We start from the raw sequence: 57671 nt of genomic DNA, 5'->3' as shown, positions 1-57671 counted from the left end.
TCGACCAGACTGCCGAACGACAACATGTCGCCCATCATGATGCCGGCGGCGACCTGGCTGTTCTGTAGTTGCTCAGTGTCGCCATGTACCGCGTGTTGCGGCTCGACGTTCTGGTGGCCGACCACCGGCTGCACCAGATGTTCGGCGGGCGGCTGGCTGGCGCCGGTCGACTTCACTTCCACCTGACGCAAGCCAAGCCCTGCGGCGAATACCGACAGGAACCCGTAGCCACCGATGGATTCAGCTACCACATAGGCCAGAGCGATCAGCGCCAAGGCCAGATAATCATTGGGGCTCAGGGTGCTGTCGTCGTTGTGCAAGCGCATGGACAGCGTCAGGCGTCCGATGCCGCGACCCATCCAGTACCCGGTCAGCAGCCCGGCCGGCACCGCCCACAAGAGGCTGTGCAAAATCCAGTTCGGCCACTCGTCGGGATGCCCGGAGCCGTCCAGCAGCAACATGCCAAGCAATACAAAGGGGAAGGCAATGCCGTCATTGAGTCCTGCCTCGCCGGACAGGCCGAAGCGCACACTGTCGACATCCCGCGCATCGTTGACCTGCACCAGAGCCGCGAGTACCGGATCGGTCGGCGCCAGAATTGCGCCAATCAACAACGACGGCCCCCACGGCAATTGCAACCCCCAGTGCAACAACGCGCATACGCCGGCGATGGTCAGCACCATCACCGGCCCGGCCAGGCCGAATGCGATTCGCCAGCGCTTGTCGCGCAGGGGCAAACGTAGTTTCAGCCCGCAGACAAACAGCGAAAAGAGCACCGCGACTTCTGTCAGGTGCTCCATCCACTGCGAGGCGTTATCGACCGACAGTTTCAGCAGATCAAGGCCACTGGGGCCAATGCCGATCCCCAGCAGAAGGCACACGGCCGAGGTAGTGACCGGCATCCAGCGCAGGTACGACGAGGTGAGGGCCAGAGTCAGCAGCACTGCGCCGAGCACGGCGACCCATACAATGAATGTCACGATGCGTTGTCGCGACGGATACCTGTCCAAGCGAGGGCGAGGAGGTTGAGACGTTTGGTGATAGGCGCGGACATGACAGCCTCCTGATCGTTACTCTTAAAGTATTGAGAGGCGTCATGCCGGCGGGTTCAGTTTTTCTCGCGTGCTGTCACAGCATCGGCTTACCGCCGGTCACGCCATAGCGCTGGCCGGTGATGTAACTGGCTTCGTCCGAGGCCAGCAGCACATAGATCGGTGCCACCTCCACCGGTTGGCCGGGCCGACCGAGCGGGGTGTTGCCGCCGAAGTTCTGTACCTCTTCATCGGGCATGGTCGAGACGATCAGCGGCGTCCAGATTGGCCCTGGCGCGACACAGTTCACGCGGATCGCTTTCGGCCCGAGCATTTGCGCCAGGCCGCCGGTGAAGTTGGCAATCGCGCCCTTGGTGGTCGCGTAGGCGAGCAGGCTCGGTTTGGGCATGTCCGAGTTGACCGAACTGGTGTTGATGATCGACGCGCCGGGGCGCATGTGTTTGATCGCTGCCTGACACAGCCGGAAAATGGCGGTGATGTTGACATCGAAGGTCATCACCCATTCGTCATCGGGGATGTCTTCTAAGTTTTCGTGGGTCATCTGGAACGCGGCGTTGTTGACCAGCACATCGATGCGACCAAAGCGCTCAACGGTTTGATCGACCAGCGCCTGGCACTGGGCCTTCTGCGCGATATCGCCTGGCAGCAACAGGCATTGGCGCCCGGCCTGTTCGACCCAGCGTGCGGTTTCTTTGGCGTCTTCGTGTTCGTTGAGATAAGCGACCGCAACGTCAGCGCCTTCACGGGCAAAAGCGATCGCCACGGCACGGCCGATGCCGCTGTCACCGCCGGTGATCAGGGCGATCTTGCCGGCCAGCCGCCCGGAACCGACGTAGCTCTGCTCGCCACAGTCTGGATAGGGCTCCATCTTGCGTTGCGAACCGGGAACGGTTTGCGCCTGCGCGGGGAAGGGTGGTTTTGGGTAATCGGTCATCGTCAGTCTCCGAGTCACATGGCAGGTATGGGCGGTTGACCCGGGGTGTTTGCCGTGAGTTCGATCGGATTTGCGATGGATTTTTGTGAACGCTGACTCAACGTAGGAGCTGCCGAAGGCTGCGATCTTTTGATTTTGTTTTTAACAGACAAGATCAAAAGATCGCAGCCTTCGGAAGCTCCTCATGGGGGGGCGGGTTAGCGGTTGGCCAGAGCCCGCTCCATCCGCGCAATGCCTTCTTCGAGCAGCGCACGCGGGCAGCCGAAATTCAGGCGCACGAACTGCTGGTTTTGATCGCCAAAATCCAGACCGGCACTGAGGCCTACCTTGCCCTGTTCAAGGAAAAACTGCTGCGGGTTGGGCAGATCCAGGGCCGAGCAATCGAGCCAGGCCAGATAGGTGCCCTGCGGTACATTGATGGTCACGCCCGGCAAACGGCTGCGCACCGCGTCAACCAGATAATCGCGGTTGGCCTGCAGATAGGTTTTCAGCTCGGCCAGCCAAGGCCCGGCTTCGCTGTAAGCGACGCGGGTGGCTTCCATGCCCAGCGGGTTGACGCTGTCGACCATGCCGCAACGGGCGTGATTGACGCGTTCGCGCAGGGCGGCGTCCTGGATGATCATGAACGAGGTTTTCAGACCGGCGATGTTGTACGCCTTACTCGCCGACATCAGGGTGATGGTGCGCTGGGCGATTTCCGGGCTCAGGGACGCGGTCGGAATATGTACGCGACCGTCGAAGCACAGTTCGGCGTGGATTTCGTCGGAGATGATCCAGGCGTCCTGCGCCACACAGATGTCGGCCACGGCTTGCAGCTCTTCGCGGCCGAACACTTTGCCGATCGGGTTGTGCGGGTTGCTCAGCAGCAACGCGCCGCCGCCGGTCAGCGATTCACGCAGCACGTCCAGCGGCGTGGCGTAAGTGCCGTCGGCCTGGGCGACGAATTCCAGTTCAACCTTGTTCATGCCCCAATGGCCCGGCGCGTGGCGCAGCGGCGGGTAATTCGGTACCTGCACCACGACGTTCTGCTGTGGCTGCACCAGTGCTTTCAAAGCCATGTTGAAGCCCGACTCGACGCCCGGCAGGAAGATCAGCTCTTGCGGTTTGACCTTCCAGGCGAATTTGTTCCAAAGGTCGGCGACGATGGCCTCGCGCAGGTTGTCCTGGGCGACGCTGTAACCCACCAGTGGATGCAGCAAACGTTGTTGCAAAGCTTCGATCACCACCGGTGGCGCGGCGAAATCCATGTCAGCGACCCACATGGGCAGCACGTCGGCCGGATAGCGGCTCCACTTGGTGCTGCCGGTGTCGTGGCGGTCGAATACCTGATCAAAATCGAAAGTCATGCGCGGTCTCGTGAAGGCGGGATTGGTCCTGCCGGCCATTCTAAGCCCATGGCCAGGTGGGAGCACACAAAACCTGTGGGAGCGCTTGACCGATTGTCGCCGACGGTCGGTTTTCACACAGATCGTATGGTCTTTGTCTACAGTGAAAAAGTCGGCAGGCTTTCTGCCGCAACCGTGATTGTCCAGAAAAAGCCCGGCTCAAGTACCGGGTTCCACCTGATCAGGAGTGCACGATGGATCTCAGCCGTCGTCAATTCTTCAAGGTCGCCGGTATCGGCCTTGCAGGCTCTAGCCTGGGCGCGTTGGGCATGGCCCCGACGCAGGCCTTCGCCGAGCAGGTGCGTCACTTCAAGCTTGCCCACACCCATGAAACCCGCAACACCTGCCCGTATTGCTCGGTCGGTTGCGGCTTGATCATGTACAGCCAGGGCGATACCTCGAAGAACGTCGCGCAAAATATCATCCACATCGAGGGCGACGCCGACCATCCGGTCAATCGCGGCACCCTGTGTCCAAAAGGCGCGGGCCTGCTGGACTTCATTCACAGCCCGGGCCGCTTGCTGTATCCGCAAACGCGCAAACCCGGCAGCAGCGAATGGACGCGGATCAGTTGGGATGAAGCGCTGGATCGCGTCGCCGACCTGATGAAGGCTGACCGCGACGCCAACTTCATCGAGAAAAATGCCAACGGGCAAACGGTGAATCGCTGGGTTTCCAGCGGATTCCTCGCGGCCTCGGCGGCGTCCAACGAAGCGGGCTACATCACTCAGAAGGTGATTCGCAGTCTCGGCATGCTGGGGTTCGATAACCAGGCGCGTGTCTGACACGGCCCGACGGTGGCAAGTCTTGCCCCGACGTACGGCCGTGGTGCCATGACCAACACCTGGACCGATATCGCCAACGCGAATCTGATCCTGGTAATGGGTGGCAACGCAGCAGAAGCGCATCCGTGCGGCTTCAAATGGGTGACCGAGGCCAAAGCGCACAACGCCGCGCGGCTGATTGTGGTCGATCCGCGTTTTACCCGGACTGCTTCGGTGGCCGACTATTACGCGCCGATCCGTACCGGCACCGACATCGCCTTCATGGGCGGCTTGATCAATTACCTGCTGACCGAGGACAAGATCCAGCACGAATACGTGCGCAACTACACCGATGTCTCGTTCATCGTCAAAGCCGGCTACGGCTTCGAAGACGGGATTTTCAGTGGCTACGACGCAGCCAAACGCAGCTACACCGACAAGTCCGGCTGGGGCTACGAGTTGGGCGAGGACGGCTTTGTCAGAGTCGATCCGACTTTGCAGGACCCGCGCTGCGTCTATCAATTGATGAAGCAGCATTACAGCCGCTACAACATCGAACTGGCGAGCCAGATCTGCGGCATGCCGGTCGACGCCATGCAGAAAATCTGGGACGAAATCGCCACCTGCTCGACACCGGGCAAGACCATGACGATTCTCTACGCCCTCGGTTGGACGCAGCATTCCATCGGCGCGCAGATCATCCGCAGTGCGGCGATGGTGCAACTGCTGTTGGGCAACGTCGGCATGCCGGGCGGGGGCGTCAATGCCTTGCGCGGTCACTCCAATATCCAGGGGCTGACCGACCTTGGCCTGCTGTCCAATGCGCTGCCGGGTTATCTGACGTTGGGCACCGACACCGAGCAGGACTACAACGCCTTCATCAATAAACGCACGCAAGTACCGCTGCGTCCGGGGCAATTGTCTTACTGGCAGAACTACAGCAAGTTCCACGTCAGCCTGATGAAATCCTGGTACGGCGCCAACGCCACCGTCGAGAACAACTGGAATTACGACTACCTGCCGAAACTGGACATCCCCAACTACGACATCCTGAAAATGTTCGACCTGATGAGCCAGGGCAAGGTCAACGGTTACGTGTGTCAGGGGTTTAACCCGATTGCCGCGTTGCCGGACAAGAACCGGGTGATGGGCGCGCTGGCCAAACTCAAGTGGCTGGTGGTGATGGACCCGCTGGCCACCGAAACTTCGGAGTTCTGGCAAAACGTCGGGCCTTACAACGACGTTAAAAGCGAGGAGATCCAGACCGAAGTCATTCGCCTGCCGACCACCTGTTTTGCCGAGGAGGACGGCTCGCTGGTCAACAGCAGTCGCTGGTTGCAATGGCACTGGAAAGGCGCCGATGGCCCGGGCGAAGCGCAGACTGACATTCGCATCATGAGTGAACTGTTTCTGCGTCTGCGCAAGCGTTATCAGGCCGAGGGCGGCAAGTTCCCCGATCCGCTGTTGAAACTGTCGTGGCCGTACAAGATCCCCGACGAACCTTCGCCGGAAGAACTGGCCAAGGAACTCAACGGCAGCGCCACCACTGACATCACCGATGCCACCGGCGCGACAATCAAGGGCGGCACGCAACTGGCCGGGTTTGGTCAGCTCAAGGATGACGGCAGCACCGCGTCCGGTTGCTGGATCTTCGCCGGTAGCTGGACCGAGGCCGGCAACCAGATGGCGCGGCGGGACAACTCCGATCCGTATGGCATGCACCAGCATCTTGGCTGGGCGTGGGCGTGGCCGGCCAACCGGCGGATTCTCTACAACCGCGCTTCGGCGGACGTCGCGGGCAAACCGTGGGATCCGAAAAAGCGTCTCGTGTGGTGGAACGGCAAGGCCTGGGGCGGCACGGACGTGCCGGACTACAAGGCCGACGTGCCGCCTGAAGCCGGGATGAACCCGTTCATCATGAACCCCGAAGGCGTGGCGCGGTTCTTCGCCGTCGACAAGATGAACGAGGGGCCATTCCCAGAGCACTACGAGCCGTTCGAAACGCCGATCGGCATCAACCCGCTGCACCCGCAGAACAAGAAAGCCACCAGCAACCCGGCGGCGCGGATCTTCGATTCGGTCTGGGAAAGCCTCGGCGAAGCCAAGGACTTCCCGTACGCCGGTACCAGTTACCGGCTGACCGAGCATTTCCACTTCTGGAGCAAGCACTGCAAGTTGAACGCGATTGCTCAGCCTGAGCAGTTTGTCGAGATCGGCGAAGTGCTGGCGAAAGAGAAGGGCATTGCCGCCGGCGACAAGGTGCGGGTCAGCTGCAAACGCGGGTTCATTGAGGCGGTGGCGGTGGTGACGAAAAGGATCCGGCCGTTGCAGGTCAACGGCCAGGTCGTGCATCAGATCGGCATCCCGCTGCACTGGGGGTTCACCGGCCTGACGCGCCACGGTTACCTGACCAACACCCTGGTGCCGTTCCTCGGCGATGGCAATACACAGACCCCGGAATCCAAGTCATTCCTGGTCAACGTGGAGAAGCTCTGATGGAGAATCTTTAAATGGCCAGCCAAGACATTATTGCCCGCTCGGCCACCACCACAGTGCCGCCGTCGGTGAGGAATCAGGAGGCGGTGGCCAAGCTGATAGACACCACCAAATGCATCGGCTGCAAGGCCTGCCAGGTCGCGTGCTCGGAATGGAACGAGCTGCGCGACGAGGTTGGCCACAACCACGGCACCTACGACAATCCGCAGGATTTGAGCGCAGAAACCTGGACGCTGATGCGCTTCACCGAGCACGAAACCGACGCCGGCAACCTTGAGTGGCTGATCCGCAAGGACGGCTGCATGCACTGCGCCGAGCCCGGTTGTCTGGCGGCATGCCCGAGCCCAGGCGCGATTATCAAGCACGCCAACGGCATCGTCGATTTCGATCAGGATCACTGCATCGGCTGCGGTTATTGCATCACCGGTTGCCCGTTCAACATTCCGCGTATTTCGCAGAAGGATCACAAGGCCTACAAATGCACCTTGTGTTCGGATCGGGTCGCGGTCGGGCTGGAGCCGGCCTGCGTGAAAACCTGTCCGACCGGCGCCATCGTTTTCGGCACCAAGGAAGACATGAAGGAACACGCTGCCGAACGCATTGTCGATCTGAAAAGCCGTGGCTTTGAAAACGCCGGTTTGTACGACCCCGCAGGTGTCGGCGGCACTCACGTGATGTATGTGTTGCACCACGCCGACACACCGAAAATCTACGCCAATCTGCCGCAGGATCCGGCGATCAGTCCATTGGTGGGCCTGTGGAAAGGCATCAGTAAACCGCTGGGTCTGCTGGCCATGGGCGCCGCGGTGTTGGCCGGATTCTTCCACTACGTGCGTATCGGGCCGAACCGGGTCGAAGAGGATGACCTGCCGACGCCCCCCGACACCTCGGTGCATGTCGTCGATCCAGCGGTGCACACCTTCGATCCACGCGGGGAGGACCGGCCATGAGCAACAAGACGATCCTGCGATATACCGCCAACCAGCGCACCAATCACTGGCTGGTGGCGATTCTGTTCTTCATGGCCGGGCTATCGGGGCTGGCGTTGTTTCATCCGTCGATGTTCTGGCTGACTCACCTGTTTGGCGGCGGGCCGTGGACGCGGATTCTGCACCCGTTCATGGGTGTGGCGATGTTCGTGTTGTTTCTTGGTCTGGTGTTCAATTTCTGGCGTGCCAACTTCTTCATCGCCAACGACCGGCAGTGGCTGCGGCGCATCGACCGGGTGCTGGTCAACGACGAAGAAAGCGTGCCGGCGGTGGGCAAGTACAACGCCGGGCAAAAGCTGCTGTTCTGGACTTTACTGCTGTGCATGCTCGCTTTGTTGTTCACCGGGCTGGTGATCTGGCGCGCGTATTTCAGTGCGTTTTTCGGCATCACCGCGATCCGCTGGGCCATGCTCCTGCATGCGCTGGCCGGGTTTGTGCTGATTCTGAGCATCATCGTTCACATCTACGCCGGGCTGTGGATCAAGGGTTCGGTCGACGCGATGATGCACGGTTGGGTCAGCCGCGCCTGGGCGAAAAAACACCACGCACTCTGGTATCGCGACATCACCCGCGATGAACGCGATCCGGACGTGCCGGAGCGACCGATCACCAAAAAGGGCTGACCTTTGCCAACCATTCTCGAACCCGGACAAATCGAAGCAGCGGCCAGTTCGCCGCCGTTTCTGTATCTGCCACCGCACAACCTGTTTACCTTGCGCGCAGAGCGTCTGGAGCAATTGGCCGAAGGGCATCCGCTGGCCGAGTACCTGCGGCTGATCGCCGGTTTGTGCCGGGCGCAGCAGCAAGTGCTGGATGATCCACCTGCGACAGAACCGGTCGATCAGCAACGGCTTGAGCTGTGCCAGCAGCACGGCTTGCCGCCGTTCGCGGCTGATACCTTGATCCGCGAAGATGACTGGCAAGTCTGGCTTGACGCTTTGCTGCAACGCTATACGCCGCCCGAGCAACCCGCCGTGATCGATGCGCTCACCACGTTGCGCAGCGCCAGTCCCGGGCAACTGCGCGCCTGGGCCGTGGCGCTGGTCAGCGGCCAGTATTCGTTGGTGCCGGCGGCGCTGGTGCCGTTTCTCGGTGCGGCGTTACAAGCGGCATGGAGCCATTGGCTGCTCAGCGTCCCCAACCTGCAACTGACGCCAGGCAACAGCCTCAGCCAATGCCCGGCCTGTGGATCGCCCGCCATGGCCGGGGTTATCCGTCATCGCGGCAAACACAACGGTTTGCGCTATCTGGTGTGTTCGTTGTGCGCCTGTGAATGGCATGTGGTGCGGGTCAAATGCGTGTATTGCGAATCGAGCAAAGGCCTCGACTACCTGAGCCTTGAGGACGATCGCCACGCCGCCAATCAGGCGCCGCTGCGCGCCGAAGTCTGCCCGAGCTGCAACACGTATCTGAAATTGCTTTATCTGGAGAACGATGCCGACGGCGAAGCGCTGTCGGCGGATCTCACCAGCCTGTTGCTCGACATGCGTCTGGCCCAGGACGGCTATCAACGTCTGGCCCCGAATCTGTTGCTGGCCCCGGGAGACGAATGACCACAGCGTCTACACTCTGGCGCAGTGATCTGTTTCCAGGAGTGGCTGATGTCTTCGAGTGTTGCCCTGCGGTTGCCTTCCATTGATGGTTTGTTGCGTCACCCGGCGTGTCTGCCGCTGGCCGAGCGTCATGGGCGTGAGGCGCTGCTGGCGTGTTTGCGGCAGTTGCTGGATGAACTGCGTTCAGACGTGTTGAACGGGCAATTGTCGGCCGTTGAAATCAGTCCTGAAGTACTTGCGGGCCGCGTCGGCGAGCGCTTGGCCCAGCAGCAATGCAGCAACGTGCGCCGAGTGTTCAACCTGACCGGCACGGTGCTGCACACCAATCTCGGTCGCGCCTTGTTGCCGGACGAAGCCATCGAAGCCGTGCAGATGGCTGCGCGTTATCCGCTCAATCTGGAATTCGATCTGGCCAGCGGCAAGCGCGGCGATCGTGACGATTTGATCGAAGGCTTGATCCGCGAATTGACCGGCGCCGAAGCCGTCACCGTGGTCAACAACAATGCCGCCGCCGTCCTGCTGACACTTAACAGCCTTGGGGCGCGCAAGGAAGGCATCATCTCCCGTGGCGAGCTGATCGAGATCGGCGGCGCCTTCCGCATCCCCGACATCATGGCCCGCGCCAGCGTGCGCCTGCACGAAGTCGGCACCACCAATCGCACCCATGCCCGCGACTACGAAGCGGCGATCAGTCCGCGTAGCGGTTTGATCATGCGTGTGCATGCGAGCAACTACAGCATCGAAGGGTTTACCGCCAGCGTGCCGACAGCAGAACTGGCTGAGTTGGCCCATCGGCATGGCTTGCCGTTGCTGGAGGATCTGGGCAGCGGCAGTTTGCTGGATCTGACGAGGTGGGGTTTGCCAGCGGAGCCGACGGTGCGGCAGGCGTTGCTGGATGGCGCGGATATCGTCACCTTCAGCGGCGACAAATTGCTCGGCGGGCCGCAGGCTGGATTGATCGTTGGGCGTAAAGAGCTGATTGCGAAGATCAAGAAAAACCCGCTGAAGCGCGCGTTAAGGGTCGACAAACTGACCTTGGCGGCGCTGGAAGCGGTGCTCGGTTTGTATCGCGACCCGGATCGTCTCGCCGAGCGCTTACCGAGTTTGCGCCTGCTGACTCGCCCGCAAGCAGACATCTTCGCCCAGGCCTCTCGTTTGCAACCGGTGATGGCTGAAGTCTTGGGTGAACCGTGGCAAGTCAGCGCCGTTCAGGCCTTGGGCATGATCGGCAGTGGCAGCCAACCGGTGGCGCGGTTGCCGAGTGCGGCGCTCTGTTTGCGCCCGCACGTCTCCAAGCGTTTGCGCGGGCGCTTCCTGCTCAATCTGGAAGCCGCGTTGCGTGCGTTGCCAATCCCGGTGCTCGGGCGCATCGACGACGATGCGCTGTGGCTGGATCTGCGCCAACTCGACGATGAGCCAGCGTGGTTGGCGCAATTGCCGCACTTGCAGGTCGACCAGTGATCGTCGGCACAGCCGGGCACATCGACCATGGCAAGACGTCGCTGCTGCAAGCGCTGACCGGGCAGACCGGCGACCGCCGCCCGCAGGAACGCGAACGCGGCATGACCATCGACCTCGGTTATCTCTACGCCGAACTGCAACCCGGCGCCGGGCTGACTGGTTTTATCGATGTGCCGGGCCATGAAAAATTCACCCACAACATGCTTGCGGGGGCGCAGGGCATTGATCTGGTGTTGCTGGTGGTGGCAGCGGATGACGGTGTGATGCCGCAAACCCGCGAGCATCTGGCGATCGTCGAATTGCTCGGTATTCCCCAAGCGTTGGTGGCAATCACCAAGTGCGACCGGGTCGAGGCGGGCAGGGTGGAAGAGGTGCAGCGGCAGGTTCTGGATCTGCTGGAGGCCGGGCGGTTTGCCGAGGCGCCGATAGTACCCGTGTCAAGCGTGAGCGGGCAGGGTGTCGATGAGTTGCGTCAGGTTTTATTGGAATCACAAAGCGCAGTGCAGGCGCGCAGTCGTGAAGGCGGATTTCGGCTGGCCATCGACCGCGCCTTCAGCGTGGCCGGGGCCGGCATCGTGGTCACTGGCACGGCGCTGTCGGGGGTTGTTTCGGTAGAGGACAGGCTGGTTTTGGGGCCTCTGGGTAAAACCGTTCGGGTTCGCGGCCTGCACGCGCAGAATCAGCCGGCCGAGCAGGCGTTCGCCGGGCAACGGGTAGCCTTGAACATCAGTGGCGAGCGTTTGGCGCTGGAACAGATCCATCGCGGCCAATGGCTGCTGAGCGAGTGGCTGCACGCGCCGACGCAACGGATCGACATCGAATTTCACCTGTTGCCAGGCGAGCGCGCCTTTGAACACTTCCACCCGGTGCATCTGCATCTCGGTACGCAAGACGTGATCGCCCGCGTCGCCTTGCTTGAAGGTTCGCGCCTGAACCCCGGCGAGCGCATGTTCGCGCAACTCCTGATCAATGCGCCGGTGCAGGCGGTGAAGGGCGATCGGTTGATTCTGCGGGACTCCAGCGCCCAGCGTACCCTTGGCGGCGGTCAGGTGCTTGATCCGTTCGCGCCCGCCCGCCAGCGACGCAGCCCCGAACGACTGGCGCAACTTGAGGCGTTGGCGCGCAGCGAAAGTCTGGAACAGGCACTGCCGGTGTTGCTTGATCACAGCGCTGGCGGCCTCGATCCACAGCGACTCGAGCGCCAGTTCAATAGACTCTGCGCGGATTGGACGTTGCCGGAAAACGTCCGTCTGATCGACACCCGCCAAGGCCCGGTGCTGTTCAATCTCCAGCGCTGGGGGCAGTTGAAGTTCACGCTGCTTGAGCAACTGGCGAGGTTTCATGAACTGGAACCCGACCAGATGGGGCCGGATCGCGATCGTTTACGGCGCTTCAGTGGATTGGCGCTGGAGCGTTCGACGTTCGCCAGCCTGCTGGATGAACTGCGCGAAGCCGGCTCGATCAATGCCAGCGGGCCGTGGCTGCATCTGCCGGAGCATCAGGTGCGCTTGAATGCCGAAGACGAAACCCTGTGGCAGCAACTGCAACCGCTGTTCGAACAGGCCGGATTCGATCCGCCGTGGGTGCGCGACCTAGCCAAAGGTGTTGGCGAGGACGACGCCGTCGTACGTCTGCTGCTGCGCAAACTGGCGCGGCTGGGTTTGATGCATCAGGTGGTGCGTGATCTGTTTATAACTGACGGAGAGTTGCAACGGATGGCCACCATCCTGCTGCAACTGGCCAACGAAAATCCCCAGATCCAGGTGACAACCTTCCGCGATGCGCTAGGCTTGGGACGCAAGCGATCTATCCAGTACCTCGAATACTTCGACCGCCTCGGCCTGACCCGGCGCATCGGCGAAGCCAGACAGATCCGCTCCGACAACGCGCTGGCCAACCCCGGCGCAACTTGAGTTCAAAGGAAGGCAATCGCGCCCGGTGGCGCGGCCGGGCTTCAAACCCGGTTGGGGACGGCATCCGTTCCCGGGCAGGTTCGACTCCGGCTGCCTTCCGCCAATTTAAAGTCAAAACCCCAACGGGTACTGAACCAACACATATACCCGGTCAATGTCATCCCCCGCCTGCGCTTCATTGGCCCGGTGCGAAACATGTGAAACCTGCACCGACAAGTCCTTCGCGGCACCCGACTGGACGATGTACTTCAAATCAATGTCGCGCTCCCAATGCTTGCCACCATCACCTTGCTGCGGCTGATATTCATCGCTTTCAGCATCGAACGGGTTGTACGCGCCGCCTCTGGGGGCGTGGGTGCCGTCGATGTGGTTGCCAGAAACGTAGCGGGTCATGAAGTTGAGGCCGGGGATGCCGAACGCGCCCAGGTCAAGGTCGTAGCGTGCTTGCCAGGAGCGCTCACCGGCGCCGTTGAAGTCGGCGTATTTGATCGAGTTGGCCAGATAGATGGAGTCGCCACCGACGAAATCGAACGGTGTGTCGCCATTGATCCGCTGCCAGCCGAGCATCACAGCGTGTGGGCCGAAGGTGTATTTGCCGGACAGGCTGAATGCCGTGTTGTCGATTTCACCGGCCAGCGCCTTGCCTGTGTCGCGGGTGTGATAGAGGTTGGCGTCGAGGAACACGCCCGACTGCTTGAAATGCAGATTGCCGTAGTACTGATGCCAGGTGTCCTTCAATTCAGACGCGTACAGCGCACCGCCCAACGGGTTGTCGCCGAACAGGTCGGCGCCGAGAAAGCTGATGGAGCCGTGTTCGGTGTTGGCACCGTAGCCGTAAAAGTCGCCTTTGCCGGAAGAACTGTCCTGATTCTTGAACGCGGTGAAATGCCCGGCCTGCAGATTGACGTTGTCGATTTCCCGGCTGTTGAGCAGAAAACCCGTGGCGTACTCCGGTTGCAGACGTTTGTCGGAGGTGTCGAAGACCGGCGTTTCCACGGTCATTTCGCCGAACGCCAGGGTGGTGCGTGATGCCTTCAATTTGAGGGCGCCACCGGCGCTGGAATAGTTGTTTTCGCTGCGACCATCACTGTCGACCGGCAGTAATCCAGTACCGGAGTGGCCTCTGCCGCCGTCCAGTTTCAGGCCGGTAAAAGCATGTGCGTCGATGCCAAACCCGACCGTCCCGGGTGTGAATCCAGATGAGAAAGTACCGATAAACCCTTGTGCCCATTCCTGTTTGTAGTTCTTGCCGGCGGGTGAGGGTGAGCGGTAGTCGTTGCTCAGATAGAAGTTGCGAAGGAGCACTTCAGACTTGGCATCGTCGAAAAAACCGCTCGCGGTAGCCGATTCGGTCAGCCCGCACAGCAGCAATAAGACGGTGATTTGCGATGGCGAGAAATCGATCATGGTCTGTGGCCAGCAATAAAGAATGTGGCACTGATGATCAAGGGATTGTGGGGGTGGAGATTGAGCGAGTGTGCTCAGTTGTTATGAGAACAAGCACGCAGGCATCCAGGGCGTGCTCACAATGATGACAGCACACAAAAACCTGTAGGAGCTGCGGCACGCTGCGATCTTTTGATCCTGATCTCTAAAATCAAAATCAAAAGATCGCAGCGTGCCGCAGCTCCTACAGAGATATCGGCGTTATGACAACGGTGGCGTGCGTGGCGGGATCATTCGCTTGCTGCCCGTCGATTCAAATGCCGCTGCCAGGCGCAACAGGCTCGAATCGTCGTAGGCACGACCGGCGAAGGTCAGACCGACCGGCATGCCGATGTCGGCCATCACGCCCAACGGCACGGTGACGGTCGGTACGCCGAGGTGGCGAATGGCGAGGTTGCCGTTGGCGACCCAGATGCCGTTGCTCCAGGCGATGTCGGCTGATGCCGGGTTGACGTCCGCATCTGCCGGGCCGACGTCGGCGACGGTCGGGAACAGCACGGCGTCGAGGCCGAGTTTGTCCATCCAGTCTTCGAGGTCGATGCGACGGGTTTGCTCCAGACCGCGCAGGCCATCGGGCACGGTGGAGATTTCATTCCAAGGCGTGATGCCGCGCTCGGCCATGCGCACGTATTCGTCCATGCCGGCAACGAGATCGCCCTCACGGTTGGGCAGGGTGCCCGGCTCGTGCGGGAAGATTTTCGGCCCGTCGACGTCCACCAGACGATTGAGTTTCGGATCACCGTTGGCTTGCAGGAAGTCATCGAACGCCCACGCGGTCAGATCCCACAGTTCATGATGGAGAAACTCTTTCGAGACCAGACCACGGGTGAACACGGTCGGCGCACCGGGACGGTCGCCTTCACAGTTGGAGACCAGCGGGAAGTCGGTTTCGATGACTTCGGCGCCGGCGGCTTCGAGGGCCTGACGCGCCTGTTTCCAAAGGTCGATCACCGATTCGCGGGTGTTGATGCGCTGGCCGGTCGGGCCGCCGATACCCGGTGCTTCGCTGGTGCCAGCCTCAGGGTCGGCATTGATGAACATGCGCGGCACGGCGAAACGTTTGCCGGCGAGCGCATTAGCGTCGGCAGCCAGTTCAGCGTAAGCGGCGGGGCGCACGGAATTGACGCTGGGGATCGGCACCCAGGGTTGCAGACGCCACAGATCACCACGGGTGTCCGGGTCTTCGGCGACAACGATGTCGAGCACTTCCAGCAGGTCGGCCATGGTGCGGGCGTAGGGCACCACGACGTCCATGGTCGGGGTCAACGGCCAGTTACCGCGCACCGAGATCACCCCGCGCGAAGGCGTGTAGGCGCACAAACCGTTGTTCGACGCAGGGCCGCGCCCGCTGGACCAGGTTTCTTCGGCCAGACCAAACGCAGCAAAACTGGCGGCTGTAGCAGTGCCGGCGCCATTGGACGAACCGGAAGCGAATGGAGCCGTGAGGTAATCGGCGTTGTACGGGCTCTCGGCGCGGCCATAAACCCCGCGCTGCATCCCGCCATTGGCCATCGGCGGCATGTTGGTCTTGCCCAGGCAAATCGCCCCGGCACCACGCAGGCGCTCGATGGTGAAGGCGTCGCGATAGGCGACCAGATCGACGAAGGCCGGGCTGCCAGACGCCGCCGTCAGGCCTTTGACCAGATAACTGTCTTTTGCGGTGTAAGGAATGCCATCGAGAGGGCTGAGCGTTTCGCCTTTGGCGCGGCGGGCGTCGGAGGCCTGCGCTTCGTTCAGCGCTTCGGGATTGCGCACCACAACAGCGTTTAGCGCAGTCGGGGTGTCGGCGCCATCGTAGGCATCAATGCGGGCCAGGTAGGCCTGCACCAATTCAATCGAGGTGGTCTGGCCGGATTCAAGCGCAGCGCGCAGGTCGGCGATGGAAACTTCGGTGACTTCGATCATGCGGTCACCGCCGTTTGCAGTTGAGCGTTGGAAAAGATGGTCATAGCGGTTCTCGTGGCACGGCTTTAAGCGACAAGGTTAAGACTGGCGCCTATTTAACACCATGCTGCGCGCGGAGTAATCGGTGGGATTGATCGGCCACCGATTTTCTCGTGGGTCGGCCCCTTCGCGAGCACCACATCATTCAAGCTACAAAACACCATACCAGTCGATATTGACGTGGCGGCGACGTTGTTCAATCAATATGCGTTTATTCGCTTGGCGCCTGAGGCGACGTGGGACAGAGAGGCGCATGCCCGGCACATGCGCAGTGTTTTGGCCTTAATCTGCCACGGCATTTTGAGTAGCGCCGAGTAATCGAACGTTGAGATTTGAAACCATCCAAGGAGCAGGTCACATGACCATACCGGATCAGGAAGCATGGAATGCGTGGACACCCGATGAGTTATCGCAGCGACTGAAACAGGTCTCACGTCCTTGGTCGGTGGTGGGTGGCTGGGCGATTGACTTGTGGTTGGGGCGCCAGACCCGGGCTCACGGTGATCTGGAATTCACCGTCCTGCGTGATGATTTTTCCCGCTTCAGGCAAGCGTTGGAGGCTCTTCAGTTCTACACCGTCAGGGACGGAACTCTGGAATTTCTGCCGGCAGATCGTATGCCCGGCGAGGAGGTTTTTCAGGTTTGGGGATTTGATACCGTGGCCAATGCCTGGCGAGTGGACGTGATGCTTGAATCCGGTACTTCGGACACTTGGGTCTATAAAAGAGATGCCTCGATTGTCTACCCACGTACCGAAATGGTTGGCCTGAGTGCCGCAGGGATTCCTTATTTAAAACCTGCGGCAATCTTGCTGTTCAAGGCCAAATACACCCGACCCAAAGATCAGATCGACTTCAGCCAGGCATTGCCGAACTTGTCCTTCGAAGACCGGCAATGGCTGTCTCGACACCTGGCGCTACTGCACCCGGATCACCCGTGGATTAACGATTGTCTTACTCGTTAATCCGCGGATGCTGCTGCACCAGATTCTTGCGCTTGGCCTCCAACTCGGCGATCTCGGCGTCGATGTCTTCGATCTTCTGCTCGATGTTGTCGTGATGTTCCTGCAGCAGCTCCTTCGCTTCCTCAAGATCGGAAGCCGCGGGAGCCGCGCCGCGCAGTGGTTTGTTCGCGGTTTCTTTCATGGTCACGCCAGTGACCAGGCCGACCACGGCAATCACCATCAGGTAATACGCCGGCATGTACAGGTCGTTGGTGCTTTCCACCAGCCAGGCCACGACGGTCGGGGTCAGACCCGCGATCAGTACCGAAACGTTGAAAGCTGCCGCCAGCGCGCTGTAGCGAATGTGGGTGGGGAACATCGCCGGCAGGGTCGAGGCCATCACGCCGATGAAGAAGTTCAGCAGCACCGCCAGCATCAGCAGGCCGGCGAAAATCAGGCCGATCTTGCCGCTGTTGATCAGCATGAACGCCGGAATGGCGAGGATAAACAGGCCGATACTGCCGACAACAATGAAAGGCTTGCGGCCGATTTTGTCGCTGACAAAGCCAATCAGCGGCTGCACAAACAACATGCCAACCATGATCGCGATGATGATCAGCACCCCACGGTTTTCGCTGTAGTGCAGGTTATGCGACAGATAACTCGGCATGTAGGTGAGCAGCATGTAGTACGTGACGTTGGTCACGGCCACCACGCCAATGCAAGTCATCAGGCTGCGCCAGTGTTTGGTGGCGACTTCCTTGAACGACACTTTCGGGCCGCCGGCCAGACCTTCGCGGTCGCCTTGTTCGAGTTGTTCCACGTGCTGCTGGAAAGCCGGGGTTTCTTCGAGGGCGTGACGCAGATACAGACCGATCATGCCCAGCGGCAGGGCGAGGAAGAACGGCAGACGCCAGCCCCATTCCTCGAACTTGGCTTCGCCCAGCGTGGTGGAGATCAACACCACGACACCGGCACCGAGCACAAAACCGGCAATCGAGCCGAAGTCCAGCCAGCTACCGAGAAACCCGCGTTTGCGGTCGGGTGCATATTCGGCGACGAAGATCGAGGCGCCGGTGTATTCGCCACCGACCGAGAAGCCTTGGGCCATTTTCGCCAGCAACAACAGGATCGGCGCCCAGATGCCAATCGAGGCATAGGACGGAATCAAGCCGATGGCGAAGGTGCTCAGCGACATGATGACGATGGTCGCGGCGAGGACTTTCTGCCGCCCGTATTTGTCACCCAATGCACCGAAGAACAGTCCGCCCAAAGGCCGGATCAGGAAGGGCACGGAGAACGTCGCCAATGCGGCGATCATTTGCGTGCCGGGATCTGCACCGGGGAAAAACACCTTGCCGAGGACATAGGCAACAAAGCCGTAGACCCCAAAGTCGAACCATTCCATGGCATTGCCGAGCGCCGCCGCCGTGATGGCTTTGCGCATCTTCGCGTCGTCGACGATGGTGATGTCTTTCAGGCCGATCGGTTTGACGCTGTTTTTACGTGATTTCATCCGGGTTTTCTCTGTTGCTGATCCATTTGCCGCTTCGATGCCAGCTCTTTGATGGCGCGTGCTCTTTGGCTCAGATACATGCGGACACGAAATAATTCACCGCTAACTGCTTTTTTCCCTACCGGAACTGCCGAAAACGACAAAACCCGCCGTCCCGATTGAACGGGGCGGTGGTTTTTTATGCCTGAAGACATGTGTTGCCGGTGAGACCGCTTTCGCGAGCAGGCTCGCTCCCACATTGGAGCGCGGTCAACGGTGGGAGCGAGCCTGCTCGTGAAGGGGCCGGAGTTGACACCGAAAGGCTCAGCCCCTGTTCACCACATCGAGGTCAGCCCGGCAACTCCAGATTATCCAGCACCCGATTCACCGCCAGTTCTCCCAACATGATCAGTTGCGCAATGCCCTGCAGCGTCCTGCGCTGCGACGCGGGTACGAGATGGGCAAAGTCATTGGCGATGGTTCTTGCCGAAGCCAGAGTTCCGCAGGCATCGGCTAGCAACTCCTCGTTTTTGAAGTCCGCGGTCACGGCGTACATCCTGCGGGTTTTACGTGGCGGCGGCGTGGAACCGGGTGGGCAGAGGTAGTGATCGAGCGCGCGGTCTGCGGCTTCGTTGAGCTTTTTCGAATCGAGGGATTCGTAGGGGGAAGTGGGGTCGGTTTCGGGTGGGTTAGGTGTTGGTTTGATCATGGTGAAGCTCCTAGAGTCGATGGAGCCGCCACATTTCGCTGCGATACGAAAAGGAGGTGGCAGCTATACGCGGGTCGCAGACCGGGACTCTAGAACCGGCAGACCCGAAGGTCTCCCACGTACAGCCGCCATAAATAAGGACGGGTGTTGTGCGTCTAGAGGTCAACGGGCTGCGAGACCCGACCGCTGATATGTCAGCGACCGACCCACAATAGACACCACCCCAAAGGCGCACAAGCCGGCGGATTCTGGCGTAGCTGTAGGCAATTACGCAAGGTTGTGTAGCCTCGGACGCGTGTCTGAAGGTGTCTTTTAAACGTGGCTGTTTAAGGCTGCGATCTTTTGATCTCGCCTTGCGAAAACAACAAAACCCGCCGTCCCGATTGAACGGGGCGGCGGGTTTTTTCATGTCTGAAGACAGGTGGTGACTGTGGCGCCGCCTTCGCGAGCAGGCTCGCTCCCACATTGGAGCGCGGTCAACGGTGGGAGCGAGCCTGCTCGCGAAGGCGCCGGAGTTGACACCGAAAGGCTCAGCCCCTGTTCACCACATCGAGGTCAGCCCGGCAACTCCAGATTATTCAGCACCCGATTCACCGCCAGTTCTCCCAACATGATCAGTTGCGCAATGCCCTGCAACGTCCTGCGCTGCGGCGCGGGTACGAGATGAGCGAAGTCATTGGCGATGGTTCTTGCCGAAGCCAGAGTTCCGCAGGCATCGGCCAGCAACTCCTCGTTTTTGAAGTCCGCGGTCACGGCGTACATCCTGCGGGTTTTACGTGGCGGCGGCGTGGAACCGGGTGGGCAGAGGTAGTGATCGAGCGCGCGGTCGGCGGCTTCGTTGAGCTTTTTCGAATCGAGGGATTCGTAGGGGGAAGTGGGGTCGGTTTCGGGCGGGTTAGGTGTTGGTTTGATCATGGTGAAGCTCCTTGAGAAAAATGGAGCCGTCAGCTATCGCTGCTAAACGAAGAGGTGGCGGCTGTACGCGGGTTAGCAGACCAGGCTCAAGGATCCCGGCGCACCGAAGTGCCCCACGCAAAGCCGCCATAACGTAATAGCGGAACCTGCGTGCCTTGAGAATTGCCGGGCTGCTAAACCCGATCACTGAGAAATCAGCGACGGCTCAACAATAGGCCCCACCCCCAAGGCGCACAAGCCGGCGGATTCTGGCGGAGCTGTAGGCAATTACGCAAGGTTGTGTAGCCTCGGACACGTGTCTGGAGGTGTCTTTTAAACGTGGCAGTTTAGATCAAAAGATCGCAGCCTTCGGCAGCTCCTACATAGGCCGGTGTAGGAGCTGCCGAAGGCTGCGATCTTTTGATCTGTCTTCTGAAACAACGCCTAATTCGTCAGAGAAACGACGATGTCCAGCGCACAGATCGGCAGGTAAATCAGGGTAATGGTCGTATAAGTCTTGCGTGATTTCGCCGCGAAGGCGCAGAGCGGAAGAATGATCATCAACACATCCAACACCCCCCACAGCGCAATCGGTGAGGCTTGAAACAGGAAGACATTGACGATCAGCCCGAGCAACAGATAAGTCGACAACGAGAGCAGGGCGTAGCGACCATCCTGCTCGAAATAGACCCGCAGGCCGTTCTGCTCATCCTCACTGCGGCTCGGCAGCAACAGCGCCGACGAGACAAACAACGACAGCGCCAATACCACCAGTAACAAAAACTCCGCGAACGAAAACGTCGACTTGATCTGCGGCAGTGAATTGACCGCCCACCAAAAGTCCAGTTGGGTGGCGAACAACGTAATGGCCCAGACCAACGCCACCCAATCCGGCGCCGCCGCCCGGCGGATACGAAACACCGTCAACGCGCCAAGCAGCAGCCGAGTGACGGACAGCCCCAGAATCATCGAGAGAACCGTTGCAACGATAGGGAAGTTGCTCATCATCAGTCGTGGCCCGTGTTATGCAAATAGCTGCACATCACGGTAGACGAGAAAACGGGCGCACTAACGCCCAATTGCCAAATACGATTGCCCCAAATCGCTGGCCCAACCCTCCAGCACCACCTTCACGTCATCGGCCGTCAGCACCTGTTTGTCGTTCTCCAGCGGCATGCCGGTGCCCTTGCGCACGACCTCTGCGACGACTTCCCCGGTCGAGCCGTCCTCGAACGACACTTCCGTGAAAATTTCACTGTCCTGATCGCGGATGCCGACGGCGGTGCTTACCCCGGCCGCGACCAGCGTGACCGGCAGCCATTCATAAAACCGCAAGCCTTGGGTGCTGGCACTGACCCGGGTGATAGCCGGCCTGACGATCAGCGTATTCGGACCGGGTGTTGACACCAGTTGCAGCACCTTGCCCAATTCGTGCCTGAGGGCCGCATCGTAATAGTCAGTCACACCGGAGAGCGTGCTCATTGGAATCCGGGCGGTCGGCTCTACGCTGGGGTAAAACTGGCTTGGTGCAAGATAGGCCTGGGTGTAACGCGCCCTGGCCAATGCCGGGCTGACCCAGACCATTACATCCTGTCCCGACGGCGACTTGTGCTCCTTCAATACGCTGTAGTCGTGCAGAAACCCGGTATGTTCGACCTTTTGGCTGCTGCAAGCCGACAGACTCAGGGACGCCGTACACAACACCGTCATCAGGCAATGGCTTCTCATCAATGGGATTCCTTGTGCTTTGGCGGGGTGTCTTGCGAACACTCGATGTGCAACTGGCCGTGGCTCATGATCCAGTGGATGAGCTCGGCGGTCGGAATCGAATGGGCGTACTCGACCCATTGCGCGTTGGCCGGGCTGTACTGTTCGAAATAGCGGCGCAGGACGATGCGGCTCTGATCGCTGGCCAGCCCGAGGCAGAACTCTTGAAAGAGGATCGGCGTATCCTCCGTGGGCGCCGTGGTGCGTTGGCTGAGGATCAACGGATACTTGGCGTTATGGCCGTCGGCGGTGTAGCGGCTATGTAAAACCTTCATGAAAAGCCCCCTGAGTTGGAATGCGTGCAGGGTGCCCCAGGGATTTTGCCGGACGATGTCCGGTTGATGTCCGTGGTGAAGGAATGTTGCTCGATTGAAATAAATGACCTGAGCGTCGGAATGGTTTTAGATGCGCTCTTTTCTGGTCTGAGGAGCCTGTGACCGTGAGCAGACTGCTGTTCGTCGACGACGACGTGGAAATTCTCGCCCTGCTGAAGAAGTTCTTCGTCCAGCACGCCTACGAAGTCGACGTCGCCGCCGATGGCGAGGCGATGTGGGCGGCAATCGCGCGGCAACGCCCGGACACGATCATTCTTGACGTGATGATGCCCGGTGAAGGTGGGCTGAGCCTGTGCCAGAAAGTCCGTGCGCAGATGGGCATTCCGATCATCATGCTGACGGCCATGGCAGAGCTGAGTGATCGCATTGTCGGTCTGGAACTTGGCGCGGACGACTACCTGACCAAACCGTTCGCCCCTCAGGAATTACTGGCTCGCGTGCGCGCCTTGCAGCGGCGCGCCGGTGACCAGAAGACGCCGCTCGAACCGTCACGGCCGGTGATCGCCTTCGCCGGTTGGCATCTGGATATCACCTGCCGCGAATTGCGCTCCCCGGAAAACGTGATGATCCCGTTGTCCGGCGGAGAGTTCGATTTGCTGGTGGTGTTTCTGGATCATCCGCAGCGCATCCTCACCCGTGAGCAACTGATCGACTTGACCCACGGCCAGGGTCACGACGCTTTCGACCGCAGCATCGACGTGCAGGTCAGCCGGTTGCGGCGCAAGATTGAGCCGGACTGCAAGCGGCCGGACTTGATCAGAACCGTGCGCAACGGCGGCTATATGTTCAGCGCCAAGGTCACGCGTTCATGATCCGTCAATTCCTGCGGCGCGACCCGCTGAGTCGGCGAATCGCGCTGACCATTGTCGCGGCCATGCTTGCGGCGCTGGCGCTCAATTTCCTGTTCGTGGAGGTTGCGGGAACCTGGGCTCGACCGCCAATTGAACGCACCGGGTTGCTTGAGCAGATTGCCGCTACCGTCAAGGTGATCGAGGCCGCACCGGCACCGTTGCGCACGCAGCTGGCGCAAGCGGCAAACGGCCTGACACAGGAGGTGATGTGGAGTTCGCAACTCGACGAACTCGGCTTGCCCCCGGGAGGTACGCCGCTCATGGCAGACAAGACATCGGTGTTGCATCAGTTGTTGGGCGATGGTCGACAGATTCGGGTGTTCAACCCCGCTGACTGGCCGAGCGGCAGTCAGCAGGGCCGATATGCGGCGCTGATTCAACTGCCGGATGCCAGCTGGTTGTTATTCTCTTCGCGAGAGCGCTCCTGGGGACTGGACATCGGCACACGCATCGCGATCATCATCGCCCTGGGCCTGATCGCCACGGTGCTGGTGGCCTGGCTTGCCACACGCCAACTGGCCAAACCTCTGCAGCGTTTCGCCAGCGCCGCCCGACGCTTTGGCGGCGACCTGCGCGCACCGCCGATCAAGATTGAAGGCCCGGACGAGATTCGTCAGGCGATCATCGCCTTCAACACCATGCAGGCGCAGATCCAGCACTACATCGGCGAGCGCACGCACATGCTCGCATCCATTTCCCACGACCTGCGCGCGCCGCTGACACGGATGCGTCTGCGCAGTGAGTTCATGGAAGACCTCGATCATCAGGGCAAACTGATTCGCGACATCGAAGAGATGCAATCGATGATCAACGCCGCGTTGGCGTTTTTTCGCGAAGACACTCACCGCGAGCAAACTACCGCGTTCGACCTGTCCGAGCTGCTGCAAACTATCGTTGACGACTACCGCGACCAACACATCGGCGTCGACTTCAACGGCCCCGCGCATCTGGTGTACAAAGGCCGCCCGCTGGGTATCAAGCGGGTGATCGTCAACTTGCTGGAAAACGCGGTGAAGTATGCACACAACCCGCGCGTCGCCTTGAGCCGCACTGATTACTCGATACACATCGAAGTCCACGATGAGGGGCCGGGTATTCCTGAAGAGGCGCTGGAGCAAGTGTTCGACCCGTTTTTCCGCCTCGAAGCCTCACGCAACCGCGACACCGGCGGGGTCGGCCTCGGACTGTCGGCGGCGCGGGCCATCGTGCGTGAGCAGGGTGGCGAGTTGACGCTGAGTAATCGCGAGGGGACAGGGCTGGTGGCAAGGGTGGAACTACCCTTTATCCGTTAGGCGGGGGTTGTCGGCATGAAATTAACGCTGTAGATTTTCATGAAATTATAAATAAATAATTTCATGAGGCCGCGAATGTTTCAGCAATCCCAGCGCCATGTCGACAGTTACTACGCCCACAGTTGCGCCGATATTCTGAGCCATCGGCCCGTGCTGGAAGGTCAGCACGACACCAACGTAGTGATCATCGGCGCCGGTTTCAGTGGGCTGCACACCGCGTTGCGCCTGGCATTGGCCGGCAAGCGCGTGACGCTGCTGGAGGCCAGTCGCGTGGCGTGGGCGGCATCGGGACGTAATGGCGGGCAGGCGATTCTGGGTTGGTCGTGTGACATGCCGCCGCTGGAAGCCGCGCTGGGTCATGAGCGGGCAAGGCGATTGTGGGACGGCATGCGTTGGGCGGCTCGGGAATTGCGTGAATTACCGGGGCGCCATGGCTTCCACTGCGATTATCGGCCGGGGCATTTATGGACCTCGGTGATGCCGCGTCGCGTGAGTCTGCTGACCGATTGGCAACACGAGGCCAGCCATAAGTGGGGCCACGATGCATTGCAATTCATCCCACGCGAAGAACTGCCGCAATGGGTGGCCAGCGAGCGTTATCAGGCCGGTCTCTATGACCCGGAAGGCGCGCACCTTAACCCGTTGAAACTTGCCTTGGGTCTCGCGGCTGCCATCGAGCGGGCCGGCGGGTTTATCCATGAACAAAGCAAAGCGTTGAGTTATCAGGAGGAGGGCGCAGGTTTTCGGGTACACACCGAGCGCGGTTCGATCAAAGCAGATGTGTTGGTGCTCGCCTGCAATGCCTACCTCGATGAACTCGACCCTAAACTCGCCAGTTGCATATTGCCGGTGGGCACCTATCAAGTCGCCACCGCGCCGCTCACTCTGGAGCAAGCCACCGCACTGTTGCCGAGCAACGTCTGTGTCACTGACAACCAATTCGTCCTCGATTACTTCCGTCGTACGCCGGACAACCGCTTGCTGTTCGGCGGCGGCTGCACTTACTTGGGCGGCATGCCCAAGGACATCGCGGCGGCCACGAGGCCGTTTCTCGAGCGAGTGTTCCCGCAGCTAAAAGGTGTCGAGGTGCAGTTCGCCTGGGGCGGGCACATCGATCTGACCCTGAACCGCACGCCGGATGTTGGCGGCGAGGGCAATCGTTATTGGCTGCAGGGTTATTCGGGGCATGGCGTGCTGCCGACACTGGCCGCCGCCCGCGCGGTGTCAGACGCAATCCTCGGCAACGCAGATGAATTGGCGTTGTATCAGGGCTTGAGTAATGGCAGTTTCCCCGGCGGCAAATACCTCGCGGCGCCGCTGGAAGCCATTGGCAAGGCCTGGTATCGATTGCGCGACAGCATCTGATTTGGAATCCCTGTCATGAACAAGCAAGAAGAAATCGCCGCGCTGGCGATCCTCATCCACGACCTGCGCAAGCACAAGAAGTGGACCCTGAAGGAACTGGCAGACAAGATCGGCCGCTCCGTGGGTTTCCTTTCGCAAGTTGAGCGCGGCTTGTCGCGGCCGACGGTGGCGGACCTGACGGCAATCAGCGAAACCTTTGGCGTGCCGACCACCTATTTCTACAGCCTGCCTAAAGCCAAAGAGTTGCCGTGGGTCACCAGGCCGGACGAGCGCCGCACGCTGTATTACGCCAACGGCATTACCGACATTCTGGTGTCGCCGCAGATCCGCGCCTCGTTCTCCATGCTCGAAAGCCATCTGGAGTCCGGCGCCAGCAGCGGCGACCGGCACCTGAGCGACAGCTCGGAGCAGGGCGGTTACGTGCTAGAAGGCGAACTGACCCTGTGGCTGGGCGATGACCAAGAACCGGCGACGCTCAAGGCCGGCGACAGCTTCCAGTTCGACAGCCACACCCGTTGCCGCTACGGCAACCTCACCGACCAGTTCACCCGCGTGCTGTGGGTCTACACCTGATAACAATAAAAGGATGAACACGATGGACGCTGTCTGCGCAGACTTGCTGGCTGAAGTGCGTGCGTTTCGCCAACGCTACCCCGAGGTGCGTTATGTCGACCTGATCTCCCTGGACATCCCCGGGCACTTCTACGGCAAGCGCTATCCCGTGGACATGCTCGAAAAAGTCGCCGCCGGCAGCGCGCTGAAACTGCCGCAAAACTGCGTATTACTCGGCGTGCAGGGCGGCTTGTTCAAGATTGGCGATTACTGCTTCAACGACGGCGACCCGGACGCGGTGCGCCGACTGGTGCCGGGCACGCTGAAACCAGTGACCTGGGAAGCACAGCCGCTGGGGCAGATGCTGATCACCTCTGACGGCACGGAAAAACCAATCGAATTCGAACCCCGCGAAGTTCTCGCACAAGTGCTGAACCGACTGGCACGCAAAGGCATTCACCCGGTCGTAGCGTTTGAACTGGAGTTCTACCTGTTCGACAAAAAACTGCGCGACGGCCTGCCGCAATTCCCCCGCGACGACCTGACCGACGACGCCGATGACCAACCGAACATGCACATCGAGCGCTTGTCACGCTTCGCGCCGGTGCTTGATGAAATGGTCGAAGCAACACGCGCTCAGGGCATCGACGCCACCGTGATCACGGCGGAATTGGGGCCGGGCCAGTTCGAAATCAATTTCGGCCACCTCGACGATGGCTTACGCGCTGCGGACTGGGCGGCTCTGTTCTGCCGCAGCACCCGAGGCGTTGCGCTTAAACACGGCTATCGCGCCAGTTTCATGGCCAAGCCGTACTTGCAGCATCCGGGCAGCGGCATGCATGTGCATGTCAGCCTTTATGACGCGGCCGGCAATAATCTGTTGGCGGCGAATCAACAGCAACCACTGCGCCATGCAGTTGCGGGGTGTCTGGAGCTGTTGCCGCACAGCATGCCGATCTTCGCCCCGAATCAGAATGCGATGCGGCGATTGGGCGGTACGGTGAACACCGCCACCAAAGCAAGCTGGGGCTTTGAGGATCGTGATGCGTGTTTGCGCATTCCCGAGTCGGACGAGAAGAACCTGCGCATTGAGTACCGACTGGCCGGCGCGGATGCCAATCCGTATCTGGTGTTGGCGGCGATTCTAGTGGGACTTGAGCATGGACTTGAATCCGGCAAAGTACCGATCCCGCCGCTCAATGATGATCGCAACAGCGGGATTGGTTTTCCAACGGAGATGTTTGAAGCGGTGAGGGCGATGCAGCATCAGGCGCAGTTGCGCGAGGGGTTGGGCGCAGAGTTTGTCGACGTGTATTGCGAGAATAAACGCCAGGATCATCTGGCGTTCATGCAGGAGATCAGTGCGCGGGAGTATCGGTGGTACCTGTAAAACAAGCCCCGCCGGACTCCACTATACTGCTCGCGAAATCAAGGAAGCTTCGCAACAGGGAAGGCGATATAGATGATGAGCTACAGACGACTGGGTCGCTCGGGACTCAAGGTTTCCGCCATTGCGATGGGAACCGCACAGTGCAACTGGTGGGTGGATGAACCGACATCTCGCCGGTTGTTCGATGTTTATATCGAGTCGGGCGGTAACCTGATCGACACGGCTGATGTCTATCCGGCACTCGGTGACGGCGTGGGCGGCAAGGCTTCGGAAGAATTCGTCGGACGCTGGTTGAAAAACACGTCCAAGCGCAACGAGGTGCTGCTGGCGACAAAGGTTTCCGGGCGGATGGGGCCCGGACCGAATGACGAAGGGCTGTCCTGGCGGCACATCGTCAAAGCGGTCGAAGGTTCGCTGGCGCGCCTGCAAGTCGACTGCATTGATCTGTATCAGGCCCATGATGACTACGATGACGTTCCGATCGAAGAGACCCTGCGTGCATTCGAGCATCTGGTGCAACGGGGCATGGTGCGGTATGCGGGATGCTCCAACTTCAAGGCCTGGCGCCTGATGAAGTCGCTGGCCATCAGCGAGTGCAGCGGCCTTGTCAGTTATGTGAGTGTCCAGGAGCGCTACAACCTTGTCGAACGGCGTCGGATCGAATCAGAACTGCAGCCATTGTGCGTGGAGGAGGGCATTGGTCTTTTGCCCTACAACCCGCTGGCCAAGGGCTTTCTCTGTGGCCGCTATCACCGGCAGGCTACATTGCCCGATACGGCGCGCGCGCCCGGGGTGCAGAGAGACTATTTCAATGAACGCAACTGGCAGATCCTTGAGTCACTGCGCCGCATTGCCCGGGATTGCGACAGTAGCTGCACGCAAGTCGCGCTCGCCTGGCTACTGGCGCGACCTGCCGTGGTCGCGCCGGTGGTAGGCGCCAGTAGCGAGGAACAATTGCGCGAGATCATGGCAGCGCCGCAGCTGTGCCTGTCGCCGGCGGATGTGAATCATCTCAACGAGATCAGCGAACCACCGGTTGAACAGCCATGATCAGCCACTGCTGGCCGGCCGCCCTGTGCGCAAGCCAAGCCTGACTTGCCTCAGGTAATCCTGCCGGTTGTAGGGATTGGCCAAGGTTCGCTCCCGCCGCGGGGCGGTACCCGCGACCGGGGTATACGCGGCCAGTTCGCTTTCCATGAACCCCAGGCCGCTGGTGACATCGGGTATCTGGTGCTGCAACTTGTAGATGCGTGTGGTGACGATCGAGCCTTCGATGCGCGCCGTTTCCGCGTGCAGGGTGGTGCCATTGATCGTGGCACCGGCCTTGGCCAGCAAACCATGGACAGCGCTGCTCATCGCGGCCGGCACTTCAATGCTGAATTGGCTGCGCGGTTCGCAGACTTCGGTGCCGGCTTGCGCGATCGCCGCCGCCAGCACCAAGGGGGTGAGATGGCGAAAGTCAGCGGAGGTACTGGACGGCGAGGAATAGTCGACCGTGGTCAATGTCACTTCACAGTCGTATACCATCCAGCCATGCCTGCCTTCCTTGAGACTCTCGAAAACTGATTCCTCGATCGCTTTGTAGAAACTCGTCGGCATCAGGCCGGCGTGTGCCTGACGGATGAACGTGGCCCCCGATCCTGGTACCCCCGGGCTGACACGAATGCCGACGGTGGCCAGAAACGGATTGCCGGGTTCGTCGAGCGACTCCAATGCCTGGCCTGACGATAGCAGCGTTTCAACGCAGATCGCCGAGCTCTCCTCGAAAACCGCTTCGATGGCGTACTCCTCTTGCAAAGTGGCCTGGATGATTTCCTTTTGCACCTCGCCGTAAAGGGAGACGAACATCTGCCCTGATGCGTTTCTGCGTAAATCGATCAACGGGTCCTGTTCGGCGAGCATGCTCAGGGCTTCCCAGAGTGCGTTGGTCTGCGTGGGCAGTGCGGGTGAAACATGGGTTTCGATCGCCGGCGGCGTGAAGGTGTGGACCACCTCGTTGCGCGCTCTGCCAACGCCGATCCGGTCGCCGATACGCACGCCGTCAAGCCCGGTGATGCACGCGATCTGACCGGCGCGAGCGAGGGTCGCAGGTTGCAGCCCACCGCTTGCAGACACCTCAATTGCGGTGATTCTTGAAGTGCCTTGTGGCGTATCAATGGATTGGCGCAGGTGTAACGTGCCTGCCTGCACGCAGACATGAAAGCGCCGGTGCCCACCCCAGCCCCTGTCGATCTTGAATACCGATGCCAGCACTGGGGCATTGGCGTCGTGAAGCTTGACCGGCGCCAACCGCGTGATCATCTCGATCATCTGTGCGACACCGACCCCGGTAATGGCGGATCCGGCAAACACCGGATTGACCAACCCCTTGCCCAATTGCTCTCGCAACACTTGCTCTAGACGTGTCCTGTCGATCGTTTGCGCAGCGGTGACATAGTCGTGGAGCAACGCCTCATCGTGTTCGCACAGCACGTCCAGCCACTTCGACGTCGCTTGAGCTGATGCTGGATCAAAGCTGTCGACCGTCACTTGGGCAGTGCCGGCCTCTCGCACGGTGCACAAGGCCAACGGTCGACTCTTGAGTTGCCCGCCGAGCGCATCCAGGGTCCGCTGGAAGTCAGCACCCTTGCGATCGATTTTGTTCACGAAGAACACATGAGGTATTGCCATTCGCTGCAGCGCATTTACCAGTACCCGGGTCTGCGCCTGGACTCCCTCGACCGCCGACACCACGATGACGGCGATATCCAACAGCGCGAGTGTTCGCTCCACCTCGGCAATAAAATCCGGGTGACCAGGAGTGTCCAGCAAATTGACCAACAGGTGGTTGACCTCGAACGAAGCCACTGCGGATCTGATCGTGATGCCTCGTTCACGTTCCAGCAGCAGGTTGTCGGTGTAAGTATTGCCGGAATCGACGCTGCCCAGACGGAGTCTGGCACCGGCATCGAACAGTATCCGTTCGGTAAGGCTGGTCTTGCCGGCATCGACGTGCGCAAGGATGCCCAGATTCAGGGATTTCATGGTTGATCGCTCCTGATCACACGGCTGACGAGGTGGGTGTCGGCCGGTCGAATTCCATTCCAATACACGCTGCCACTGCGGACACATCCAGGTACCACGGTGCAAGGATGTTTAAACTAGTTGAGGTTTGTAAGTGCGTCAATCGACCGCGGAGTGTTTCAATTTGTTTCTGTGGTGCTTTGCGGCGACGAAGGTACTGAAACTACGAAGCGAGACGGCATGTCACTGTTTGAATACAGCGAAAAGTCAGTACAGGCATGGCGCTGTAGTTTTTTCATTTAAATCATTGATACACGTCGAAAACCCTGACGGAACTAACTAGAAAGTTCGTTTTGCCGTGAAAACTGTTTCAAACAAACTTTCTTGACGTACCTGCGGACGACAGCTAAATCTTACGGCGCTGCAATTTGCAGCGAACTTTAAATCACATGGAGACAGTGAAATGATCAAATATCAAAGCGTGCAAAATCGGATGCTGTCGGCGCTGTTCATCCTCTGAGAAGCAAAAACCTTTATTTCGACCGTATTGAAAAATCCGGCTGTAAATAAAGTAACGGAATCGCATGGATACTCCATGCTCACTCTTAAAAAGGAGCTTCAACATGATTAAGTTCAATAGCGTACAGAACCGAATCCTTTCGGCACTGTTCATCCTCTGATTGTCCGCTGTACACAAGATACCGGTGTCTTGTGAGGTACGGCCGAAGCACTGCTTCGGCCGTATTTAATCTCGACAGCGCCGTTTCTACATGTCATTAGGGAAAGTGATATGCACAGCAAATTGGACGATGCGTTCTCGCGCGCCATGTTTTTTTACGATGATTCGGGCGCCCATCAGACGAACTGGTCACGCTCCGTGTGTGCGGGGCTGGCGGAACAGAATTTCGATGAGGTGCCTTATCGGGTCCCTCAACTGCTTGAACCCTCGACGCTGTTTGAAGTAGCCCAGCGTCATGCCATCGGCGTCGACGAACTCGAATTTTTCTCGTACCCGATGGACGGCCCGGTGGCCAAAGTGAAGTGGTTGGCGGACCGCCTGGAGTGGGCGCCTCCGGTACAGAAACTGAGCCTTGCCCAATGCCTCGCCGCCAGTTGCAGGTACCGTTACGCCAATCAGGTGCTGACGCAGATACCCTATGACGCACTGTTTCCCGATCAGCGGGTAACGTTTCATCTGACCCGGTTTGCGATTCAGAACCGCCTGGAGATGACGAACTCCCATCAGGAGGACTTCACTGCGCTCAAGGCATTGCTGCAAGCCCATCGGATGCCGCCGTGCAGGGTTCTGGATGTGTGCTCCCAGGCGATCGTCTGGAAACTCAAAGGTGATTCCATCGACGATGAATTGAACAAATGGTTCATCGGCGCCGGCGAGACGGCCGCCCGGCAGATAGCCTCGAGTGACGCGCCCGTTGATCTGGTGTCCCTTTCATCGTTCTACCGCGGCCTGGCCATGGTCCCGGCCGCCCACGGCGACGTAGCGTCAACGCGGCAATACATGCTGCTGGCCGAAGAGTATGCCGATGCGGTCATCGGCGGGGAAAGAGGCGCAAGTATCCCGGCAAGGGAAGCACGCAAGACCGTCTACGAATCGAAACTCAAGGAAATGCTCTATGTTGCCCGCGACATCGAGAGCGCCCGAGGCGTGGCTGACGAACTGATTGCCTACGATCCTCACTGGAGCATCTCCTACCACGAAGCCGCCGAGATCGAAGTCAAGGATCGGCAGTGGCAACGTGCGTTGCAACGTTATCAGCAAGCCTACGATATCGGCTTCCCGCGGCTGACTTATTCGCAATACATGATCGGTGCCTGTCATCAACAAATCGGCAACTTCGATCTGGCACTGGACGCATTCAAGAATACCTTGTCGCTGGACACTACGAATATATCCGCAGGCGTCGCCGGTTTTGGGGTGGCCAGTCAACATGTTCCGGAACAGTTGCCATTCTTCAAATCCTGTATCGAACGATGGAATGCCGAGGGTCTGTTGCCCGACGAATATCGAGGATTAGCGCAATGAATACAGCACTCGACACGATCAAGATAACAGCCGTCGATCATATTCAACTTGATGTCGCTGACCTTGAAGAAAGTCGCGAATTTTATGCGCGAGTGTTCGGTTTCGAAGTCAAGGAAGTTGGTATTCGCGCCTTTACCCGCTGGATGACGATCGGCACCCATCAGACGCTGTATTTATGCATGCACGAATACCCGGAAGGTCGCGGTGTAAAGAATGATGGACTGGAAATTACTCACTTTGGTATTTTGGTGGAAGACTTTGATCGAGTGTTGACACAACTCCGCGACCACGGTGTGAAGTTGTTGCCCGACTATGAAGTTCAATACCATTCTTCACGCTCCGTTTATTTTATCGACCCGAACGGTTACAAGGTCGAAATATCCGAGAAGTACGGTGGCGGTATAGAGCACGCCAGGCAGGCGCAATGTTGAACGACACTGTGGAGAGCAACGTACCCGGCGCGGCTTACGCGCAGCATTTGCAAAATACCTGGTACAAAAACAACCAGGCCTTGCGCAATTTCAGACCGTGGCGCGAGACGTCGTCGAAAGACTGGCAAGCGCGCCCGACTTACCAGCGCACGGTCTCCTGCGATGAGCGGGTATGGAGCATTCCCGGCAGGATCGGTGATGACCGGATTCTATTCGGCTGTTGGGACAACAGCTTGCAGTGCGTGCGCCTGACTGACGGCGAACGCCTGTGGCAGTTTGCAACCCAGGGACCGGTGTACAGCTCTCCTGCGGTGTCGGACGACGGCAGTTTCGTGGTCGGATGCGAGGACCATTTACTGCGTCGGATAACCCGTGATGGCGAATGCCTTTGGGCGTTTCAAGCCCAGGGGCCGTTTCACGCCAGCCCGACCATCGATGCTGGCAGAAACATTGTTTACGCCGGCAGCTACGACCATACCCTGTACGCCGTCGACCATGCTTCGGGCACGCTGCTGTGGAAACAATCGTTCGACGATCAGGTCGAGGATGACCTCTACAGTTCGCCGGCACTGGATGGCGACGGTAATGTCATCGTCGGCACGGACAATGTGCTGATGTGCTTCAGTCCGACAGGTGAAGAGCGCTGGCGAATCACCGAAACGAGCCGGTTCGAAGGTACAGCGGCCATCGATCATGTTTCGGGGCGCGGGATCATCGGCACAGAAGTCGATGGCAAGATCATTGTGTTTGATGCCGCCAGCGGCACCGTGCTGGAACAGTTCCATACCGATGGTTTCGTGGTGTCATGTCCGAGCCTGTCGCCCGCAGGCGTGGCGTATGTCGGCAGCAATGACGGCTACGTGTACGGCATTGATCTGCACAAACTGAAAATGGTGTGGCGGGTCAATCTGGCGTGCGAATTCCGATACACACCTTTCACCGTGCTTCCAAGCGGTGACGCTTTGTTCGTCGGCACAGACGAGCGTCTGCACTGCCTGGCGCAACATACAGGACAAACCTTGTGGCAACTGGAGCACAGCACCGGATTCCATTCCTCGCCGTTGCTCACGGACGACGGACACCTGGTGATTGGCTCACACCGCAACGCGGTACATTTTTATCAATGGGTCCGCTAGCGTGGATCGAACCCCGGCAGTAAACAGGAGTGTTGGATGAGTCACGAATTGGAAGTCGAAACGCTCTTCGACGAATGGGCCATCGAGGATGGCGCGGTGGACATGGCCCGAGAGCACTGGGCACGCGTCGAGCCTGTATTGTCCGCCCTTGAACCCTCTACAGGTCGATACCTGGAAATCGGACCCGGCAACGGATACGCCCTGGAATACATGGCCCGATCGAAGTTTGCCGCAGGATACTGCCGCGCCGTGGAACTCAGTCAGGAAATGGCACGCATGTGCGCTGCGCGGGTCCAGGACTGCAACAACGTCGACATCGATGTCGAAAGTTTCATGAACTGGCATTCGCCAGCAGACATGCGCTTTGATCTGATTTTTTCCATGGAGGTGTTCTATTACTTCGAGGACATCACGGCAGCCATCGAAAAAGCCGCCGGCCTGCTGGCGCCCGGTGGCGAGCTGATTGTCATGGTGGATTACTACGAGGAAAGCGAAGAATCGCAAGGCTGGGCTCAAGAGCTGGGGGTGAATCTGACACGCTGGTCGCAGGGCCGTTTTCTCGAAGCCTTCAAGGCTGCTGGCCTGCAAGCCGTCAGCCAGGCGGTCAAGAGTGGTGGCGTGCACGAGCATGGCTTGACGCTCTGCACCCGAGGCACAAAGGCCTCGACACGCGCTCGTTCGTGACTGCCTGCAAGCGCCCGCCATGGCGGGCAACAGGTGCGATGGTCGAGGGTGGCGGTTGCCGGGGAGGGCAGCGGTGATATCCCATCTGGACCACATCGTCTACCCGTTGCCGCAGGCCCTGTTCGATGATGTCATCGGCCAGTTCACCCGTGCAGGCTTCATGGCGCACACGCGACAGGTGCGCCACGACGATGGCCGGGTCAGTGCGTTTTTCCGACTGAGTGGGGGGTATCTGGAGTTCTGCACTGGCAGCGCTGCGGCCGGCGATCAGGGCTGTTCGATCTGGCTGTGTTCAACGGATCTGACGGCGCATGTCGACAGTCTCCAGCCGTCGCAGCGTGCAGCGCTGGCACTGTCGGCCAAAGCCCCGGCGGGTGAGACAGCGCCGGCCTGGTTGATTGCCAACTTGCCCGTTTTCGGCTCGGGCGTTGTCAGCGTGTCGCTCATTCAGTACCTGCGTGGCGTAGGTGTCGATCTCGCCACGCAGGTCTCGGACAACGGCTTGTTTGCGCTCAGCGGGGTCTCAGTGCTCTGCGCCCGCCCCGAGCAGGCTCAACACCACTACTTCACAAACCTGGATGACAGGGCCAGCATCGCGGCGGAGCAGGGGCGTTTGATGATCGGCCACCAGCGGCTGGCGTTTCTTGATCGCCAGAGGTTGCCCTGCCGGGAACCGCTGAACCTGACGGCAACGCCGTGCCTGGTCCACATGATCACGGTTGACGTCTATCGGACGAAGTCGATGCTTCTGGCGGCCGGTTTCATACTGAAGGAAGTGCTCGGCCTGGGTCTGCTGGCTCAATCCAGCCACCTGCCTTCGGTTTGTCTGGTGATTGATGACGGTGTGTCCGCGCAAGAACATCAGGCCCGGCTGCTGGCTCGCCGTGGTTGAATACGCCAACATACAGGGATCGCCATAGCAACATTCTGGCGTGTTGACTGAAGTGAAGGATGCGGGATTTCAAGGATAGGTATGTCAAAAGCAATCGAGCTGTCTGGTATCAGCAAGGTGTACGAGGTTTACCGGGCCCGTGACGGCCAGTCGCGTAGTCTGCTTCGTTACTTTCGTCGCGAGAAGACGTACGTGCCGGCGGTTACGGATGTTTCCTTTTCGATAGACCCGGGCGAGGTGGTCGGGTTTCTCGGTGGCAATGGTGCGGGCAAGACCACCACCCTGAAGATGCTCTCGGGTATCGTGCGGCCCAGCGGCGGACACCTCTCGGTATTGGGGCATGACCCGTTCAGGCGCCGTCCGGAGTTCCTCAAGTCGATTGCCCTGGTCATGGGACAAAAACAGCAACTGACGTGGGATCTCCCGGCGCTGGAATCCTTCCATCTGCATGGTGCCCTGTACGATATCGCGCCCGTCGAATGCCGGCGCCGTATCGATGAGTTGTGCCAGTTGCTGTCGGCCGGTGACATCATCCGCCGTCCAGTCAGGAAACTCTCGCTGGGCGAGCGGATGAAATGCGAGCTGATCCTGTCTCTGCTGCATCGTCCGAGCATCCTCTTTCTCGACGAGCCGACCATCGGCCTCGACCTGGAAATGCAGGTCGCCATTCGCAGGTTCCTCCTTGAGTACAACAGAGAATTCGGTGCAACGATCATTCTGACCTCCCATTACATGGCGGACATCGAAGCACTGTGCAATCGCGTCATTGTGTTGGATCAAGGGCGGGTGGTGTTCGATGGGGGACGCCAGGCGCTGGTGAAGGCCCATGTCAACGAGCGGCGAGTCAGCCTGCGCTTTTCCTCTGAGGTCGGCGGCGACGACCTGAGCGTCTATGGCAGCCTGGTCAGCCTGGACAGCGAAAGTGCCGAGCTGCTGGTGCCCGAAGAACAGTTCGCCGATACCGTGGCACAACTGTTGGCAAACTTCCCGGTGACGGACATCTCCATCCAGACGCCGTCCCTGGAGCAGGCTTTTCCGCGCCTGTTGCTGCCAAGGGAGCACGCGTGATGGTCGCCCTGGCTTCCTGGCCCGGCATCGCCGGGCGCCTGATTCGCACAAGCGTGCTGGTGACAGTGGTCTACCGGGCGCAGTTGTTTGTCTGGTTGATCAGCGGTGTCGCGCCATTGTTCATGATGATGATCTGGTGGGAGCTGTCACGGGACAAGGTCATCGGTGGCTACACCCCTGGCGATTTTGTCGCCTATTTCCTGGGCATTTATCTGGTCAGGCAGTTGACGGCGGTGTGGGTCATCTTCGTCCTTAACGACGAAATTCGTCAGGGCACCTTGTCCGGTCGCCTCCTCAAGCCGGTCGCACCTTTCTGGTTTCATGTGGCGGAACATTTGGGCCAGATGGTGGTGCGCGCACCGATCGTCATTACTGTGTTCTGTATTGGCGCCTCTCTGTTTGCCATCGACCTGGCGACCATCGCCTGGCGATTGCCGTTCTTCCTGGTTTCGCTGGTGCTGGCCTGGATCATTATTTTTCATATCTATTACTGCGTCGGTCTGCTTGCGTTCTGGATGGCCAATTCCCTGGCGCTGGATGCAATGGTCTGGTCGATGTACACGGTGCTCGGCGGCATGCTGATTCCTGTTGACCTGTTCCCTGAAGCCACCCGTCATCTGGTGGCGCTGCTGCCGTTCTCCGCATCGCTGGATTTTCCGGTCAAGTTGCTGATCGGCAAGGCCGCCGGCAGCGATCTGCTGCAAGGTTTCGCGGTGCAGCTTTTCTGGGTACTGGTGCTGGTCGGACTGCGCCGTGGGCTGTGGCGTCAGGGATTGAAGCGTTTTTCCGGAGCCGGCATATGAATTCAAGACCGTTGAAAGTGCTGCTGGCCCTGATCCGCCATTCGATGCTCGCGGAGCTGGAGTTTCGGATCAATGCCGTCACCAATGCGCTGAACACCGTGGTCGGGATGCTCCTGGCGCTGTACTTCCTGGATGCCATGTTCAGTGAAGTGGGCAGCCTGGGTGGCTGGAATCTGCACCAGGTCCTCGCGCTGTTCGGCGTGGCCCTGGTGCTTGAAGGCTTGCTTGAGGTCTGGCTGTTTCCAAGCCTGCACGCTCTGTCGGAGCAGGTGCGCACCGGTGATCTGGACTACCTGCTGGTGCGTCCGGTGGATAGTCAGTTCCTGGTGTCATGCTCGAAGATCAGCCTCTGGGAACTGCCTCGGGTTTTGATCGGGATTGCCGTGGTCGTGTACGCCATGCACGCCGAAGGCGCGCTGGGGGTGGGCAATCTCGCGGCGTTCCTCGGGCTGATGGCGGCAGGGGTGGCGATCTTTTACTCGTTGTTTCTGATTACCTGCACCTTGTCGATCTGGTTTGTGAAGATCGGTGATGTCTGGATCATCAGCTACACGCTCATGGAAATTGCGCGGTTTCCGGTCACGGCGTTTCCGCAAACAATCCGCATGGTCCTGACGTTCCTGGTCCCGGTGTACTTCGTGTCCAATGTCCCGGTGGCGGCGGCGATGGGCATGGTCGGGTGGCAAGAGGTCATCGGCGCGCTGCTTTTTGCATTCGCCTTTGTGTGCTTGTCGCGGGTGTTCTGGCTATTTGCCCTGCGCTCCTACAGCAGTGCCAGCAGCTAGTGCTGCAAATGCCGTTCAGCAGGATGCGCGGCAATGACTTTCGTCTACACAGGGAAGGTTTCGATGAGTATTTATTCCGGGCCAATTTTCGACGCTCATGTGCACACCGAGTTCGGGCAGCCTGCAAGCCTGCAAGCCTTCAAGGCGCTGCAGGCACGCTTCAACATTCGCGCAGCCGTCACGGATTCGCATAAACCCGGTTGCGATGCCGGGCAGTTGCAGGCGCTGGGCATCGGCAGATGCGCGGTCATCGCCCGGCCAGAATGGTCTTCCGAGTCCTTGGCTCAGGGATTGGCGAGCGGTATCTATGGGGCAATCAAAATCAATCTGGGGTTTATGCATGTGTACGCCGATGACCCCAGGCTCATGCCGTTGTATGCCTTGGCGCAGGAATTCGATGTCCCTGTGCTTTTCCACAGTGGCGACACGGGTTGGCATCGATCCAAACTCAAGTACGCCCACCCCCTGAGTCTGGACGAGGTCATCGTGGACCACGCGCAGGTGAACTTTCTCTTGGTTCACAGCGGCAATCCCTGGTTCACCGATGCCGCCGTGCTGTCCGCGAAAAACCCTAATGTCTGGCTCGATCTCAGTTCGATCATCGAGGGCCCGCTGAGTGAGGTATCGCAGGCCACGCAGGCCAGGCTGATGATCGACCCGATCCGCTGGATGCTGGATTACACCGGCAAACCGGAGCGGTTGATCTTCGGATCGGGCTGGCCCTCCGTCGATTACCCGGGTTACCTGGCCGCGTGCGCCAGTGCAGTAGACGAGCAGTTTCACCGGCAAGTGTTCTTTGACAATGCCGCGCAGTTGTTCAAACGGTTGCCGAGGGAAGGGGCGCCAGCATGCGACGTTCGCCCCTGAAAAAGCCCAAGCAAAAAAACGGGCGCACTCCAGCCTTTCGCGGTTACCTCAAAAACAAGGCCTATGCCGCAGCCCTCGCCGAGAGTTGTCAGGTCTTGTCCGGAGCCCGTTTTGCCGGGCGCGGGGCCGGGGAGCCCGGTGGATGGCGGGCATCGCTGTGGATCGCGCGAAAAGCGCGGGCTTTGGGACTGACACCCTGGCAGGGCCGTCGCGGCCTTTTTCAGTCCGTACCGCTCGGTTGCGCCACGGCGCGATCCGGGACCGAGCGCTACCGGAGAATCGTTCAGGGCGACGCCCGTCAGGCTCTGCACAGCGACGATGAATTGCTGATTCGCTCACAGCAAACCAGCGTTTCGCTCGAGCACGCGCCGTTGGTCTTTGCGGGTTACGGCATTGTCGCGGCGCAGTACGACTGGGACGATTACGCCGGCCTTGATGTCGCGGGCAAAGTGGTCGTGGTGTTACCCAACGACCCGGGGCGCAACAGTCCGGGAGGCAAGCGTTTCCAGGGCGAGCGCATGAGTTACTACGGCCGGTGGGAATACAAATACGAGGAGGCGGCCCGTCAGGGCGCGGCGGGTGTGATCATCGTCCACACCGACGCGTTGTTCGGCAGCGCATTTCACCTGGTACAGGACGAAATGCGCCGTCCTTTTCGTTTTCTTCCGGGAGCGTTGCGCAGCCGTCTGGCGTTCGAAGGATTCTGCAGCGAACGCTTCGCACGGCAATTGCTGACCCCGGCGGGTGTCGATCTCGACGCGTTTATCGCAGCACCAATGCCGATGGCGGGGCGCCCGTGCGGGCTCGACGCCCACCTGCAACTGCGGCTGGAATTTGACGTCGTCGTCAGGCATTGCCGGAATGTGTTGGCCATGAAGAAGGGCAGGCTTTTTCCCAGGCAGTGTGTGCTGTTCTGCGCGCACCTGGATCATCTCGGCAAGACACCCGATGGCACGCAACCGCGAGGCTACTATCCCGGCGCCGTGGATAACGCTGTCGGCGTATCGGTGTTGCTGGAACTGGCCAGGCGTCTGGCCGGCAGAACGGCGTTACGGCGCACAGTGCTCTTTGCCTGGACCTCGGCAGAAGAGGTGGGCATGCATGGCTCGGCCCGGGTCGCGCAGTTGATTCGCGAGACGGGACTGGATGTGGTGGCGGTGCTCAATGTCGATGGTTTCGTACCGATAGGCCGGACCCGTGATTTGTTTCTGGTGGACGGTGATCAGTCCGACCTGCCCGATGCATTCGTTCGCGCAGCGAAAACTCTCGATCGGCGCATCAGCCTCGACGATGAACCTTCGGCAGGTTATTTCTACCGCTCCGATCAGGCGAGCTTCGCCAAGATCAACATCCCTTCTGTCCAGGTGAGTACCGGCAGCGATCTGTTGAAGGGCGGTGTCGAGGAAGGCATGAGGCGGCATGATTTCTACGACACGAACACCTATCACCGCACGTCCGATACTTTTAACCGGTATTGGGACTTCGCCAGCCTCATCGCCGACGTTGACGTTCTTCACGAAACGCTGCATCTGCTTGGCGATTCGTCAATGCGCCCGGTGCTGCGTTTGCGTTAGACACTGACGGTCACGCCGGTGGATATTTGGTCGGGATTATCGGGTCAGCAAGAGGTCGTCGACAACGATCAACACGTTGTCCATTCGTTTGACAGCCATGTCGGTCGCTCCTGCCTTGTTCAGCTATACGCAAACGCTTCTTCCTGATGTGACACTGGCAGCACCGCCAGGTGCGGAGAGTCGCCGAAGTACTCGATCAACAGTTCGGTGAGTACGCGTATTTTGCGCGCGGGATGCGGGCCTGGCGGGCGGAGAATGTAGGCGCCGGATGGTTTGTCATGATCGGTACGAGTGCGCCGCAAGCTATGTGTTCATGGGTGAGGCAATCGGGCAGGTAGGCGAGGCCAAGGCCTGCGATTGCGGCGGCGGCGAGGGCGGTGCCGTTGTCGGCCTTGAAGCGTCCTTGCGGGCGAACCGTGATGATCTTGTCGCCGTCCATGAATTGCCAGGCTTCGGTGCCCTGCATGAGCGCCTGATGGGTGTGCAGTTGGTCAGGCGTCTCGGGGACACCGTGCGCCTTGATGTAGTCCGGGCTCGCGACGAGCTTGGTGTAGACCGGGCCAATACGCCTTGCGATGAGGTTGGAGTCCTGCAGATAACCCACGCGGATGGCGCAATCGTAGCCCTCGGTAATGAGATCAACGAAGCGATCGCTGTAGCAGGTTTGCATGTGCAACTGAGGATGGCGGCGCGCCATTTCTGCCAGCACCGGTGCGAAGTGCGTCGGGCCGAACGACAGCGGAACCGCCACGCGCAAACGTCCGCGAAGGGCGCCGGCGGGCAGGATCGTCTCTCTGGCAATGTCGATCTCGGTGCAGACTCTGGCGGCGTAATCCCGGAACGTCGAGCCGGCCTCGGTAAGTGAAGCCCCGCGTGTGGAGCGCGCCATCAGTTGCACGCCCAATTCCGCTTCAAGCCGAGCCAGCCGGCGGCTGACAATCGACTTCGATACGCACTTTGACGGGTTCAACGCTGAAAAAGCTCTGGAGGAGGCGGCCAAGAAAGCCTGATTAGCCCGCAATTGATGAAGGTGGCGTTCGCAACAGCGGGCGTCATCTTCATTTGCAATTTAAGGAACGGACCACACTCAGAAGCGTGGCATGCCCCATTTAAACGCACACTTTTTCACAAAGACCTCTCCGCAACCATTCAATGGCAGAATCCCCTCAACTTGAAAGTTTTGGAGATCACCATGCTTCGTGCGTTTGAACGAAGACTCGACCCTTTTCCTCCTGACGAGGTTCCACCGCCACCCAACGGTCTGGCGCGTTTTCTGTGGGCCTGCACACGGGGCGCCCGCGGTTACATCCTTGTGCTGGCGCTGCTGAGTGCCGGTGTTTCGATTTATGAAGCCTGGCTGTTTTCCTTCCTCGGCCAAGTCGTGGATCTGCTCTCGACCTGGCAGGCCGGCGGTGAGGCCGCGGCGCAGGAGAGCCGCGTGCTGTGGGGCATGGGCATCGTCATGGGCACCAGTGTCGGGCTGGTGGCGCTGCGCACGATGGTGCAGCACCAGATATTGGCGATTAACCTGCCGTTGCGGCTGCGCTGGGACTTCCATCGGCTAATGCTGCGGCAAAGCCTTTCGTTTTTCTCCGATGAGTTTTCCGGCCGGGTCACGACTAAGGTGATGCAGACGGCACTGGCAGTGCGCGACGTGCTGTTCACCATGATCGAGATCATCCCGGGGATCGGCGTGTATTTCATCGCGATCATCGCGCTGGCCGGCGGCTTCGCTTTGAAGCTGATGCTGCCGTTCATTGGCTGGGCGGTGTTGTTCGCGCTGGCCATGTGGTACTTCGTGCCGCGCCTGGGGAAAGTCGGGCAGGAGCAGGCCAATGCGCGCTCGATGATGACCGGGCGTATATCGGACGCTTACACCAACATCACGACGGTAAAACTGTTCTCCCACTCCAATCGTGAAGCGCACTTCGCCCGCGCTGCGATGGAGGATTTCAAGCTGACCGGTTTTCGCCAGATGCGTCTGGTCAGCATGTTCGAGATCGTCAATCAGGCACTGGTGGTGGGGCTGATCATGTCAGCCGGGGGTTATGCCCTGTGGCTATGGCATCAGGGGGATGTCGGCGCCGGTGCCGTGGCGGCAATCACCGCCATGGCGTTGCGGATCAATGGCATGTCGAACTGGATCATGTGGCAAATGACCTCGCTCTTCGAAAGCATCGGCACCGTTCAGGATGGCATGGCGACCCTGACTCAGGGCGCCAAGGTGCAGGATGCACCGGATGCCGGCGTGCTGGTGACCAATGGCGGCGCCGTCACTTTCGACAAGGTGCATTTCAACTACAACGGCGAACGTCAGGTGCTCGATGGTCTGAACCTGAGCATCCGTCCGGGCGAAAAAATCGGTCTGGTCGGCCGTTCCGGTGCCGGTAAATCCACGCTGATCAACTTGCTGCTGCGCTTCTATGACGTCGACAGCGGCGAGATTCGCATCGACGGGCAAAACATCGCGCACGTAACGCAAGACAGCCTGCGCAGCGCCATCGGCATGGTCACGCAGGATACTTCGCTACTGCACCGTTCCATTCGCGACAACATCGCCTACGGCCGCCCCGATGCAACCGACGCGCAAATCCGCAGCGCCGCCGCCAGCGCCCAGGCTGATGAATTCATCAGCCAACTCAGCGACCGGCAGGGCCACAGCGGCTACGACACGCTGGTGGGCGAGCGCGGGATCAAGCTATCGGGTGGCCAGCGCCAACGCGTTGCGATTGCCCGGGTAATGCTCAAGAATGCGCCGATCCTGCTGCTGGACGAAGCCACCAGCGCGCTGGACTCGGAAGTCGAAGTGGCGATTCAGGAAAGCCTCGATGACATGATGCAGGGCAAAACCGTGATCGCCATTGCCCACCGGCTGTCGACCATTGCGGCCATGGACCGGCTGATCGTCATGGACGAAGGCCGCATTATTGAACAGGGCACTCACAGCGAATTGCTTGAGAGAAACGGCGTCTATGCGCGGCTTTGGCAGCATCAGAGCGGCGGGTTTCTGGGAGAGGACAAGGGCGTGGTCGAGGCGATGGATCAGGTGTGAGCGGGAAGGGCGCACGGAGAGTTCAATCCTGGCGCCCGTTAATTTCGCACGTGCATTCAGCGTTTAGGCGAGCGCGTCTAAAAGCGGTTCATATTTTTTTGAGGTCGCCATATTTGCCGCACGCCAGGGGTGAGTGCACGGAGGGATGCCAGAAAGCAGGTCACCATTCGTCCAATACCCGGCACTCGCCACGCCTGATTGTCTCTCAACCTTAAGCACGGACTTCCCGCGCCTTGGTAGGAGAGCCAGCATGGAAATCGATGAAAAAGCCCCAGGCAACACGTCTCAGCAGGAAGTGACGCGCACTACGGACAATGAAACCGGCCATGATCCGCGCCGAGATGAGTCTTCGAACCCGTTGCCGGCGGACGATGAAGCGGCGGTCGATGAAGACATGAGCGATGTGGATGCGAACAACTCGGTGTCGAGTGAGCATCCTTAGCCAAGTTAAAACGAAGGCAAAAGAAACCCGGCGTTCAGGCCGGGTTTTTTATTGGCCCTCAGCCTGACCCTCGCCCAGAGAGAGAGGGGACTGATAGGGGGAATGCTCAGAGCGCAGCCTTCACCTGCACGCCAAACAACAGCGCATTGTCGATATCCTGCCCGGAAAACGCCCCCGGCTCGATGATGTATTGCAGATTCGGGCGCAGCGTCAGCCAAGGCGTGGCCTGATAACCGTAACCGAGCTCGATCAACTGTTCGGCGCTGTCCAGGTTCGGGAACGCCGTGCCATTGTTCAGCGCAGCGTCTTGCAGCACGTCGCGACTGCGCGGGTTGGGCACGGCGCGGCCGTAGCCCAGGGCAACGGTGTCACGCGGGCGACCTTCGAAAGGTTTGTACAGAACCACGCCAGTGCCGTACCACTTGCTGAATGGCGAAGCCGCTTCGCTGGCAGCCGAGTATTGGCCGAAGGCGTGCAAGCTGCGTCCTTCGGACGATTTCGAGCTCCACACAGCTTGGTCGACCAACAAGTAGTGACCACCACGCCCGGACACTTCCTTGTCGCTGCCAATGCGTTTTACATCAGAGCTGTCGTAGTAGTAGCCGACCTTGTACTCGCCGGGCAGTTCGCCCGCGTGTTTGTACACCAGTTCGATCGGCACCACGGTGCCAGTGGTGTGTTTCGGGCCCAAGTGCCAGGCGCGGCTGGAGTTGCCGTTACTGTCCGGGTCGACGTTGAACGCCGCCACGCGCAATTGCCAGGACGGCGACAGGTCGTATTTCACACGCACGCCGAGATGGGCGTTGGGATAGTTGGTCCAGCCGCTGCCGCCGGACATGTTCAGCGGATGCCCGCAGAAGCCGGCGTTCATGAAGTTACAGAGGATGCCGCTGTCGAGGCCGCCGAGGTCGTTGCCCATGGCCATGTAACCGAGCTTGACGTTCAGCGCCGGAGTGAACAGCGTGCGCTCGTAGCTGAGTTCGGTCAGGCGGGTGTAGAGACCGCCGTAGTTTTCCTGAATCGGCAGACGGTTGCCGACCAGATCCTCGGAAGCGCTGTTGCCGCGCCGGTCGTTGATGCTCAGTTGCACCTTGCCGGCGTTGTCGACGCCATACAGTTTGCTCAGATCGAACTGCACACCGAGCTTGATGTTTTGCGAGTAACGGGCCGAACGGTGCAGGCCACCGTCAGCGTTGTAGGCCATTTCGCCGGTGTAGTCGCCGGTGAACTTGATACCGTCTTCGTCCATCTGGTGGCGCAGGCCACCCCAATCACCGGTCAGGGTGTTGCGGGTCATCAGGTTCGAATCGGCATCGGCGAAAGCGGGCAGGGCAGCACTGCAGGTCAGGCCCAACAGCAAGCCGACATGAGAAAAGCGAACAGGCAAAAACATGTGAATCTTCCAGCTGAAATTTTAGCGATAGCGCAAAGCAGCGCGGCACCCTAAGGTGCCGCGCTATAAATGAGATGCCCATGTTCACCATGGGCATGGCGGCCTACGGCAAGGCGTAAGCCATCACGTAGTCGCCACGATCGGTCGACTGACGAGCGCCACCGGCGGTGATGACGATGTATTGCTTGCCGGTTTTTGGCGAAACATAAGTCATCGGGCCGCCCTGGCTGCCGACCGGCAGACGGGATTTCCAGACTTCCTCACCGTTGCCGCTGTTGAACGCGCGCAGGTAGAAGTCCTGGGTGCCGGCGATAAAGATCAAGCCACCTTGAGTCGACAGGGTGCCGCCCAGAGTTGGCAGACCAATCTTGATCGGCAGGTGCATGCGGATACCCAGCGGACCGGTGTCTTCAACGGTGCCGACCGGAACCTGCCAGGCGACTTTTTGCGTCTTCATGTCGATGGCGGTCAGTGTGCCGAACGGCGGCGCCTGGCAAGGAATGCCGGCGACCGACAGGAAGCGGTTTTTGTTCACCGCGTAAGGTGTGCCTTTGAGGGGTACGGCGCCCATGCCGGTGTTCAATGCTTCGCCACCGGAAGTGGCCTGGCCCTTGTTCTGCGACGGAATCATCTGAATCCACAGACCCAGACGCATGTCGTTGACGAAGATGAAACCGTGCACCGGATCAGTCGAGATGCTGCCCCAGTTCATGCCGCCCAGCGAGCCCGGGAAGCTCAGGGATTTGTCGGTGCCCGGCGCGGTGTACAAGCCGTTATAACGCATCGACTTGAAGTCGATACGGCACAGCAATTGGTCGTAAGGCGTCGCGCCCCACATGTCCGATTCGGTCAGGTGCTGGGCACCGATCTGCGGCATGCCCACCGATTTTGGCTGGGTTGGCGAGTAAGGCTCGTCAGGAATGTTCGCCGCTTTGACCGGTACTTCTTTCACGTCGGTCAGCGGTTTGCCAGTGGCGCGATCCAATACATAGATCTGCCCGGCCTTGGTGCCGATGACCAGTGCCGGTACGGTTTTGCCGTCCTTGGTGAAGTCGATCAGGCTCGGCTGCATCGGCAGGTCGAAGTCCCAGAGATCGTTGTGAACGGTCTGGAATACCCACTTTTCTTCGCCGCTGTTGGCGTCCAGCGCCAGGATAGAAGCGCCGTAGGTGTGATCCAGTTTGCTGCGTTCTACACCATAAATGTCGGTGGAAGAGCTGCCCATCGGCAGGAACACGGTGTTGGTCGCCGCGTCGTAGGACATCGGCGCCCAGCTGTTTGGCGTACTGCGCACATAGGTGCTGCCGTCTGCCGGCGCTTTTTTATCCTGCGGATTACCCGGGTCGAACGCCCAACGCATGGCGCCGGTCATCACGTCAAAACCACGAATCACGCCGCCCGGCATATCGGCTTGCACGTTGTCGGCAACTCGGCCGCCAACCACAACGGTGGTGCCTGCCATCAACGGTGCGGACGACAATTGATAGTAGCTGTCCGGGACATCACCCAGACCGGCCTTCAGGTCGACTTGACCGTTATTGCCAAAGCCCTGGCAGAAATCACCGGTGTCGGCATCGACGGCGATCAGGCGCGCATCAATCGTGTTGGTCAGCAAGCGGCGCTGGCAGTTGGCGGCCGGCGCTGGCTGGGCCTCTGCGACTGGCGAGCTGCTCGGCTTGGCAACCGCCGCAGTGGCGTCGAAATAGGCCATGCCACGGCAACGCTGCCAGACTTTCGACTGCGCGTTGATGGCGTTTTTCCACAGTTCCTTGCCGGTGTCGGCATCCAGCGCGATCAGGTTGTTGTGCGGGGTGCAGATGAACACTTTGTTGCCGACCTGCAGCGGGGTGAGCTGGTCTTCGGCACCGTTGCCGTCGCTCACGGCGACATCACCGGTGTGATAGGTCCACGCCACTTTCAACTTGTCGACGTTGTTACGGTTGATCTGGTCCAGCGCGGCGAAACGGCTGCCGCCTTCAGTATTGCCGTAGTGAGCCCAGTCTTTCTGGGCTTTTTCCGGCTCGACCGGCGTAAGGCCCGGGCCAGTGCCCGTAGCAGCAACAGTCGGGTGAGCGACGAACATGTTGCCAGCGGCTACGGCCAGACCGACCGCCAGTACCGCAGCAAGGGCATAAGCACCGCGCCCCGGAACGCCACCGCTGGCACGTTTCAACAACGGGTAAACCAGCGTGACGGCCAGACCCACTGCGCTGAACATGAACAGGCGCGAGAACACCGGCCAGAACACCAGCCCTGCGTCGCTCACTGCCCAGATCGCGGTCCCCACCAGGAACGCCGCGAACAACCACGCACCGGCCGGTTTGAAGCGAGCAATCAGCAGGCCGGAGACTGTCATCACCAGACCACCCACCAGGAAGTACCAGGAGCCTCCCAGGCTGACCAATTTCACGCCGCCAGCAGCAAGCGCCAAGCCGAGTAGGGCGATGATCACGCCCAGTCCGACCAGAATGAATTTTGATATGCCCGAGAGGCGTTGACTCTGCTTCACGTTGAATGTCCCGTTGAAATGAGGCGCGCAGTATATAGATAGGTAACTACCTAGTTAAATCACTATTTCTGAGTGAAGCGTAGTTCTCTGCTCGAGCACGCACCAAGAAGGGCAGCCGGGCGTTCCGCATAGGGTCGATGCAATTATCCATAGGTCGGTGAAAGCGTTGTTTATGTCAGAAGGATCGCCAGTTTTGACAGTGTTAAAATTGCGATCAGAAACCTTCGATTAGCCGACGTACGGCAACTGACGGAGAGGCTCGGTGACACGATCAGGCATATGCATATGCTCATTTAATCTTTGATTCGCGATCGGTTTACCGCTCAACTGGCGCTTTTTTGATAGGTGGCTAATGATGTCGGAGCGGTGTGACGTAGTGGTTTTGGGCCTGGGCGCCATGGGCGCCGCCACCGTGTATCAGTTGGCGAAGGCCGGTGTGGATGTAGTCGGTATTGACCGCCATTACCCGCCGCACAACCTTGGCTCCAGCCATGGCGATACGCGCATCACTCGGCTTTCGGTCGGAGAAGGTGCGCAATACGTACCGATCGTGCGCAATTCCCACCGGATCTGGCGCGAACTTGAAGTGCTGACGGGGGAGTCTCTGTTCGAGCAATCAGGTCTGCTGGTACTGGCCTCCAGCCCCGAATTCGACCCCAACGACAAAACCGACTTCACCCTGCGCACCATCGGTTTGGCGCAGGCCTACGGTATCGAGCACGAAGTCTTGTCCGCCGCACAGATTCGCCAGCGTTTCCCGCAATTCGCCCACGTGCATGACTCGGCCATCGGCTATTTCGAGCCCGGTGGAGGGTTTGTGCGACCCGAGCGCTGCATCGACGTGCAGCTCAAACTGGCCGAACGACACGGCGCGACCCTGTACAAAGGCGAGACGGTCACCGGGATCACATCGGACGAGCAGGGCGTCACTGTCACCACTGACCAGCGCACGCTGCAGGCCAAAAAACTGGTGATCAATGCAGGCAACTGGAGTGGCGAATTGCTCGGTAAACCGTTTGAAAATCTGCTGAGTGTCTACCGGCAAAAGCTGTTCTGGTTCGAACTGGAGGAGCACGCCCGGCTGGTCGGCCACTCGCCGACATTCATCCTCACCCACGGCCGTGGCGACGACAAAATCAATTACGGCTTTCCAGCATTGTCCGGCGAAGGCTGCATGAAGATCGCCACCGCCCAGTACCACACCGCCTCGTTGCCGCAAACGATCGACCGCACCGTCTCGACGGCCGAAGAGCAGGACATGTATGCACACCAGGTACACGGCCGCATCGCCGGCGTGACTTCCAAAGTGATCAAGTCTGCGGTCTGCGCCTACACGGTGACGCCGGATCGCCACTTCATCATCGACCAGCATCCGTCACTGCAACACACCTTGTTCGTGTCGGCCTGCTCCGGCCACGGCTTCAAACATTCCGCCGCACTGGGCGAGGCGTTTGCGCAGTGGTGCATGCGCGGTTCGACCGACCTGGACCTCTCGTCTTTCTCCCTGAAACGCTTTGAAGGCTGCTGAGCCCGCTACTGTGGCTTCAAGATGAGCCGATGGATCGTCAGGTGAAACATCACGATGGGATGTCAGTTCAGCAGGGTATTTACTTGAGTCAAAATGGGCTATTTCCAAGCAATAAAGCGCCAAGATGGTTTTCAACTACACTGAAGAAGCAAAAACTATTTTAATAATCTTGGCTGCGGGTTGTTTATTCATGCTGGCGGTGAGGCCTATATGGACATTGAAATCCTTAAACAGGCTGTCATGGATTCGCGCGATGGAATCACCATCTCCGACAACTGCAGAGATGACAATCCGTTGATTTTTGTCAATCCCGCCTTTGAACGCATGACCGGCTATTCTCTCGAAGAATCCATAAATATTAACTGTAGATACTTGCAGGGAGATGATCGTGAACAACCTGAATTAGAGGTCGTTCACCACGCCATTGCAAACGGGGAGTATTGTCTGGTTGTGTTGCGAAACTATCGGAAGGACGGAACGATGTTCTGGAATGAATTGAGCATATCGCCAATTCATGACGAGGCGGGAGCGGTCAGCAATTTTATAGGGATACAAAAAGATGTCACATCGCGAGTTATTCTGCAGCAGCAACTCAGTGACGAAATTCATTCCCTCGAAAAAACAAAATCGCATCTCGAGCAGCTATCGATAAAAGACGGGCTTACCGGGGTTTATAATCGGCGCTTCTTTGATAGTCAGTTTGAGATTCAATACAAGATCGCTTGTCGGAACAGTGAGGCGCTCACGCTGATCATGATTGATGTTGATGACTTCAAGTCATTCAATGACCTATATGGGCATCAAGCAGGTGATGAAGCATTGATAGGTGTGGCGAATGGTTTGAGTAAATCATTCCAGAGGGGCTCTGATTTTGTTGCCAGGTACGGGGGCGAAGAGTTTGTGATTTTATCCAGCGGCATGACGATGGATCAGTCATCTGCTTACGTGAACTCTCTGTGTCAGCGTGTGCGCGACTTGAGAATTGCGCACTCCTCTTCGCGCACGGGCTATTTAACGATAAGCATCGGATTTTCTGTTCATCAATTCACCCCGACAAACACGTCCAACTTACTGCTTACGCAAGCTGATAAAGCACTTTATCTAGCGAAAGAGCGAGGAAGGAATCAGTGTGTAGGTTTTTAGGCGCGCTTTTCGGCCTCTTAATCATCGCCAACCCGACATGCCTGTCATGATCTTCCTTGAAAAATCTGCCCCACCTCAACGTCTCACTCGTCGAGGTGGGCAACCCTGCTCTCAGCCGCGCTTTGGCAACTTCCAGTTCGGGCGAATGAAGTGGCAGGTGTAGCCATTCGGAATACGTTCCAGGTAATCCTGGTGCTCAGGTTCCGCTTCCCAGAACGGTCCCGCCGGTTCGATTTCGGTGACGACTCGGCCTGGCCACAGCTTTGAAGCGTCGACGTCGGCGGCGGTGTCTTCGGCGATGTCGCGTTGCTGTTCGCTCAGGTAATAGATCGCCGAGCGATAGCTGGGGCCGAGGTCGTTGCCCTGACGGTTGGGCGTGCTCGGGTCATGGATCTGGAAGAAGAACTCAAGGATCTGCCGATAGCTGATCACCGCCGGGTCGAAGACGATCTCGATGGCTTCGGCGTGGTTGCCATGGTTGCGATAAGTGGCGTTCGGCACCTCGCCGCCGGTGTAGCCGACGCGCGTTTGCAGCACGCCGGGATAGCGCCGCAGCAGGTCCTGCATGCCCCAGAAGCAGCCGCCAGCGAGGATGGCAGTTTCGGTTTGGCTGGTCATGGTCTGTGCTTCCTCTCGGGAATTTTGGGTGTAGCCATTGTTATGCGGGCGTGTCCGGCAATTCCAAGTCTGGACGATACAAATAAGTCTGCTGATCACTCGCCACTTCAAGCGTGCTCTTCAAACCTGCGCACATCACCCAAAGAATCACGCTGCATCGATTGCAGGTTTTTCTCGATGGTTTCGCACAGGGCTTCCATCTGGATCTGGTGTTCGCTGTGGCGAAACGGGCTTTGCAGGTCAGTGCCGATGCGCTCGATGGCCAGTAGCATAAAGCCCACCACGGTGGAAGCCAGTGGGGTGAACCAGCCCAGGGATTCCACCAGACCTACGGGCACGATCAGGCAGAACAGCGAAATAAACAGCCGCGGGAAATACACATAGGGGTAGGGCAGCGGGGTATTGGCGATGCGTTCCATGCCGCCCTGGCTGTTGGAGAGTTCCACCAGCGTCGACTCCAGCCTTGCCAGGCGAATGCTGTCCAGGCGTCCGGCCTTGTATTCCCGGGCGAGCAGGGCGGCGGAACCGGTGAGAATGTCGTTGGCAAAGTTGTTGGTGGTGCCACTGCGGGCGAATTCATCAGCGGGAATGAACGCCCGGACTTCCTCCGGACAAGGCTGACCCTGCAGATGCGCCGCGAGGCAGTTCACATACGCCACATGGCGGCGCAACAGGGTCGACTTGACCGGATTGACTTCGCTGTCGGGGTCATCCAGCAACGTCAGGACCTGGCGGGCAAAACTGCGCGAGTTATTGATCATCGTGCCCCACAGCGTCCGCGCTTCCCACCAACGGTTGTAGGCGCTGCTGTTACGAAAACTGATCAGCACCACCAGCGCCGAACCCAGCAACGTCAGGGGCATCAGCGGCAGGTTCATCTTGGCGTTCAGAAACAGCATGAAGTCCACGGTGACGGCGATGTCCCAGAGCAACAGCCAGAACAAGGCCCAACCGACATAGCCCATGGTCTTGATGATCAGACGGTATTTTTTGACGATGGCAGCTTTCAAACGGAAACCTCGTGGCGAGCGGTAAGCATTGATGCCTTAGCTCGGACGGTGTTTTCGGGGTAAAGGTTCGGTCAGTCGCGCAGGTTCTTCACTGGCTGGCTTATCAGCTCTGACACGATTGAGGGAGAAGGAAAGGAATCTTTTCATGAATCTGGCAATCGGCGTTTCTACTTTTTTGTGGATGAGCCACGACGCACCAATCATCAGGATGAGGGTTCCCCACAGCAGCAGATGCGGATTCACAGCCGGATAAGCAATGTTGAAAATCATGAACCCGATCATTTGATGTAATAGGTAAAGCGGGTAAGTCAGTGCCCCTAATGCGGTCCAGTTCAACCTGCCTATGGCCGCTGTTTTGTTGGTCACAATCAAAAGAAACGTCATGAAAAACAGGAAAATCACGCCGCAGATAATCAGAGGGTCGTATTCGGTCGAATACTTGCTTTCGATCGATTCGGCCCATGCTATGGCGGTGAAACAGGCCAATGCCAATGCCCCCAGCAAGAGGAGAATCCGGGCAATTGTGAATCCTTTCGCCCATATGAGGTAGAACGTGGCACCTGCGATGAAATACGCCGCGTAGTCGGTGATCAAGATCGAACGCAGTTTTTCAAATACGAGTATTTCTGCTGTAGCAGAGACCAGTAGCCAAAGCACGAGGCAGGGTTCGATTTTCTCTATTTTCTTGAAGCCCAACAGTATGGAGATCATCAGGTAGAACTTGATTTCCACAAACAGCGACCAGTAAACGCCGTCTATTTGCTCGACACCCATCAAGTCGCCAAGCAATGTCATGTTGATAAGGTATTGATAAAGAGTGGCCGTAAATCGTGGCTGGCCGATGGCGAGGATAAAAAGAAAAGTCAGGGTGCAGCACACCCAGAACGCCGGGCAGAGCCGAACGACGCGGGAGATGAAAAAAACTTTGAGGTTATTGCTCGACGCGGTCATCAGAATGACGAATCCGCTGATCATGAAAAAAAGTTCGACGCCCAAATAACCGTACTTGGCGGGCTCAGCCAATAACGGGTAAGGCATTACAGACATGTCGCCCTTTGCATAGCCGCGAAAAGCATAGTGAAAAAACACTACGGCGATCGCAGCAAGGAATCGCAGCAAATCCAATTCCTTCAATCGTCGGTCGTTCATGTATAGGCGCTCCAGACTTGTTAGCGCTGATTGAAAACTGACGACTCTGGCGAGTGAAATTCGACCCAAGGCGAAAGCTGTTACAGCAAGGGCTGCTCATGGACTATCCAGGCTCCGTGAGGCGGTTATGGACTGCGTTGCCACATGTAGAAGTAGTCGACTTCGAAGGTGGAGGGCAGGTCAGCATCGTCGACCACCCCGAACCATTTCCACATGGCCTCACTGTCAAAGTTCACCTCCATCGGGAAGAAGAAGTAGTTGTTCTTCGACTCCCTGACCAGCACGCCATCGACGTACCAACGCAGGGTGTCGGGCTGCCAGTCGAAGCCGTAGATATGGAACGCATCCGCCAGGCGCCACGGACTGACCCAAATGCTGCCATTGTCGATATGTTCAGTGCTTTGTGGCGTCGCCCAGAGGTGGGCATTCATGTGATACGAGCGGTCCAGGGCCGCGTCTTTGGTCTTGCCGGCGATTTCAAAGATGTCGATCTCGGTGGCGTTGTCGAGCATGCCTGTCCAGGCGAGCCAGAATGCGCTGGAGCCTGCGGAGTTCATGGGTTTGGCACGGGCTTCGTAGTACCCGTAAAAACCGCGTTCAATTGTCCGCACCATCGCTGAGGTGTAGTCCTTGAAGCCGAGTTTGACGTACTTCTGCGGCAAGGTTTCCTTGCGGAAAACAATGTTCAGATTGCCATTGCTGACGGAGGCATTGTTCGGCGTGTAAAGCGCCGGTTTGCGTCCGAGCGACTCGTTCCCGATGGCGTTGTTGACGTGCCAGCGTGTGCGGTCGAGGGTGCTGCCGTTGAAGTCGTCGGACAGCTTCCTGTTGAGCGTCCACTGACCGGCATTGGCCTGGTCGGACAACGGCAGATTGGCGCGGGTTCGGGTCGGTAGTGCGCCGAGTGGTCCGACCCGGGTCCAGGTATCGGCTTGTTTGGGAATGGCAACGGACCATTTTTCCGCCAGGTACTTAAAGGCACGCTGGCGTTCTGCGAGTGAGGCAAACGCACGGTCGTACACCATCACTTCGGCGATGTCGCCGCGAAAGTTATCGGACTCACCCACGGCACTGCGCCCGATTGCATACGGACCGATCGGCACATCGTAAAGCTCCAGGACGGAAACGGTCGGCGCATACGCCGTGGTCTGTTGCAGGCTGATGGCGAAATTCGGCAACACGTTATCGTTTTGGGCGGTTTGCGGGCCTGAGCTGAACAAGCGTTGCCAGGGATCAACCTCGGCTTGTTCGGGCAATCGGCGAGACACGATCAATACCGTCACCGGGCCTTTGGCGCTGCGCAGGGCTTTGCCCAGAAACGCCGACGCGCCACTGAAACGCACGACGGAATGGCCATTCAGGGCGTTTGCCATCCGCTGTGGCGGCGAGGCAGCATTGTCGACTGTCGCGTGATTGGACTTGCCGGATTTGTCATTCCAGCGCTGGACCCGGTTCTGCGCATCCAGGGTCATTGTTGACGCATCGTCCGCGTCCAGCCACAGCACCAGCCCGGTGGCGGGGGCACCGGGAGGCGCTGATGCTGCGTTGCAAACCATCGAAACCGACAGCAGCAGCAACGGCAGCAATCCTTTGAACGTCATTTAACGGCAACCAGCGCTGGAATTTCGAATGACGACTGATATCCCTGCGGATTACACGACTGCCAGCGCCAGGTATCGACAATCATCTGTTGCAGATCGCGTTGCGCGGTCCAGCCCAACTCCCGTCCGGCCTTGCCGGGGTCGGCCCAGCATTTGGCGATGTCACCTTCGCGTCGCGGTACAAACCGGTACGGAATGGTAATGCCGGTGATGTCTTCGAAACTCTGGATGATTTGCAGCACGCTGTAGCCGATGCCTGTGCCGAGGTTCCAGACATTGATGCCGTTGTTGTACTGCAACACTTGAAGCGCTTTGAGGTGGCCGATGGCAAGGTCGACCACGTGGATGTAGTCGCGCACGCAGGTGCCGTCCACGGTGGGATAGTCGTTGCCGTACACCGTGAGTTCGGGAATCCGGCCAATCGCGACCTGCGTCAGACACGGCAACAGATTGTTGGGGCGGCCTCGGGGGTCTTCGCCGATCATCCCGCTTTCGTGAGCGCCAATCGGGTTGAAGTAGCGCAACAACGCGATGCTCCAGCGTGGATCGGAATGGCAAAGATCGGTCAGCAACTCTTCGATCATGAGCTTGGTGCGGCCATAGGGATTGACCGGTTTGCCGGTGCCGAAATCTTCGGCGATCGGTGTGCGCGTGGGCTCGCCGTAGACTGTGGCCGATGAGCTGAACACCAGTCGGAAGACGTTATGGCGAGCCATTGCCCGGCACAGGTCAAGCGTGCCGGCGACATTGTTGGCGTAGTAATCCAGCGGTTTGCGCACGCTTTCTGCAACGGATTTGAGGCTGGCAAAATGCACCACGGCATCGATGTCATAGCGGCTGAAAATGTCGTCCAGCACGGCCGAATCACGGATGTCGCCATGGATGAAATCGACCCGGCTCAGGGTCAATTGCTCCAGGCGCGCGATGCACTCTCGACAGCTGTTACTCAGGTTGTCGAGCACCAACACATGGTGTCCGGCATTGATGAGCGCCAAAGCGGTATGCGAGCCGATGTAACCGGCCCCGCCAGTAATCAACGTGGTTTTGCGCATGGTGAGCTCTTCCTGTCTAAGGGACTGAATTCAGCGGGAGGTGAAAACCGATTTGAATTCTTGCGGCCAGCGCGGGTGCATGACGCTATACGCCACGGCATAGCTCAGCGCGCCAACCACGATGTTGCAGATCAGGTGCAGGTAACCTTGAAAACCTTGCAGCGGTGACACGTACACGACGGTCGTGGCCATGACGAGTGAGGCGATCACGCTGCGGTAATTGGAGTCGAAGAACCGACCCCAGCCGTAACCAATGGCCTCGTTGAGTCCACGGATTTGCAGCGGTGTGATCAACAGCATCCTGGCCAGCAACGCGAGGGCCGCGGCCATGCCGCCGTACACGCTGCCGAACCCGTAGACCAGCGCCAGCGCCAGCACGGTGGTGACCACTTCAGCCTTGATCGTCAGGTGGCTGCGATTGACCGCAACCAGTGCGGTGGTGGCGTACATGGCGGTGTTGCCAATTGCCGCCGTGCAGGCCAGTACTTGCAGCAAGGGAATGGCATCGGCCCATTTGGCGCCGAATATCAACAGGATGAGGTCGTTGGCCGTGAGCGCGATTCCGATGAACAGGGGCGTCAACAGAAAGCCGCTGACGGCAGTGGAGTCGCCAATGATCCCGAGCAGTCGCGATGGCTCTGCGCTGCGCCGGGCGAACACCGGCAGCGCATAGCTCAGCAGGCCGTTATAAATCGCCGTGCGTGGCAGATCGATGATGCGCATTGCCATGTTGAACATGCCGACCGCGTTCGCGCCGGCCGTCATCCCCAGCACCACGTTGACCCCGCGCTGAAGTGTTTGTGTACTCAGCGCGTTGATGGCAACCGGTGTGCCGGCCTTCAACAGCTCCCGCAAGAACGGACCGTCGATGTAAAAGGCAATGCGCCGCGGGTCCGAGCGCATCAATACGATGATCGACACGAACTCCATGATCAGCACCTGGGCAATGACCGCCCAGGCCCCCCATCCCCAAAGCGCGACAGCGATGCCGCCGACGCCACCAAACACTTTGCCCAGTAACGTGCGCGACGCCAGCGTCTTGAAGTTGCCGCTGCGGCGCATTTGCGCCACATAGACACGCGCCATCATGGTGAAGAGGATTTTCACCGAGGCCACCGCCGTCATCGCTTGCAGCATCGGGTCGGGCGTATACAGCATCACCGCGCCCGAGATGACGACGATGGAGACCAGGCTGACCAGTACCGAGGCCCAGAACGCGGTAGAGATGTGTTTATCTTCCAGTCGTTCAAGCCGTACCAGCGGATCTTCCAGCACCGAGGAGTAGATGAGACCGACCAACTCGACGATGGCAATGATGATCGTGCCGACCCCCAGTTCGGCGGGCGACAGCAGCCTG

General features: G+C 59.2%; 47 protein-coding genes, 1 tRNA gene and 1 pseudogene (2 of these 49 only partly in view). 28 read left to right on the top strand and 21 right to left on the bottom strand.

Annotated elements, in window-relative coordinates; all coding sequences use genetic code 11:
- The 3 genes from ACA069_RS14990 to ACA069_RS14980 all read right to left on the bottom strand — a co-directional run.
- On the bottom strand, window positions 1-980 hold the 5' portion of the coding sequence (locus ACA069_RS14990; protein WP_497614041.1) for a cation:proton antiporter. The gene continues 364 nt to the left of window position 1, outside the view; the window shows 980 of its 1344 coding nt (coding positions 1-980); it begins with the start codon at window positions 978-980; the stop codon falls past the left edge of the window.
- A gap of 148 nt (window positions 981-1128) precedes the next feature.
- Window positions 1129-1986 carry an SDR family oxidoreductase gene (locus tag ACA069_RS14985; protein ID WP_497614039.1) on the bottom strand — a complete coding sequence of 286 codons (858 nt, stop codon included), beginning with the start codon at window positions 1984-1986 and terminating at the stop codon, window positions 1129-1131.
- A gap of 197 nt (window positions 1987-2183) precedes the next feature.
- A complete protein-coding gene (locus ACA069_RS14980; RefSeq protein WP_401264045.1) occupies window positions 2184-3332 on the bottom strand; it encodes a MalY/PatB family protein in 1149 nt (382 codons plus the stop codon).
- A gap of 233 nt (window positions 3333-3565) precedes the next feature.
- Here ACA069_RS14980 and fdnG point away from each other — a divergent pair, with 233 nt between their 5' ends.
- The 7 genes from fdnG to ACA069_RS14945 all read left to right on the top strand — a co-directional run bounded on the left by fdnG (window position 3566) and on the right by ACA069_RS14945 (window position 12650).
- On the top strand, window positions 3566-6631 hold the full coding sequence (gene fdnG / locus ACA069_RS14975; RefSeq protein WP_497614036.1) for a formate dehydrogenase-N subunit alpha: 3066 nt from the start codon (window positions 3566-3568) through the stop codon (window positions 6629-6631).
- 14 nt (window positions 6632-6645) lie between these two features.
- The gene (gene fdxH, locus ACA069_RS14970; RefSeq protein ID WP_187681316.1) at window positions 6646-7581 is read left to right on the top strand and encodes a formate dehydrogenase subunit beta; all 936 of its coding nucleotides are present in this window, start codon (window positions 6646-6648) and stop codon (window positions 7579-7581) included.
- A complete protein-coding gene (locus tag ACA069_RS14965) occupies window positions 7578-8243 on the top strand; it encodes a formate dehydrogenase subunit gamma (protein ID WP_497614034.1) in 666 nt (221 codons plus the stop codon). The genes fdxH and ACA069_RS14965 overlap by 4 nt, the downstream gene beginning before the upstream one ends.
- 3 nt (window positions 8244-8246) lie before the next feature.
- A complete protein-coding gene (fdhE, locus tag ACA069_RS14960; protein WP_401264051.1) occupies window positions 8247-9173 on the top strand; it encodes a formate dehydrogenase accessory protein FdhE in 927 nt (308 codons plus the stop codon).
- A gap of 48 nt (window positions 9174-9221) precedes the next feature.
- On the top strand, window positions 9222-10634 hold the full coding sequence (selA, locus tag ACA069_RS14955; protein ID WP_497614032.1) for an L-seryl-tRNA(Sec) selenium transferase: 1413 nt from the start codon (window positions 9222-9224) through the stop codon (window positions 10632-10634).
- Entirely contained in the window at window positions 10631-12547 is a 1917-nt protein-coding gene (gene selB, locus ACA069_RS14950) for a selenocysteine-specific translation elongation factor (RefSeq protein WP_497618249.1), read from the top strand. Before selA ends, selB begins: the two co-directional genes overlap by 4 nt.
- A 7-nt stretch (window positions 12548-12554) precedes the next feature.
- Window positions 12555-12650: transfer RNA gene (locus ACA069_RS14945), tRNA-Sec, on the top strand.
- 8 nt (window positions 12651-12658) lie between these two features.
- Here ACA069_RS14945 and ACA069_RS14940 read toward each other — a convergent pair.
- A complete protein-coding gene (locus ACA069_RS14940) occupies window positions 12659-13954 on the bottom strand; it encodes an OprD family porin (protein ID WP_497614031.1) in 1296 nt (431 codons plus the stop codon).
- Between the two features lie 240 nt (window positions 13955-14194).
- Window positions 14195-15898: an amidase gene (locus ACA069_RS14935; RefSeq protein ID WP_497614029.1), complete on the bottom strand. Its 1704-nt coding sequence runs from the start codon at window positions 15896-15898 to the stop codon at window positions 14195-14197.
- A 397-nt stretch (window positions 15899-16295) separates the two neighbouring features.
- Here ACA069_RS14935 and ACA069_RS14930 point away from each other — a divergent pair, with 397 nt between their 5' ends.
- The gene (locus ACA069_RS14930) at window positions 16296-16901 is read left to right on the top strand and encodes a nucleotidyltransferase domain-containing protein (protein ID WP_489880445.1); all 606 of its coding nucleotides are present in this window, start codon (window positions 16296-16298) and stop codon (window positions 16899-16901) included.
- Here the strand turns inward: ACA069_RS14930 and proP are convergent.
- The 6 genes from proP to ACA069_RS14900 all read right to left on the bottom strand — a co-directional run bounded on the left by proP (window position 16891) and on the right by ACA069_RS14900 (window position 22020).
- The gene (gene proP, locus ACA069_RS14925; protein WP_187679830.1) at window positions 16891-18396 is read right to left on the bottom strand and encodes a glycine betaine/L-proline transporter ProP; all 1506 of its coding nucleotides are present in this window, start codon (window positions 18394-18396) and stop codon (window positions 16891-16893) included. The genes ACA069_RS14930 and proP overlap by 11 nt on opposite strands.
- A 328-nt stretch (window positions 18397-18724) precedes the next feature.
- Window positions 18725-19084, bottom strand: a complete 360-nt coding sequence (locus ACA069_RS14920; RefSeq protein ID WP_187679832.1) for a DUF6124 family protein — start codon at window positions 19082-19084, stop codon at window positions 18725-18727.
- A gap of 555 nt (window positions 19085-19639) precedes the next feature.
- The gene (locus ACA069_RS14915; RefSeq protein ID WP_497614026.1) at window positions 19640-19999 is read right to left on the bottom strand and encodes a DUF6124 family protein; all 360 of its coding nucleotides are present in this window, start codon (window positions 19997-19999) and stop codon (window positions 19640-19642) included.
- A gap of 423 nt (window positions 20000-20422) precedes the next feature.
- Entirely contained in the window at window positions 20423-20983 is a 561-nt protein-coding gene (locus ACA069_RS14910; RefSeq protein WP_489880446.1) for a hypothetical protein, read from the bottom strand.
- 63 nt (window positions 20984-21046) lie between these two features.
- Window positions 21047-21706 carry a DUF3313 domain-containing protein gene (locus ACA069_RS14905; RefSeq protein ID WP_497614024.1) on the bottom strand — a complete coding sequence of 220 codons (660 nt, stop codon included), beginning with the start codon at window positions 21704-21706 and terminating at the stop codon, window positions 21047-21049.
- Window positions 21706-22020 (bottom strand): hypothetical protein, encoded by a 315-nt coding sequence (locus ACA069_RS14900; RefSeq protein ID WP_187679835.1) that lies wholly within the window; start codon window positions 22018-22020, stop codon window positions 21706-21708. Before ACA069_RS14900 ends, ACA069_RS14905 begins: the two co-directional genes overlap by 1 nt.
- A gap of 164 nt (window positions 22021-22184) precedes the next feature.
- On the opposite strand from ACA069_RS14900, the gene ACA069_RS14895 reads away from it, so the two are divergent.
- The 6 genes from ACA069_RS14895 (at window position 22185) to ACA069_RS14870 (ending at window position 28580) form a co-directional block, all read left to right on the top strand.
- Window positions 22185-22892 (top strand): response regulator, encoded by a 708-nt coding sequence (locus ACA069_RS14895; RefSeq protein WP_497614022.1) that lies wholly within the window; start codon window positions 22185-22187, stop codon window positions 22890-22892.
- A complete protein-coding gene (locus ACA069_RS14890) occupies window positions 22889-24223 on the top strand; it encodes an ATP-binding protein (protein ID WP_497614020.1) in 1335 nt (444 codons plus the stop codon). The genes ACA069_RS14895 and ACA069_RS14890 overlap by 4 nt, the downstream gene beginning before the upstream one ends.
- Window positions 24224-24298: 75 nt before the next feature.
- The gene (locus tag ACA069_RS14885) at window positions 24299-25588 is read left to right on the top strand and encodes an NAD(P)/FAD-dependent oxidoreductase (protein WP_497614018.1); all 1290 of its coding nucleotides are present in this window, start codon (window positions 24299-24301) and stop codon (window positions 25586-25588) included.
- Between the two features lie 15 nt (window positions 25589-25603).
- Complete coding sequence (locus ACA069_RS14880) at window positions 25604-26161, top strand: helix-turn-helix domain-containing protein (protein WP_497614016.1); 558 nt, start codon at window positions 25604-25606, stop codon at window positions 26159-26161.
- Between the two features lie 22 nt (window positions 26162-26183).
- Window positions 26184-27530, top strand: a complete 1347-nt coding sequence (locus ACA069_RS14875; protein ID WP_497614014.1) for a glutamine synthetase family protein — start codon at window positions 26184-26186, stop codon at window positions 27528-27530.
- A gap of 72 nt (window positions 27531-27602) precedes the next feature.
- Window positions 27603-28580: an aldo/keto reductase gene (locus ACA069_RS14870; RefSeq protein ID WP_497614012.1), complete on the top strand. Its 978-nt coding sequence runs from the start codon at window positions 27603-27605 to the stop codon at window positions 28578-28580.
- Here the strand turns inward: ACA069_RS14870 and ACA069_RS14865 are convergent, their stop codons facing one another.
- Window positions 28581-30554, bottom strand: coding sequence for a GTP-binding protein (locus ACA069_RS14865; protein WP_497614010.1), 1974 nt, complete (start codon window positions 30552-30554; stop codon window positions 28581-28583).
- 769 nt (window positions 30555-31323) lie between these two features.
- Between ACA069_RS14865 and ACA069_RS14860 the strand changes: the two genes are divergently transcribed.
- From ACA069_RS14860 to ACA069_RS14815, 10 genes are all read left to right on the top strand, one after another.
- On the top strand, window positions 31324-32577 hold the full coding sequence (locus ACA069_RS14860; protein WP_497614008.1) for a tetratricopeptide repeat protein: 1254 nt from the start codon (window positions 31324-31326) through the stop codon (window positions 32575-32577).
- Window positions 32574-33008, top strand: a complete 435-nt coding sequence (locus ACA069_RS14855) for a VOC family protein (protein ID WP_497614006.1) — start codon at window positions 32574-32576, stop codon at window positions 33006-33008. Before ACA069_RS14860 ends, ACA069_RS14855 begins: the two co-directional genes overlap by 4 nt.
- A complete protein-coding gene (locus tag ACA069_RS14850) occupies window positions 33002-34144 on the top strand; it encodes a PQQ-binding-like beta-propeller repeat protein (protein WP_497614004.1) in 1143 nt (380 codons plus the stop codon). The genes ACA069_RS14855 and ACA069_RS14850 overlap by 7 nt, the downstream gene beginning before the upstream one ends.
- 36 nt (window positions 34145-34180) lie before the next feature.
- Window positions 34181-34828 (top strand): class I SAM-dependent methyltransferase, encoded by a 648-nt coding sequence (locus ACA069_RS14845; protein ID WP_497614003.1) that lies wholly within the window; start codon window positions 34181-34183, stop codon window positions 34826-34828.
- Between the two features lie 73 nt (window positions 34829-34901).
- Window positions 34902-35720 (top strand): hypothetical protein, encoded by an 819-nt coding sequence (locus tag ACA069_RS14840; RefSeq protein WP_497614001.1) that lies wholly within the window; start codon window positions 34902-34904, stop codon window positions 35718-35720.
- Between the two features lie 81 nt (window positions 35721-35801).
- Window positions 35802-36788, top strand: coding sequence for an ABC transporter ATP-binding protein (locus tag ACA069_RS14835; protein WP_497613999.1), 987 nt, complete (start codon window positions 35802-35804; stop codon window positions 36786-36788).
- A complete protein-coding gene (locus ACA069_RS14830) occupies window positions 36788-37591 on the top strand; it encodes an ABC transporter permease (RefSeq protein ID WP_497613997.1) in 804 nt (267 codons plus the stop codon). Before ACA069_RS14835 ends, ACA069_RS14830 begins: the two co-directional genes overlap by 1 nt.
- Entirely contained in the window at window positions 37588-38376 is a 789-nt protein-coding gene (locus tag ACA069_RS14825; protein WP_497613995.1) for an ABC transporter permease, read from the top strand. The genes ACA069_RS14830 and ACA069_RS14825 overlap by 4 nt, the downstream gene beginning before the upstream one ends.
- A 33-nt stretch (window positions 38377-38409) precedes the next feature.
- Window positions 38410-39243 (top strand): amidohydrolase family protein, encoded by an 834-nt coding sequence (locus ACA069_RS14820; RefSeq protein ID WP_497613993.1) that lies wholly within the window; start codon window positions 38410-38412, stop codon window positions 39241-39243.
- Entirely contained in the window at window positions 39225-40817 is a 1593-nt protein-coding gene (locus ACA069_RS14815; protein WP_497613991.1) for a M28 family peptidase, read from the top strand. Before ACA069_RS14820 ends, ACA069_RS14815 begins: the two co-directional genes overlap by 19 nt.
- 119 nt (window positions 40818-40936) lie before the next feature.
- Here ACA069_RS14815 and ACA069_RS14810 read toward each other — a convergent pair.
- A pseudogene (locus ACA069_RS14810) lies at window positions 40937-41769 on the bottom strand (substrate binding domain-containing protein); the annotation flags it as partial.
- Window positions 41770-42009: 240 nt separating this feature from the next.
- Here ACA069_RS14810 and ACA069_RS14805 point away from each other — a divergent pair.
- Window positions 42010-43869, top strand: coding sequence for an ABC transporter ATP-binding protein (locus ACA069_RS14805; protein ID WP_497613989.1), 1860 nt, complete (start codon window positions 42010-42012; stop codon window positions 43867-43869).
- Window positions 43870-44119: 250 nt separating this feature from the next.
- Window positions 44120-44311: a hypothetical protein gene (locus ACA069_RS14800; protein ID WP_187679845.1), complete on the top strand. Its 192-nt coding sequence runs from the start codon at window positions 44120-44122 to the stop codon at window positions 44309-44311.
- A gap of 106 nt (window positions 44312-44417) precedes the next feature.
- Here the strand turns inward: ACA069_RS14800 and ACA069_RS14795 are convergent, their stop codons facing one another.
- Together ACA069_RS14795 and ACA069_RS14790 are read right to left on the bottom strand one after the other, a co-directional pair.
- The gene (locus ACA069_RS14795) at window positions 44418-45698 is read right to left on the bottom strand and encodes a carbohydrate porin (RefSeq protein WP_497618248.1); all 1281 of its coding nucleotides are present in this window, start codon (window positions 45696-45698) and stop codon (window positions 44418-44420) included.
- Between the two features lie 109 nt (window positions 45699-45807).
- Window positions 45808-48213 (bottom strand): glucose/quinate/shikimate family membrane-bound PQQ-dependent dehydrogenase, encoded by a 2406-nt coding sequence (locus ACA069_RS14790; protein WP_497613987.1) that lies wholly within the window; start codon window positions 48211-48213, stop codon window positions 45808-45810.
- A gap of 355 nt (window positions 48214-48568) precedes the next feature.
- Between ACA069_RS14790 and solA the strand changes: the two genes are divergently transcribed.
- Window positions 48569-49741 (top strand): N-methyl-L-tryptophan oxidase, encoded by a 1173-nt coding sequence (gene solA, locus ACA069_RS14785; protein ID WP_497613985.1) that lies wholly within the window; start codon window positions 48569-48571, stop codon window positions 49739-49741.
- 210 nt (window positions 49742-49951) lie between these two features.
- On the top strand, window positions 49952-50884 hold the full coding sequence (locus tag ACA069_RS14780) for a GGDEF domain-containing protein (RefSeq protein ID WP_497613983.1): 933 nt from the start codon (window positions 49952-49954) through the stop codon (window positions 50882-50884).
- 111 nt (window positions 50885-50995) lie between these two features.
- Here the strand turns inward: ACA069_RS14780 and msrA are convergent, their stop codons facing one another.
- The 6 genes from msrA to ACA069_RS14750 all read right to left on the bottom strand — a co-directional run.
- Window positions 50996-51502 carry a peptide-methionine (S)-S-oxide reductase MsrA gene (gene msrA / locus ACA069_RS14775; RefSeq protein ID WP_401264100.1) on the bottom strand — a complete coding sequence of 169 codons (507 nt, stop codon included), beginning with the start codon at window positions 51500-51502 and terminating at the stop codon, window positions 50996-50998.
- Window positions 51503-51609: 107 nt separating this feature from the next.
- Complete coding sequence (locus tag ACA069_RS14770; RefSeq protein WP_187679851.1) at window positions 51610-52512, bottom strand: bestrophin family protein; 903 nt, start codon at window positions 52510-52512, stop codon at window positions 51610-51612.
- 36 nt (window positions 52513-52548) lie between these two features.
- The gene (locus ACA069_RS14765) at window positions 52549-53661 is read right to left on the bottom strand and encodes an acyltransferase family protein (protein WP_489880461.1); all 1113 of its coding nucleotides are present in this window, start codon (window positions 53659-53661) and stop codon (window positions 52549-52551) included.
- Between the two features lie 125 nt (window positions 53662-53786).
- A complete protein-coding gene (locus ACA069_RS14760) occupies window positions 53787-55262 on the bottom strand; it encodes a family 16 glycosylhydrolase (RefSeq protein ID WP_497613980.1) in 1476 nt (491 codons plus the stop codon).
- On the bottom strand, window positions 55259-56314 hold the full coding sequence (gene galE, locus ACA069_RS14755; protein WP_305443825.1) for a UDP-glucose 4-epimerase GalE: 1056 nt from the start codon (window positions 56312-56314) through the stop codon (window positions 55259-55261). Before galE ends, ACA069_RS14760 begins: the two co-directional genes overlap by 4 nt.
- 30 nt (window positions 56315-56344) lie before the next feature.
- Window positions 56345-57671: the 3' portion of an oligosaccharide flippase family protein gene (locus ACA069_RS14750; RefSeq protein WP_497613978.1), read on the bottom strand. 92 nt of this gene lie beyond the right edge of the window; 1327 of the gene's 1419 nt are visible here — the last part of the coding sequence; its start codon lies off the right edge, out of view; the stop codon is at window positions 56345-56347.

The sequence above is a fragment of the Pseudomonas sp. LBUM1652 genome, from assembly GCF_059716105.1.
This window is presented reverse-complemented; position numbering and strand designations above follow the sequence as displayed.

Coding starts and splice junctions, on each gene's coding strand:
- ACA069_RS14815 (WP_497613991.1), top strand. CDS start 39,225: ATGCGACGTTCGCCCCTGAAAAAGCCCAAGCAAAAAAACGGGCGCACT.
- ACA069_RS14780 (WP_497613983.1), top strand. CDS start 49,952: ATGGACATTGAAATCCTTAAACAGGCTGTCATGGATTCGCGCGATGGA.
- ACA069_RS14940 (WP_497614031.1), bottom strand. CDS start 13,954: ATGATCGATTTCTCGCCATCGCAAATCACCGTCTTATTGCTGCTGTGC.
- ACA069_RS14820 (WP_497613993.1), top strand. CDS start 38,410: ATGACTTTCGTCTACACAGGGAAGGTTTCGATGAGTATTTATTCCGGG.
- ACA069_RS14930 (WP_489880445.1), top strand. CDS start 16,296: ATGACCATACCGGATCAGGAAGCATGGAATGCGTGGACACCCGATGAG.
- ACA069_RS14855 (WP_497614006.1), top strand. CDS start 32,574: ATGAATACAGCACTCGACACGATCAAGATAACAGCCGTCGATCATATT.
- ACA069_RS14850 (WP_497614004.1), top strand. CDS start 33,002: ATGTTGAACGACACTGTGGAGAGCAACGTACCCGGCGCGGCTTACGCG.
- ACA069_RS14910 (WP_489880446.1), bottom strand. CDS start 20,983: ATGAGCAACTTCCCTATCGTTGCAACGGTTCTCTCGATGATTCTGGGG.
- solA (WP_497613985.1), top strand. CDS start 48,569: ATGTCGGAGCGGTGTGACGTAGTGGTTTTGGGCCTGGGCGCCATGGGC.
- galE (WP_305443825.1), bottom strand. CDS start 56,314: ATGCGCAAAACCACGTTGATTACTGGCGGGGCCGGTTACATCGGCTCG.
- proP (WP_187679830.1), bottom strand. CDS start 18,396: ATGAAATCACGTAAAAACAGCGTCAAACCGATCGGCCTGAAAGACATC.
- ACA069_RS14965 (WP_497614034.1), top strand. CDS start 7,578: ATGAGCAACAAGACGATCCTGCGATATACCGCCAACCAGCGCACCAAT.
- ACA069_RS14905 (WP_497614024.1), bottom strand. CDS start 21,706: ATGAGAAGCCATTGCCTGATGACGGTGTTGTGTACGGCGTCCCTGAGT.
- ACA069_RS14860 (WP_497614008.1), top strand. CDS start 31,324: ATGCACAGCAAATTGGACGATGCGTTCTCGCGCGCCATGTTTTTTTAC.
- ACA069_RS14880 (WP_497614016.1), top strand. CDS start 25,604: ATGAACAAGCAAGAAGAAATCGCCGCGCTGGCGATCCTCATCCACGAC.
- ACA069_RS14885 (WP_497614018.1), top strand. CDS start 24,299: ATGTTTCAGCAATCCCAGCGCCATGTCGACAGTTACTACGCCCACAGT.
- ACA069_RS14870 (WP_497614012.1), top strand. CDS start 27,603: ATGATGAGCTACAGACGACTGGGTCGCTCGGGACTCAAGGTTTCCGCC.
- ACA069_RS14935 (WP_497614029.1), bottom strand. CDS start 15,898: ATGATCGAAGTCACCGAAGTTTCCATCGCCGACCTGCGCGCTGCGCTT.
- selA (WP_497614032.1), top strand. CDS start 9,222: ATGTCTTCGAGTGTTGCCCTGCGGTTGCCTTCCATTGATGGTTTGTTG.
- ACA069_RS14865 (WP_497614010.1), bottom strand. CDS start 30,554: ATGAAATCCCTGAATCTGGGCATCCTTGCGCACGTCGATGCCGGCAAG.
- ACA069_RS14900 (WP_187679835.1), bottom strand. CDS start 22,020: ATGAAGGTTTTACATAGCCGCTACACCGCCGACGGCCATAACGCCAAG.
- fdxH (WP_187681316.1), top strand. CDS start 6,646: ATGGCCAGCCAAGACATTATTGCCCGCTCGGCCACCACCACAGTGCCG.
- ACA069_RS14890 (WP_497614020.1), top strand. CDS start 22,889: ATGATCCGTCAATTCCTGCGGCGCGACCCGCTGAGTCGGCGAATCGCG.
- ACA069_RS14835 (WP_497613999.1), top strand. CDS start 35,802: ATGTCAAAAGCAATCGAGCTGTCTGGTATCAGCAAGGTGTACGAGGTT.
- ACA069_RS14985 (WP_497614039.1), bottom strand. CDS start 1,986: ATGACCGATTACCCAAAACCACCCTTCCCCGCGCAGGCGCAAACCGTT.
- ACA069_RS14830 (WP_497613997.1), top strand. CDS start 36,788: ATGGTCGCCCTGGCTTCCTGGCCCGGCATCGCCGGGCGCCTGATTCGC.
- ACA069_RS14845 (WP_497614003.1), top strand. CDS start 34,181: ATGAGTCACGAATTGGAAGTCGAAACGCTCTTCGACGAATGGGCCATC.
- msrA (WP_401264100.1), bottom strand. CDS start 51,502: ATGACCAGCCAAACCGAAACTGCCATCCTCGCTGGCGGCTGCTTCTGG.
- ACA069_RS14915 (WP_497614026.1), bottom strand. CDS start 19,999: ATGATCAAACCAACACCTAACCCGCCCGAAACCGACCCCACTTCCCCC.
- ACA069_RS14980 (WP_401264045.1), bottom strand. CDS start 3,332: ATGACTTTCGATTTTGATCAGGTATTCGACCGCCACGACACCGGCAGC.
- ACA069_RS14805 (WP_497613989.1), top strand. CDS start 42,010: ATGCTTCGTGCGTTTGAACGAAGACTCGACCCTTTTCCTCCTGACGAG.
- ACA069_RS14765 (WP_489880461.1), bottom strand. CDS start 53,661: ATGAACGACCGACGATTGAAGGAATTGGATTTGCTGCGATTCCTTGCT.
- ACA069_RS14760 (WP_497613980.1), bottom strand. CDS start 55,262: ATGACGTTCAAAGGATTGCTGCCGTTGCTGCTGCTGTCGGTTTCGATG.
- ACA069_RS14800 (WP_187679845.1), top strand. CDS start 44,120: ATGGAAATCGATGAAAAAGCCCCAGGCAACACGTCTCAGCAGGAAGTG.
- ACA069_RS14825 (WP_497613995.1), top strand. CDS start 37,588: ATGAATTCAAGACCGTTGAAAGTGCTGCTGGCCCTGATCCGCCATTCG.
- ACA069_RS14875 (WP_497614014.1), top strand. CDS start 26,184: ATGGACGCTGTCTGCGCAGACTTGCTGGCTGAAGTGCGTGCGTTTCGC.
- ACA069_RS14920 (WP_187679832.1), bottom strand. CDS start 19,084: ATGATCAAACCAACACCTAACCCACCCGAAACCGACCCCACTTCCCCC.